At 64.0% G+C, this 53823-nt stretch carries 53 protein-coding genes and 1 tRNA gene (2 of these 54 running past the window's edge); 26 read left to right on the forward strand and 28 right to left on the reverse strand.

Features of this window, described 5'->3' with window-relative positions; genetic code table 11:
- From NLY42_RS11305 to NLY42_RS11335, 7 genes are all read right to left on the reverse strand, one after another.
- Nucleotides 1-716: the 5' portion of a 3-hydroxybutyryl-CoA dehydrogenase gene (locus tag NLY42_RS11305; protein ID WP_023671668.1), read on the reverse strand. Its footprint begins 163 nt before the window's first position; 716 of the gene's 879 nt are visible here — the first part of the coding sequence; it begins with the start codon at nucleotides 714-716; its stop codon lies beyond the left edge, outside the window.
- Nucleotides 717-836: 120 nt separating this feature from the next.
- Nucleotides 837-1766 carry an electron transfer flavoprotein subunit alpha/FixB family protein gene (locus tag NLY42_RS11310; RefSeq protein ID WP_023737457.1) on the reverse strand — a complete coding sequence of 310 codons (930 nt, stop codon included), beginning with the start codon at nucleotides 1764-1766 and terminating at the stop codon, nucleotides 837-839.
- Between the two features lie 20 nt (nucleotides 1767-1786).
- Nucleotides 1787-2536 (reverse strand): electron transfer flavoprotein subunit beta/FixA family protein, encoded by a 750-nt coding sequence (locus tag NLY42_RS11315; protein WP_023737458.1) that lies wholly within the window; start codon nucleotides 2534-2536, stop codon nucleotides 1787-1789.
- Between the two features lie 216 nt (nucleotides 2537-2752).
- Complete coding sequence (locus tag NLY42_RS11320; RefSeq protein WP_023737459.1) at nucleotides 2753-3553, reverse strand: rhomboid family intramembrane serine protease; 801 nt, start codon at nucleotides 3551-3553, stop codon at nucleotides 2753-2755.
- Between the two features lie 29 nt (nucleotides 3554-3582).
- Complete coding sequence (locus NLY42_RS11325; protein WP_023671672.1) at nucleotides 3583-4164, reverse strand: cob(I)yrinic acid a,c-diamide adenosyltransferase; 582 nt, start codon at nucleotides 4162-4164, stop codon at nucleotides 3583-3585.
- 19 nt (nucleotides 4165-4183) lie between these two features.
- On the reverse strand, nucleotides 4184-4375 hold the full coding sequence (locus NLY42_RS11330) for a twin transmembrane helix small protein (RefSeq protein WP_023671673.1): 192 nt from the start codon (nucleotides 4373-4375) through the stop codon (nucleotides 4184-4186).
- A 24-nt stretch (nucleotides 4376-4399) separates the two neighbouring features.
- Entirely contained in the window at nucleotides 4400-5266 is an 867-nt protein-coding gene (locus NLY42_RS11335) for an SDR family oxidoreductase (RefSeq protein WP_023671674.1), read from the reverse strand.
- A gap of 60 nt (nucleotides 5267-5326) precedes the next feature.
- Here NLY42_RS11335 and NLY42_RS11340 point away from each other — a divergent pair, with 60 nt between their 5' ends.
- Nucleotides 5327-6178, forward strand: coding sequence for a YihY/virulence factor BrkB family protein (locus NLY42_RS11340; protein WP_023671675.1), 852 nt, complete (start codon nucleotides 5327-5329; stop codon nucleotides 6176-6178).
- On the opposite strand, the gene NLY42_RS11345 is transcribed toward NLY42_RS11340, so the two are convergent.
- Nucleotides 6175-7050 carry a DMT family transporter gene (locus NLY42_RS11345; protein ID WP_023671676.1) on the reverse strand — a complete coding sequence of 292 codons (876 nt, stop codon included), beginning with the start codon at nucleotides 7048-7050 and terminating at the stop codon, nucleotides 6175-6177. The genes NLY42_RS11340 and NLY42_RS11345 overlap by 4 nt on opposite strands.
- 219 nt (nucleotides 7051-7269) lie before the next feature.
- Here NLY42_RS11345 and NLY42_RS11350 point away from each other — a divergent pair, with 219 nt between their 5' ends.
- Nucleotides 7270-7557: a hypothetical protein gene (locus NLY42_RS11350; protein ID WP_023671677.1), complete on the forward strand. Its 288-nt coding sequence runs from the start codon at nucleotides 7270-7272 to the stop codon at nucleotides 7555-7557.
- On the opposite strand, the gene gluQRS is transcribed toward NLY42_RS11350, so the two are convergent.
- Nucleotides 7558-8433, reverse strand: coding sequence for a tRNA glutamyl-Q(34) synthetase GluQRS (gene gluQRS, locus NLY42_RS11355; RefSeq protein ID WP_023671678.1), 876 nt, complete (start codon nucleotides 8431-8433; stop codon nucleotides 7558-7560).
- 74 nt (nucleotides 8434-8507) lie between these two features.
- Between gluQRS and NLY42_RS11360 the strand changes: the two genes are divergently transcribed.
- Nucleotides 8508-9149 (forward strand): DNA-3-methyladenine glycosylase family protein, encoded by a 642-nt coding sequence (locus NLY42_RS11360; protein WP_023737461.1) that lies wholly within the window; start codon nucleotides 8508-8510, stop codon nucleotides 9147-9149.
- A gap of 128 nt (nucleotides 9150-9277) precedes the next feature.
- Complete coding sequence (locus tag NLY42_RS11365) at nucleotides 9278-9835, forward strand: HNH endonuclease (RefSeq protein ID WP_008874122.1); 558 nt, start codon at nucleotides 9278-9280, stop codon at nucleotides 9833-9835.
- A gap of 404 nt (nucleotides 9836-10239) precedes the next feature.
- Here NLY42_RS11365 and NLY42_RS11370 read toward each other — a convergent pair whose 3' ends face one another.
- Nucleotides 10240-10758, reverse strand: a complete 519-nt coding sequence (locus NLY42_RS11370; protein ID WP_023737462.1) for a disulfide bond formation protein B — start codon at nucleotides 10756-10758, stop codon at nucleotides 10240-10242.
- 62 nt (nucleotides 10759-10820) lie between these two features.
- Nucleotides 10821-11405, reverse strand: coding sequence for a YqaA family protein (locus NLY42_RS11375; protein WP_023673756.1), 585 nt, complete (start codon nucleotides 11403-11405; stop codon nucleotides 10821-10823).
- A 205-nt stretch (nucleotides 11406-11610) separates the two neighbouring features.
- On the opposite strand from NLY42_RS11375, the gene NLY42_RS11380 reads away from it, so the two are divergent.
- Nucleotides 11611-11695: transfer RNA gene (locus tag NLY42_RS11380), tRNA-Leu, on the forward strand.
- Between the two features lie 188 nt (nucleotides 11696-11883).
- Here the strand turns inward: NLY42_RS11380 and NLY42_RS11385 are convergent.
- The 7 genes from NLY42_RS11385 to NLY42_RS11415 all read right to left on the reverse strand — a co-directional run bounded on the left by NLY42_RS11385 (nucleotide 11884) and on the right by NLY42_RS11415 (nucleotide 17985).
- Entirely contained in the window at nucleotides 11884-12459 is a 576-nt protein-coding gene (locus tag NLY42_RS11385; RefSeq protein ID WP_023673757.1) for a cation efflux transmembrane domain-containing protein, read from the reverse strand.
- A gap of 139 nt (nucleotides 12460-12598) precedes the next feature.
- Nucleotides 12599-13750 carry a YncE family protein gene (locus tag NLY42_RS11390; protein WP_023754192.1) on the reverse strand — a complete coding sequence of 384 codons (1152 nt, stop codon included), beginning with the start codon at nucleotides 13748-13750 and terminating at the stop codon, nucleotides 12599-12601.
- A 75-nt stretch (nucleotides 13751-13825) separates the two neighbouring features.
- Entirely contained in the window at nucleotides 13826-15106 is a 1281-nt protein-coding gene (locus NLY42_RS11395; protein ID WP_023754193.1) for a GNAT family N-acetyltransferase, read from the reverse strand.
- Entirely contained in the window at nucleotides 15106-16509 is a 1404-nt protein-coding gene (locus tag NLY42_RS11400) for a lipopolysaccharide biosynthesis protein (protein ID WP_023754194.1), read from the reverse strand. The genes NLY42_RS11395 and NLY42_RS11400 overlap by 1 nt, the downstream gene beginning before the upstream one ends.
- Nucleotides 16510-16773: 264 nt before the next feature.
- Nucleotides 16774-17277, reverse strand: coding sequence for a hypothetical protein (locus NLY42_RS11405; protein ID WP_023686685.1), 504 nt, complete (start codon nucleotides 17275-17277; stop codon nucleotides 16774-16776).
- A gap of 152 nt (nucleotides 17278-17429) precedes the next feature.
- A complete protein-coding gene (locus NLY42_RS11410) occupies nucleotides 17430-17735 on the reverse strand; it encodes a hypothetical protein (RefSeq protein ID WP_081731383.1) in 306 nt (101 codons plus the stop codon).
- Nucleotides 17713-17985: a DUF4242 domain-containing protein gene (locus NLY42_RS11415; protein ID WP_023673765.1), complete on the reverse strand. Its 273-nt coding sequence runs from the start codon at nucleotides 17983-17985 to the stop codon at nucleotides 17713-17715. Before NLY42_RS11415 ends, NLY42_RS11410 begins: the two co-directional genes overlap by 23 nt.
- Before the next feature lie 244 nt (nucleotides 17986-18229).
- Between NLY42_RS11415 and NLY42_RS11420 the strand changes: the two genes are divergently transcribed.
- Complete coding sequence (locus NLY42_RS11420; RefSeq protein WP_031244871.1) at nucleotides 18230-20818, forward strand: ATP-binding protein; 2589 nt, start codon at nucleotides 18230-18232, stop codon at nucleotides 20816-20818.
- Between the two features lie 223 nt (nucleotides 20819-21041).
- Here the strand turns inward: NLY42_RS11420 and secA are convergent, their stop codons facing one another.
- Nucleotides 21042-23774: a preprotein translocase subunit SecA gene (gene secA / locus NLY42_RS11425; protein WP_023754196.1), complete on the reverse strand. Its 2733-nt coding sequence runs from the start codon at nucleotides 23772-23774 to the stop codon at nucleotides 21042-21044.
- A 244-nt stretch (nucleotides 23775-24018) separates the two neighbouring features.
- Between secA and NLY42_RS11430 the strand changes: the two genes are divergently transcribed.
- Nucleotides 24019-24939, forward strand: a complete 921-nt coding sequence (locus tag NLY42_RS11430) for a peptidylprolyl isomerase (protein ID WP_023686683.1) — start codon at nucleotides 24019-24021, stop codon at nucleotides 24937-24939.
- 46 nt (nucleotides 24940-24985) lie between these two features.
- On the opposite strand, the gene NLY42_RS11435 is transcribed toward NLY42_RS11430, so the two are convergent.
- Nucleotides 24986-25573, reverse strand: coding sequence for a TetR/AcrR family transcriptional regulator (locus NLY42_RS11435; RefSeq protein ID WP_023727007.1), 588 nt, complete (start codon nucleotides 25571-25573; stop codon nucleotides 24986-24988).
- 139 nt (nucleotides 25574-25712) lie between these two features.
- Nucleotides 25713-26942, reverse strand: a complete 1230-nt coding sequence (locus NLY42_RS11440; RefSeq protein WP_023754197.1) for a caspase family protein — start codon at nucleotides 26940-26942, stop codon at nucleotides 25713-25715.
- 169 nt (nucleotides 26943-27111) lie between these two features.
- On the opposite strand from NLY42_RS11440, the gene argJ reads away from it, so the two are divergent.
- The 5 genes from argJ (at nucleotide 27112) to NLY42_RS11465 (ending at nucleotide 30261) form a co-directional block, all read left to right on the forward strand.
- The gene (argJ, locus tag NLY42_RS11445; RefSeq protein WP_023698964.1) at nucleotides 27112-28353 is read left to right on the forward strand and encodes a bifunctional glutamate N-acetyltransferase/amino-acid acetyltransferase ArgJ; all 1242 of its coding nucleotides are present in this window, start codon (nucleotides 27112-27114) and stop codon (nucleotides 28351-28353) included.
- A 29-nt stretch (nucleotides 28354-28382) separates the two neighbouring features.
- Nucleotides 28383-29132 (forward strand): GNAT family N-acetyltransferase, encoded by a 750-nt coding sequence (locus tag NLY42_RS11450; RefSeq protein WP_023713717.1) that lies wholly within the window; start codon nucleotides 28383-28385, stop codon nucleotides 29130-29132.
- Complete coding sequence (mutT, locus tag NLY42_RS11455) at nucleotides 29129-29545, forward strand: 8-oxo-dGTP diphosphatase MutT (protein WP_023685791.1); 417 nt, start codon at nucleotides 29129-29131, stop codon at nucleotides 29543-29545. The genes NLY42_RS11450 and mutT overlap by 4 nt, the downstream gene beginning before the upstream one ends.
- A gap of 97 nt (nucleotides 29546-29642) precedes the next feature.
- The gene (locus tag NLY42_RS11460; protein WP_023694000.1) at nucleotides 29643-29951 is read left to right on the forward strand and encodes a hypothetical protein; all 309 of its coding nucleotides are present in this window, start codon (nucleotides 29643-29645) and stop codon (nucleotides 29949-29951) included.
- 127 nt (nucleotides 29952-30078) lie between these two features.
- Entirely contained in the window at nucleotides 30079-30261 is a 183-nt protein-coding gene (locus NLY42_RS11465; RefSeq protein WP_023672984.1) for a Flp family type IVb pilin, read from the forward strand.
- A 12-nt stretch (nucleotides 30262-30273) separates the two neighbouring features.
- Here NLY42_RS11465 and NLY42_RS11470 read toward each other — a convergent pair whose 3' ends face one another.
- Nucleotides 30274-31146 carry a methyltransferase domain-containing protein gene (locus tag NLY42_RS11470; RefSeq protein ID WP_286489146.1) on the reverse strand — a complete coding sequence of 291 codons (873 nt, stop codon included), beginning with the start codon at nucleotides 31144-31146 and terminating at the stop codon, nucleotides 30274-30276.
- Between the two features lie 72 nt (nucleotides 31147-31218).
- Between NLY42_RS11470 and NLY42_RS11475 the strand changes: the two genes are divergently transcribed.
- From NLY42_RS11475 to NLY42_RS11490, 4 genes are all read left to right on the forward strand, one after another.
- Entirely contained in the window at nucleotides 31219-32004 is a 786-nt protein-coding gene (locus NLY42_RS11475; RefSeq protein WP_196813826.1) for a ComF family protein, read from the forward strand.
- A gap of 22 nt (nucleotides 32005-32026) precedes the next feature.
- On the forward strand, nucleotides 32027-32308 hold the full coding sequence (grxC, locus tag NLY42_RS11480) for a glutaredoxin 3 (protein WP_023672982.1): 282 nt from the start codon (nucleotides 32027-32029) through the stop codon (nucleotides 32306-32308).
- Between the two features lie 86 nt (nucleotides 32309-32394).
- Complete coding sequence (locus tag NLY42_RS11485) at nucleotides 32395-33261, forward strand: carbon-nitrogen hydrolase family protein (protein WP_023672981.1); 867 nt, start codon at nucleotides 32395-32397, stop codon at nucleotides 33259-33261.
- On the forward strand, nucleotides 33258-33683 hold the full coding sequence (locus NLY42_RS11490) for a DUF1178 family protein (protein WP_023672980.1): 426 nt from the start codon (nucleotides 33258-33260) through the stop codon (nucleotides 33681-33683). The genes NLY42_RS11485 and NLY42_RS11490 overlap by 4 nt, the downstream gene beginning before the upstream one ends.
- Nucleotides 33684-33687: 4 nt before the next feature.
- On the opposite strand, the gene NLY42_RS11495 is transcribed toward NLY42_RS11490, so the two are convergent.
- Complete coding sequence (locus NLY42_RS11495) at nucleotides 33688-34173, reverse strand: MarR family winged helix-turn-helix transcriptional regulator (protein ID WP_023672979.1); 486 nt, start codon at nucleotides 34171-34173, stop codon at nucleotides 33688-33690.
- A 101-nt stretch (nucleotides 34174-34274) separates the two neighbouring features.
- Between NLY42_RS11495 and NLY42_RS11500 the strand changes: the two genes are divergently transcribed.
- Complete coding sequence (locus NLY42_RS11500) at nucleotides 34275-35165, forward strand: DMT family transporter (RefSeq protein ID WP_023754199.1); 891 nt, start codon at nucleotides 34275-34277, stop codon at nucleotides 35163-35165.
- Between the two features lie 85 nt (nucleotides 35166-35250).
- On the opposite strand, the gene NLY42_RS11505 is transcribed toward NLY42_RS11500, so the two are convergent.
- The 4 genes from NLY42_RS11505 to NLY42_RS11520 form a co-directional block, all read right to left on the reverse strand.
- On the reverse strand, nucleotides 35251-35583 hold the full coding sequence (locus tag NLY42_RS11505) for an MmcQ/YjbR family DNA-binding protein (RefSeq protein WP_023685781.1): 333 nt from the start codon (nucleotides 35581-35583) through the stop codon (nucleotides 35251-35253).
- A 23-nt stretch (nucleotides 35584-35606) separates the two neighbouring features.
- Nucleotides 35607-36356, reverse strand: coding sequence for a bifunctional 2-polyprenyl-6-hydroxyphenol methylase/3-demethylubiquinol 3-O-methyltransferase UbiG (ubiG, locus tag NLY42_RS11510; RefSeq protein WP_023672976.1), 750 nt, complete (start codon nucleotides 36354-36356; stop codon nucleotides 35607-35609).
- Between the two features lie 84 nt (nucleotides 36357-36440).
- Nucleotides 36441-36740, reverse strand: a complete 300-nt coding sequence (locus NLY42_RS11515; RefSeq protein ID WP_023685779.1) for an antibiotic biosynthesis monooxygenase — start codon at nucleotides 36738-36740, stop codon at nucleotides 36441-36443.
- Nucleotides 36737-38578: a CHASE3 domain-containing protein gene (locus NLY42_RS11520; protein ID WP_023751718.1), complete on the reverse strand. Its 1842-nt coding sequence runs from the start codon at nucleotides 38576-38578 to the stop codon at nucleotides 36737-36739. The genes NLY42_RS11515 and NLY42_RS11520 overlap by 4 nt, the downstream gene beginning before the upstream one ends.
- 245 nt (nucleotides 38579-38823) lie before the next feature.
- Between NLY42_RS11520 and NLY42_RS11525 the strand changes: the two genes are divergently transcribed.
- From NLY42_RS11525 to NLY42_RS11565, 9 genes are all read left to right on the forward strand, one after another.
- Nucleotides 38824-40077, forward strand: a complete 1254-nt coding sequence (locus NLY42_RS11525; protein ID WP_023685777.1) for an aspartate kinase — start codon at nucleotides 38824-38826, stop codon at nucleotides 40075-40077.
- Nucleotides 40078-40160: 83 nt separating this feature from the next.
- Nucleotides 40161-42431, forward strand: coding sequence for a phosphoenolpyruvate--protein phosphotransferase (gene ptsP, locus NLY42_RS11530; protein ID WP_023693992.1), 2271 nt, complete (start codon nucleotides 40161-40163; stop codon nucleotides 42429-42431).
- Between the two features lie 8 nt (nucleotides 42432-42439).
- Entirely contained in the window at nucleotides 42440-43519 is a 1080-nt protein-coding gene (prfA, locus tag NLY42_RS11535) for a peptide chain release factor 1 (protein ID WP_023712842.1), read from the forward strand.
- Complete coding sequence (gene prmC, locus NLY42_RS11540; protein WP_023748457.1) at nucleotides 43512-44390, forward strand: peptide chain release factor N(5)-glutamine methyltransferase; 879 nt, start codon at nucleotides 43512-43514, stop codon at nucleotides 44388-44390. The genes prfA and prmC overlap by 8 nt, the downstream gene beginning before the upstream one ends.
- Before the next feature lie 304 nt (nucleotides 44391-44694).
- The gene (locus NLY42_RS11545) at nucleotides 44695-45690 is read left to right on the forward strand and encodes a DUF4167 domain-containing protein (protein ID WP_023693990.1); all 996 of its coding nucleotides are present in this window, start codon (nucleotides 44695-44697) and stop codon (nucleotides 45688-45690) included.
- A 208-nt stretch (nucleotides 45691-45898) separates the two neighbouring features.
- Nucleotides 45899-48505 carry an ATP-dependent chaperone ClpB gene (gene clpB, locus NLY42_RS11550; protein WP_023754200.1) on the forward strand — a complete coding sequence of 869 codons (2607 nt, stop codon included), beginning with the start codon at nucleotides 45899-45901 and terminating at the stop codon, nucleotides 48503-48505.
- Nucleotides 48506-48576: 71 nt separating this feature from the next.
- Entirely contained in the window at nucleotides 48577-48933 is a 357-nt protein-coding gene (locus tag NLY42_RS11555) for an MmcQ/YjbR family DNA-binding protein (protein WP_023685771.1), read from the forward strand.
- A gap of 292 nt (nucleotides 48934-49225) precedes the next feature.
- Nucleotides 49226-50743 (forward strand): L,D-transpeptidase family protein, encoded by a 1518-nt coding sequence (locus NLY42_RS11560; protein ID WP_023743066.1) that lies wholly within the window; start codon nucleotides 49226-49228, stop codon nucleotides 50741-50743.
- A gap of 101 nt (nucleotides 50744-50844) precedes the next feature.
- Nucleotides 50845-52404 (forward strand): MFS transporter, encoded by a 1560-nt coding sequence (locus NLY42_RS11565; RefSeq protein ID WP_023686665.1) that lies wholly within the window; start codon nucleotides 50845-50847, stop codon nucleotides 52402-52404.
- Nucleotides 52405-52577: 173 nt separating this feature from the next.
- Here the strand turns inward: NLY42_RS11565 and NLY42_RS11570 are convergent, their stop codons facing one another.
- Nucleotides 52578-53823 carry the 3' portion of a M23 family metallopeptidase gene (locus NLY42_RS11570; RefSeq protein ID WP_023686664.1) on the reverse strand. 725 nt of this gene lie beyond the right edge of the window, so only the last 1246 of its 1971 coding nucleotides appear in the window; its start codon lies off the right edge, out of view; its stop codon occupies nucleotides 52578-52580.

The following is a 53823-nucleotide window of genomic DNA, read 5'->3' on the forward strand; positions in this document are numbered from 1 at the left end:
TCGAGGCCGATGAAATCGGCGAGCTGCAGCGGTCCCATCGGATGGTTGGCGCCGAGCCGCATGGCGGTGTCGATGGCATCGACCGAGCCGACCCCCTCATAGAGCGTGTAGATCGCCTCGTTGATCATCGGCAATAGAATGCGGTTGACGATGAAGGCCGGAAAATCTTCAGAGACGGTGATCGTCTTGTCGAGCTGTTTCACATAGGCCTTGGCCGCCTCGAAGGTCTGATCCTCGGTAGCGATGCCGCGCACCAGTTCGACCAGCTTCATCAGCGGCACGGGGTTCATGAAATGTATGCCGATGAAACGCTCGGGACGGTCGGTCTGCGCCGCAAGCCGGGTGATCGAAATCGACGAGGTGTTGGTCGCCAGAATGGCTTCCGGGTTGAGCTGGGGACAGAGCTGCGCGTAAATCTTGCGCTTGACCGTCTCGTCCTCGGTCGCCGCCTCGATAACCAGATCGGCACCGGCGAGATCAGCCATGGTGGGGGCTGCGGAAATGCGCGCCATCGCTTCGTTACGCAGCTTTTCCTCAAGCTTGCCGGAGCCGACCTGACGGGCCATGTTGCCGCTGACCGTGGCAATGCCCTTCTCGATACGGTCGGGCGAGACGTCGTAGATCAGCACCTTGAAACCCGAAAGTGCTGATACATGCGCGATGCCGCCGCCCATCTGGCCGGCGCCGATGATGCCGATCGTCTCGATCTTGGCCATTTGCAGCGATCCCGTCGAAAAGGCCTTTGCGGCCTGCTTTTTGTGCAGTGCAAACTAAAAGGGTGGGGTAGCTTCGTCTACCCCACCCTTTCACAATTTAATACGCTTTGGCAGAGAGCGTCAAAGCGCCTTTTGCAGTTCCGGCAGGATGACGAACAGGTCGCCGACGAGGCCATAATCGGCAACCTGGAAGATCGGCGCCTCCTCGTCCTTGTTGATGGCGACGATGACCTTCGAATCCTTCATGCCGGCAAGGTGCTGGATGGCGCCGGAAATGCCGACGGCAATATAGAGGTCCGGCGCCACGACCTTGCCGGTTTGGCCGACCTGCCAGTCATTCGGGGCGTAGCCGGCGTCGACGGCAGCGCGCGAGGCGCCGACGGCTGCACCGAGCTTGTCGGCGACCGGCAGAATGACTTCCTGGAACTTTTCCGAGGAGCCGAGCGCGCGGCCGCCCGAAATGATGATCTTGGCCGAGGTCAGTTCCGGACGGTCGGTTTCCGACAGCCTGTTCTCGACGAAGGTGGACAGGCCCGGATTGGACGCGGCCTTGACCGTCTCGACAGCTGCCGAGCCGCCCTCGGGGGCAGCCTGGAAGGAGGCGGTGCGCACGGTGATGACCTTCTTGGCGTCGCTCGACTGCACCGTCTGGATGGCGTTGCCGGCATAGATCGGCCGTTTGAACGTGTCTGGTGAAACCACTTCGATGATCTCGGAGACTTGCGCGACATCGAGCAGGGCCGCCACGCGCGGCGCGACATTCTTGCCCGACGAGGTCGCCGGCGCGATTATGGTGTCGTAGGCGCCGGCCAGCGAGACAACGAGTGCGGCGAGCGGTTCGGCGAGGCGCTCGGCCAGTTCGTCGGCCTCGGCCAGCAGCACCTTGCTCACGCCCTCGAGCTTGGCGGCGGCGTCGGCCGCGCCCTTGGCGCCTTTGCCGGCGACCAGCACATGCACGTCCGAACCGATCTGCAGCGCCGCCGAGAGCGCCTTGGCGGTCTGGTCGGAAAGAGTTGCGTTGTCGTGTTCTGCGATGAGGAGAATGGTCATTTTATCTGTTCCTTCCAGTCTCAGAGCACGCCGGCTTCGTTCTTCAGCTTGTCGACCAGTTCGGCGACGCTCTTGACCTTCACGCCCGCCTTGCGGCCGCTGGGCTCCTCGGTCTTGAGCACCTTCAGGCGCGGCTTGACGTCGGCGCCGTAATCGGCCGGGCTCTTTTCGTCGAGCGGCTTCTTCTTGGCCTTCATGATGTTGGGCAGCGAGGCATAGCGCGGCTGGTTGAGACGAAGGTCGGCGGTGATGATCGCCGGCATTTTCAGCTCTACCGTCTGCAGGCCGCCGTCGACTTCGCGCGTCACCTTGGCCTTGTCGCCGTCGATCACGACCTTGGAGGCGAAAGTGCCCTGTGCCCAGCCGAGCAGGGCGGCCAGCATCTGGCCGGTCTGGTTCGAGTCATCATCGATCGCCTGCTTGCCCAGGATCACGAGACCGGGCTGCTCGGCGTCGACGACGCCCTTCAGCACCTTGGCGACGCCGAGCGGCTCGGTCTGTTCGTCTGTCTTGACCAGGATGGCGCGGTCGGCGCCCATGGCGAGCGCGGTGCGGAGCGTTTCCTGCGCCTGCTGCGGGCCGATCGACACGACGATGATCTCTTCGGCCTTGCCGGCTTCCTTCAGCCGGAGCGCCTCTTCCACCGCGATCTCGTCGAACGGGTTCATCGCCATCTTGACGTTGGCGAGTTCAACCGCCGAACCATCAGCCTTGACGCGAACCTTGACGTTCGCATCCACAACCCGCTTCACGGGCACAAGGATCTTCATTTGCCTGTCACCTCTCCTGAGATATCCGGGCGCGCTATAGCAGCGTGCGCCTCCGCAGAGTTGTCGAAAGCCGACATTCCTGACTGAATTGCGGCCAAACGGAATTCTGGCCGGACGGAATTCTTGTCTTCTGCCGCCTAGCGGTGGCGCTCTCCGTAGTTGTGGAGACGCAACACGTCAATATGCCACGGCAGCGGCCAAACCGCTCAAATCGGTTCAGTTGTGACCGGAAGCGCCACCCCGGCCCCAACGCGTCTCAGGTTGCACGGGAGCGGGACCGGCTGGCGCCGGCCCAGTAGAAGCGGCTGGCTGATCGGCGGGTTCCGGCTCGCCGTCGTCACCGGCGAGCAGCGGCACGCCGCGGCTGCGCATGATGAGCACCAGCACGCCACCGGCAATGATGCCGCCAATATGGCAGGCCCAGGATATCTGGTTTTCGCCGCCGGCGGCAAACATCACCACTTGGAAGCCGATCCACAGGATCAGCGGGATGAAGGCCGGGATACGCAGCGGAATGCGGGCAAAGACCAGCACCCACACTTTCACCCGGGGGTAGAGGACCAGATAGGCGGCGACGACGCCGGCAATGGCGCCGGAGGCGCCGATCAGCGGCACCTCCGAACTCCAGGCGACGAGCCCTTGGAAGAAGGCGCCGGCGATGGCGCAAAGCAGGTAGAAGATAAGGTAGCGGATGTGGCCGAGTGCGTCCTCGACATTATCGCCGAACACCCACAGGAACAGCATGTTGCCGCCGAGATGAAAGATATCGGCATGCAGGAAGGCATAGGTGAGGTAACTCAGGCTCTCCGGAATGACGACGAATTGGGGCGAGAGTTCTGCCGTGTCGTGGACAACCGAAGGGATGAAGCCGAGGCCGAGCACGGCGGCGTTGTTGAAATTTTCGCCGCCGATCGTGGTGATGAGAAAGACCAACACGTTGGCCGCGATCAGGCCGATCGTCACATATTGCAGCCGGATGTGGCGCAACCTGTTGGAGTCGTAAAGCGGGATGAACATGCCCCAAGCCCTTTCCCGCCTTCGAAAATTCAGCGGTTCTTGCCGGGCACCCATAACACGTCGGCATTTCCGTTGTCATTGACCGCACGAGCGGCGACGAACAGAAAGTCCGAGACGCGGTTTATGTATTTCAGCCCCTCGCGATTGACATGTTCGGCCGGGTCCTGCGCCAGTGCCACCATGATCCGCTCGGCCCGTCGCGCCACGGTGCGGGCAAGATGAAGTGCTGCCGCCGCCGGCGTGCCGCCATTGAGCACGAAGGATTTGAGCGGCTGCAGATCCTTGTTGAGAAGGTCGATATCCTTTTCGACGCGGTCGGTCTGCGAGGCGATGATGCGCAGCGGTTCGTAGCCAAGCGGCTTGCCGTCGTCGGGCACGGCGAGATCGGCGCCGAGGTCGAACAAATCGTTCTGGATGCGGGACAGCATGGCGTCGATGGCGGGATAACTTGCCGCTGTGTGCAGGCGGGCGATGCCGATGCAGGCATTGGCTTCATCGACGGTGCCGTAGGCATCGACGCGCAGGTCGGATTTCAGCCTGCGTTCACCGGTGCCGAGGCCAGTGGTGCCGTCATCGCCGGTGCGGGTGTAGATCTTGTTGAGCTTGACCACGTCGCCTCCCGAACGGCCGTCACTTGCGGGTGAAGTACACCACCAGCAGGATCAGTGCCAACGCCAGCGCCTGCAACAGCACGCGCGCCTGCATCAGCTTGTTCGAGCTCACACCGGAGCCGCCGCGCATCATGTTGATGAGGCCGCGGACAAGCACGATCACCACGGCGACCATGACGAGGACGAGGAGGACTTTGATGACGGTTGCCATGATCTGTTCCCAGTTCTGTTGCGGTCAGGCGCGTCTGGCCAGAACGCGGTAGAGCATCGATGCCGGCAGGATGCGCTTGAGCATCACGCCGATCCTGGCCGGCACTGTTACCACATAGTGCGGGCGCGGGCGCCGCGACAGAAGTGCATGGCGCAAGGCCGCATAGACCACCTCCGGCCCCTTTTTCAGCCGTGATGAGCTGCCGCCGGCCCGAAGCCGCGCCAGCTGCGTGGCATAGGCGAGGTGGTGGACGGAATTCTCGTGGTCGATGTTTTTCAGGAACCAGAACAGCCCGTTGCTGGCGATTTTCGAGGTCACCGGCCCCGGTTCGATCAGCGAGACATGGATGCCGCTGCCCCTGAGTTCCTGCTGCATGCACAGCATCAGGCCTTCGAGCGCGTGCTTGGAGGCTGAGTAGGCGCCGCGAAAAGGCACCGGCGCTAGCCCAAGGATCGAGGAACAATGAACGAGGCGGCCATGTCCCTGGCGACGCATTACCGGTACGATGCGTCGGGTGAGGTCGTGCCAGCCGAAGAAATTGGCCTCGAACTGCTCGCGCAATGCCGCAACCGGCAGGTCTTCCACGGCGCCGGGCTGTGCATGGGCGCCGTTGTTGAACAGGGCGTCGAGGCGTCCGCCTGTCCGCTCCAGCACCGAGCCCACAAGGGCTTCGATAGAGTCCGGCTCACGGTAATCGAGGTAAAACGCCTCGATGCCGTCTGCTTCGAGTGAGGCTATGTCTTCAGGCTTGCGCGCCGTTGCAAGCACCCGCCAGCCATCCGCCTTCAGCGCACGGGCGCAGTGGGCGCCTATCCCGGACGAGGCGCCGGTGACGATGATGGTGCGCAACTCTTTGGCAGGCGGCGTCGTGGTTTGAGCAAGGGTTGCCATTTGCCACAATCCCTTCCCATATTCGCGGCGTCGAGACAATCGAAGGGAACGCGGCTCTTGATGCGGAATATCGTCGTGCTGCGCCGCGTGCTCTATGACGCGCTTGGCCATTTCAACACCGATGACGGCTGGGCCATGGCCAGCCATCTGGCGATCACTTCGCTGATGGCGCTGTTCCCGTTCCTGATCTTCGCCACCACGCTGGCGAGCTTCCTCGGCGCGCAGGCGTTCGCCGATACTGCCGTGCACCTGGTCTTCGACACCTGGCCCGAACAGATCGCGAAGCCTATCGCGCGCGAAGTGCTCAACGTGCTGACCGTGCGGCGCACCGATCTTTTGACCTACGGCGTGCTGCTGGCGGCCTATTTCGCCTCCAACGGCATCGAGGCGCTGCGCACCTCGCTCAACCGCGCCTACCGCGTCGCCGAAACGCGCGGCATCATCTACCGCCGGGTGCAGAGCATTTTCTTCGTGCTGATCGCGACGGCCGGTTTCCTGGCGATCAGCGTGCTCCTGGTCTTTGCGCCCTTGCTGGCGCGGCTGGCGGAAGCTCATTTCGAGTGGATCAAACCCTATACGGGCACGATCACGCTGTGGCGTTACGTCATCGCCTCAACCGTCATCATTGGTGGCTTGTTTGCCGTCCACTATTGGTTGCCGGCGGGCAAGCGCCGCTTTGTCTCGCTGGTGCCTGGCATCATTTTCACTCTGGCTGCGTGGCTTGTCGGCTCGACGATGTTCGCGACCTACCTCGACCATTTCTCGTCCTATGTGACGACCTATGCCGGCCTCGCCTCGATCATGATCGCCGTGGTTTTCCTCTATATGCTGTCGGCGATCTTCATCCTCGGCGGCGAACTCAATGCAGCGATCAGCCGCTTTCTCGAAGCGCGCGCGCGTGTCGGCAGCTAGGTTTTGGCTGGCCGAGCCGTGGCCAGCCCGACGCCGAGCGTCGCGATTGCCATGCCGACGATCTGCACGAGGCTGAGCCGTTCGCCGAACAGCGCCCAGGCGATGACAGCGGTGACGGCCGGCACCAGGTAGAACAGCGACGCGACCTTCGACATCTCGCCGTCGCGGATCATCACCATCAGCAAGAAGATGGCGCCGATCGACAGCACCAGGACCAGCCAGGCCATGGCGAAGATCAGTTCGCCGTTGATGATCACCGTGTGGGTCTCAAGGGCCAGCGAAGCCAGGATCATCAGCGAGCCGCCGCCGATATATTGCCACATCGTCGCCGCCACCAGGTCGCCACCCGAGGCATAGCGCTTCTGCCAGATGGTCCCGGCGCTCATGCCCAGCACCGAGACCAGCGACGCCGCCAGCGTTTCGGGCGTAACGCCGCCGCCGAGCGCGCCGAGCTTTGGCCACAGCACGATGATCACCCCCACAAGGCCGACGGCAAGGCCGGCCCAGTGGCGCGGCAGGATGGCCTCGCCGAGGAACCGGCCGGCAAGCACGGCCGTGATCAGTGGCTGCAGGCCGACGATCAGCGCCGAAAGCCCGGCGGGCATGCCCCTGTGGATCGCCCAGAACACCGCGCCGAGATAGATGCCATGCATGAGGATGCCGGAGACCGTGGCGTGAAGCGCTTCTGCCCTTGTGGCTCGCTTCGAGCCAAGCACGAGCATCAGGCCGGCGAGCAGCAAGGCGGCGATGACAAAGCGGGCCGCCAGAAAGGTGAAGGGCTCGGCCCAGGGCATGGCGTAGCGCGCGCCGATGAAACCTGTCGCCCACAGGACGACAAACGAGGCGGGGATGAACCGCTTGAGACTGTGCATTTTCGGGGAAGCCGTTTCCGGTGGAGAGGTCCGATTCGGTGAAGAGACAAATACGGCAATTGCTCTAATGCGGTTCAATCCGGCAAGCAAAGCGAAACAATTGGTACATAAGCTCATCCTGATGTAGGAGGTGGCCGAATTCAAAGGGCGGCGTCAGGGCAATCGACTTCTGTCGATGGATCCGGCGACATGGCGTTTTGGCTTCGACAGGGAGCGCGCATGCTGTTGCATCTCGACACAAGCTGGCTTTTGATGACGGTGGCCAGCGTGGCCGTGTTCGGCTTCTTCTTCGGTTCAGCGCTCGACGCCATCATGCAGGAGGACGGTTTTGGGTCGACCGGCAACACATTGCTGTTCACGCTCGGCTTTTTCGCCGCGGTCATGGCCGCGAACGAACATGGCATCGTCCTGAGAGATCTGAAGCTCGCGGTTGCCTGGGGACTGGGCGGCGCCTTCGCGTTTATAGGCGCGTTGGCGCTGCTCAAGGCGGGGCTGGCCCGGCTTTAGTCAGAGCCCGACCAGCCGCCTGACATCGTCCGGCGACATGCCTGCCGGCCTCAGCGCGGCAAGGCCGGTATCAGCAAAACTCTTCGACAGTTTGCGCCCATCCGGTCCGAGTATGAGACGGTGGTGGAAATACTGCGGCTGGCCGAGGCCGAGCAGTTCCTGCAGCAGGCGCTGGATGCCGGTCGCGGAATAAAGGTCGCGGCCACGCACGACATGGCTGACGCCTTGCAGAGCGTCGTCGACGACGACGGCCAGGTGATAGCTGGTCGGGATGTCGCGGCGCGCCAGAATGACGTCGCCCCAGTCCTGCGGACGCGCCTCGACTCGCTGCGTCGCCGAAAGCGTCTCGTTGGTGAATTCGCGCCAGGACAAATCCGTGCCGACGCGCGCCAGCGCTGCATCGATGTCGAGGCGCCAGGCGAAGGGCGCATTTTCGGCGATGCGGCGGTTGCGTTCGCTGACCGGCAGCGCCTTGTCGGCGGCGGGATAAAGCGGCACGCCGTCCGGGTCGCGCGGCCAGCCGCGGCCGCGCTTTTCGCTGTCGGCGATGAAGGCCCTGATCTCGCCACGGCTCATGAAGGCAGGGTAGACGAGTTCTTCGCGGACCAGCCGGTCGAGCACGGCCTGATAGTCGGAGAAATGCTCGGCCTGGCGCCGCACCGGCTGTTCCCATTCGAGACCTAACCATTCGAGGTCGCGAAAGATGCCGGCCTCGAATTCAGGCGTGCAGCGGATCGTGTCGATGTCCTCGATGCGCAGCAGCAGGCGGCCGCCGGCCGCACGCGCCAGTTGCTGGTTGAGCAGTGCCGAATAGGCATGGCCGAGATGCAGTTCGCCATTCGGGCTCGGCGCGAAGCGGAATGTCAGGAGCGTCATCTCACAAGCGGCAATCGGGTTGTGCAGCGGTTTTGCCAATTGCTACCGTGCGGTCGGTTCAGGAACAAGAAAACATGCAACGCATCGCGACACTGGACGATATTGCGCGCGGGTTGGATGCGCTTTGCGCAATCGATCCGCGCCTGGAAAAGGTTTGCGGCATGGCTGGCGAGGTGCCGCTGCGGCTGTCGGAACCCGGTTTTCGAAGCCTGGCCTCCATTATCGTTTCGCAACAAGTATCCCGTGCGAGCGCCGATGCGATTTTCGGCCGGCTGATGAAACTGGTCGATCCGCTAACGCCGCAGGCGATCCTTGCCGCCGGCGAGGACATGTTTCGCGAGGCCGGGCTGTCGCGGCCGAAGCAGCGCGGTCTGATCGCGGTTGCGCAGGCCGTGGTTGAGGGGCTCGACCTGCATCACCTCTGTTTGCTCGACGCCGAAGAGGCGATCGCGGCTATGATCGCGGTGCCGGGCATCGGCCCGTGGACGGCGGAAGTCTATCTCCTGTTTGCCGCCGGCCACCCCGATATTTTCCCCGCGCGCGACGTCGCGCTGCAGAGCGCGGTCGGCCACGCGCTCGGTATCGAGCCGCGTCCGCCGGAGAAAACGCTGATCGCCCTGGCCGAATCATGGAGCCCGTGGCGAGGTGTCGCATCGCGGCTTTTCTGGTCCTATTATCGCGAAACCAGGGGCCGGGACGCGGCACCTCCGGCCTGAAACCGCAAAAAAGCATGAAAACCCTGCATTTTTGCCGCGTTTGGCTGATGACAATCCGCTTCACATCCCTGTCATGTCGGGCTTACAGTATCCACGCCGATCGGTTTTAAAACGAGGAGGTCAACAAGGTGACGGTTGCCGTATCTCCGGATGGGCTTCCTGCGCTGGTGCTGAATGCGGATTACCGTCCGCTCAGCTATTACCCCTTGTCGCTCTGGTCCTGGCAGGATGCCATCAAGGCGGTGTTCCTCGACCGGGTCAACATCGTCGCCGAATACGAGCATGCGGTGTCTTCGCCGACCTTTTCGATGAAGCTGCCCAGCGTCGTCAGCCTGAAGGCCTATGTGAAGCCGTCGAGGCACCCGGCATTCACCCGCTTCAACGTGTTCCTGCGCGACCGCTTCCAGTGCCAGTATTGCGGCACGCCCGAGGATCTGACCTTTGACCACGTCATCCCGCGCCATCGCGGCGGGGCGACGACGTGGGAGAATGTCGTGGCCGCCTGTTCACCCTGCAATCTGAGGAAGGGCGGCATGATGCCGGCGCACGCCAAGATGTGGCCGTTGCAGAAGCCCTACCAGCCGACCGTGCACGACCTGCACAACAATGGCCGGCTGTTCCCGCCCAACCATCTGCATGAAAGCTGGATGGATTATCTCTACTGGGATGTGGAACTCGAACCGTAGGGATCGTTCGAGAATTCGCAAGGCTGGCCGCCTGAAGCGATTTTGCGCTTCCGATGCTCACACGCCTGCCAGACCATATCGGAACAGCTCGGCTGCGCTCACTTATCGGCGGCATCGCCTTTAAGGACCGGCTTCCCCCACTCCGTCGCTGCTTCGCAGCGCCACCTCTCCCCCCTCCGGAGGGAGAGGAAGGGAGCCCCGCTGGAGGAGCGCTGGCTGTAGAGTAGCGCCGGCTGTAATAGGCTCGCGCCTTTCCTCTACCCCGTCGATCGGGGGAGAGGTGGTTCGGCGAAGCCGAGACGGAGTGGGGGTCGACCTGGCTCGGACGTCGAAAGCCGCGCCACGCGAACCAGTCTGCAGAATTTTTGCTCGAACTCTGCGTCGTGGCGCTCGATCGAATTAGCTCAATCGCGCGCCATTGCCCCGCGAAAGGCGACGGCGGCGAGGATGAAGCTGGCGATGGCGTTCCACCCGGCCAGCGACAGGCCGAGGATACGAAGGGCTGCCTTATCGCAGGATGGCGGCACGAATTTGTCGAGCGCGTCGAGCACGCCCTTGCCGCCGGTGTCGACCGGGCCGGCGCCGGCCGTGCAATCGGCCGGGCCCTGCCACCAGGCCCATTCGACGCCCGAATGATAGACGCCGAGATAGAGGCCATAGAGCATCAGCAGGCCGCCGACGGCAAGCAGGCCGCGCGTCAGCCATGCGGGCGCGCTAAGCATCGAGGCAATCACCGCCAGCAGCATCAGCGGGGCGCCGATATAATAGGGCGTGCGCTGCTCCAGGCACAGATGGCAGGGGATGTAGCCGCCTATGTGCTGGAAGGCGAGCGCGGAGCCGACCGTGGCGGCCATGGCGACGGCGAGAAACAAAGCGGTGCGCGTCCGCTGGCGTCCGGTATCGGCTGTCATCGTGGCTGTCATGTTTCGTCCGTTGAATTCGCCGTCCGCCGGCATAGTCCTGACCCACCGCCCGCCTTGGACGGTCAGAAGGCGTATTTGACGACGATATAGAGCAAAATCAGGGCAGCGGCGCCGGCGCCGACGATCAATCCCAAACGCTTCTCGATGAATTCCTTGATCTCTTCGCCATAGCGGCGCAGCAGCCAGGCAAGAAGCAGGAAACGAGCGCCACGCGCCAGGATGGCGGAGACGATGAAGACGAAAAGATTGACGTGGAGGGCGCCTGCCAGAATGGTGACCACCTTGATCGGCGGCAGGTGGGCGGCACCCGATGTGACGAGCAGCACCAGCATCAGCCCGGTGCCGGCCGACTGCCACCTCTCGAACGCGTCAAGGCCGCCAAAGTGCTCCAGCATCGGCCGTGCTATCGTGTCGTAGGCATAGTAACCGATCAGCCAGCCGGCAATGCCGCCCAGCACCGACGCGACAGTGGCGGTCAGCGCGTAGCGATAGGCGCGTTCGGGCCGCGCCAAAGCCATGGGCAGGTACAAGACGTCGGCAGGTATGAAAAACACCGAGCTTTCGACGAAAGCGATGAAGGCCAGCCACCATTCGGCGGATTTGCGGGCCGCCAGCGACAAGGTCCAGTCGTAAAGTCCGCGAAGCATCGGCTCTCCTGGATGCAGGTTGCCACACGCAACGCGCTTTGATGCGCGTCTGTCTAGAAAGATTTTCCGCGCCGCACAATGGCAGGAGCGTCACGAAACAGAAAGGCGGGCTTTTGCCGCAAGCAGGGCACGGCGGCGCATTTGGCCAGTTGACGAACAGGCCTCCAACCGTATAGTCCGCGCCCATCCAGGCCTTTGGGCCTGAGCCCCTATGGCGGAATTGGTAGACGCGCTCGACTCAAAATCGAGTTCCGCAAGGAGTGCTGGTTCGATTCCGGCTAGGGGCACCATTTTTGATCTCACGCCAGTTCGCTTCGCTCATGGGCTCCGATGGGGCGGCCTGACCGGCCGACGGGCGGTCGCCCTTGCGAAACCTCCGGGTTCGAACAGTGCCTCGAACACAGAGCCAACCGCGGCTGCTGAGGATGACAGCGATAGCGCCAATCAGCGGCGGCCGGTAGCCCCGCTCTACGTGCTCTCAGGCCGCCGCACGGTGTTCTTCACGGGCAGCTTCCCACACTTCGCGGGCCGCGTCGGCGTTCATGACCGCGATCCCCAATCCCACCGCCAAATCGGGCCACGCGGAATGCCAGAGCAAGGCCGTGACCAACCCTGCGGCAATAATGGCGATGTTGGCCAAGGCGTCGTTGCGGGCCGACAGGAAGGCCGCCTTTGTGAGGCTGCCGCCACGATGCCGGTGCGCGGCCAGCATGTAGGCACAGGACAGGTTGACGGCGAGAGCGCCAAGTCCCGCCAAGGTCAAGGCGATGGGCTGCGGCGGCACCGGCACGTTGAACTTCTCCCAAGCCGTCCAGAGCGTTGCCAGACCCGGCATGAGAAGGATGAGCGCCAATGCCATCCCCACCCGCGCACGGGAGCGCACAGACCACCCAAGTGCGAGCAGGATAAGGAGGTTCACGGAAGCATCTTCAAGAAAGTCGATGCTGTCGGCGAACAGGGACACTGATCCAATGGCGAGCGCCACAGCGAACTCGATCCCGAAATAGGCAAGATTGAGAAGCGCGACGATGAGGACGATGCGGCGAAGGTTCATCTTGTGGCAGTATCCGAAACCAGTGTGTGGAGCTACAGCTTCGCGGTTTCCAAGGAAAGCCCCTGCTCGTTCCGGGTCCCGGCCGATGGGCGGTTGCCCTTGGGACCTTTTGCGTTCGAGCCGCGCCTCGAACACGGACTTAGCGCATATTCCCCGTATGCCCTTGCGAATACCGCCCCGGCTGTGGCCACACCGTCAGGCCGTGCGGCTCTGAGCCAACCCGAAACTTGGTCACCGCGCCTGATGTCGTGTCGATCATGTAGGCGGCACTGTCGAAGCGGCCGGACAGCCATAGTTGTTTGCCGTCGGCGCTGACGTTGCCCATGTCGGGGCTGCCGCCGCCGGGGATCGGCCATTGCGTGACGACCGCGCGGGTAGCGAAGTCGATCACCGTCACGCTGCCCGGTCCCTTTGCCTGGCCCTGCTCCATCTTGTGCGAGCCCCGGTTCGAGACATAGAGCCGCTTGCCGTCGCGGCTGACGACGAAGCCATGGGCGCCGATGCCGGTCGGGATGAAGCCGATCTCCTTGAAACTGTCGCCATCGACGAGGAACACGCCGTCATTCATCATGTCGGCGACGTAAAAAACCTTGCCGTCGGGCGAGAGGCGGATGTCCTGCGGCATGCCCATTTTCGAGAAGTCGAGATGGCCAAGCACCTTCTGGTTCTTCAGGTCGATCTTGGCCAACCCGCCATTGCCGTATTCGCAGGTGAAGATCGCGTAGGCGCCGTCGACGGAGAAATCGGCGTGGTTGATGCCGGGACAAGTGGGCGTCGGCAGGGCCGACTTCAGCGCCATGGTGTGAGGATCGCGGAAATCGAGCCGCTCCAGGGCTTCGTCGACGACGATGGCCGCGCCCGGCATGAAATACAAATTGTAGGGATCGTCCACGGCGATCTGCGGGCCGGGCTTGCCGGTCATCGGGTCGATCGGCGTCAGGCTGCCGTTCTTGCCGGTGCCATTGTTGGCGACCCACAGCGTCTTCAGGTCCCAGGACGGCACGACGTGCTGCGGTTTGCTGCCGACCGGGAACCTGTCGACTTCCTTGAGTGTCATGGTGTCGATCACCGTGACGCTGTTGGAGGAGCGGTTCGGCACATAGACGCGCGGCAGTGCACCCAGCGTGGCCGGGCTGAGATGGCCGGCGGCGGTGTGGCTGTAGATGTTGATGGACGGCGCGGGCTCGCTGCAATCCTCGGGACAGCTATCGGCCCGGGCGCGGACAGGCAGCAGCGCAAGCAGCGAAAAGGCCGCACGGGGACCGGCGTGACGCAAAAAGGTTCTGATCATCAGGATGGCTTGTCGTGAAGGCCGGCCGAAATTGCCGCGCGACCCATAGCTGGTGTCTTGCCGTTGATCCAGTGGCTATCGCCGTCCCAGCAAACTCTTCACGCGGTTGCGCAGCAGGCGGGCCATGTTGCGGGTTTCGCGGTAGAGATGCAGCTGCGAGGCGGCCTGGCGGGCGAGACGGTCGGCATCCGGCGTCAGCCCGATGACCAGCGAGCCCATCGGCTTGCGCTCGCTCCAGAGCCGGCTCATCACCGGGTGGTCGGGCACGGCGCAGGAATCGGTCATCATGATGTTGGGGTCGTCGAGATGCTGCCTGGTCACCTCGATCATCAGCAGCGTGCCCGGCGAATAGGTCGCCAGCGTCTCGTCATAGGCGGTCTTCCAGGTGTAGGCGACGCCGGCTTCGACGAAGACCACCAGGCAGGCGATGGTGCGGCCGTCCAGCATCAGCGAATGGATGCGGCACATGTCGTGCTCGGCCAGCCGGTGCACGGCCTCGCGGGCAAAGGCGGCGCGGTAGCGGTCGATGGCCATGGCGGTGCGCTCGCGGCCCTTCCAGCCGGCCGCCTCCAGCGTCAGGAAACTTTCGATGGCGTGGCGGATTTCGTCCGGTCCCCGCGCCACGACATGTTCCAGCCTGCCGAGATCCCCCAGGCGCCGCTTCAAGCGGCGGAATTCGCGGTAGTGGTGCGCGCGCAGCGATGCCTTCAGATATGCCTCGCCGTCGAGCGTGCTTTCGAGCACCGGCCGGTCCGCCTTGCCGGTGGTGACCATTGTCAGGCCGCGCGTCTCGGCAACGGTGGCCAGCACGCTGGCCAATGGGCCGTCGAGGCGCATGTCGGGCAGCACGAAGACCTTCGGCAGCTTGAGATGCGGCCGCGACAGCATGCCGAAGAAATCCTCGACGACGCCGATGGGGTCGTCATGGTCGACCAGCGGCGTGCCGATCGGGCCGAACGGGCTCGACCAGGTGCGCATCACCGGAACGCCGAGCGGCACGGCCGGCCGTTCGACCGAGAACGGCACCAGCAGGCGCAGCCGGTTGCGGTATTCGTCGCCGTCGCGGATCACCGCCAGCTTGACCTCGCGATCTTCCAGCCGGGGCATGGCCGGCGCCAGAAAGCGCGGGTTGAAGAAGACGTTGGGCTCGATCGTGCGGGTGCACAGATAGTCGAGTTCCTCGACCAGTTCGAAGCCGGCCGAAGCCGGATAGATCGCCAGCTTGCGCAGCGGCCGGTTGTTGGCGAGGATCTCGAGATGCGCCGGATCGGCGTCGCGCGCCAGGCCGGCAAGGCCGGACACCATTGCGCCGGCCGGGCCGCCGCTGGTTTCCTCGATCAGCGGGATGGCGGCCATCAGGCGGCTCCCCCGGCAGCGGGCACGAAGATCAGCATGACGATGCCGAGCTTGCGCCAGACGGTGAAGGACAGGGCGCTGGCCTCGAAGACCATGGCGAGGCTGGTGGCGATCGCCGCCCCCCACAGGCCAAAGAGCGGGATCAGCACCACGTTGAGGCCGATGTTGAAGGCCAGCGTCATGGCATAGACGGCGGCGCAGATGTTCTGGTTGCCGCTCATCGTCAGAAGGCTTTCGCAAGGGCCGACGGCGGCGCGCGCCACGACGCCGAACACCAGCAGGAACAGCAGCGGATAGCCGGCGGTGAATTCGGGGCCGAACAGCACCAGCATCGGTTCGCCGAGCGCCAGCACCAGCAGCGCCATCAGCAGCGACGGCCAGAAGGTCCACGACACGGTCTCGCGGGCGAAGGCGGCGAGCTTTTCCGGCTCGCCGTGGGTGAACTGCGCAAAGCGCTGGGCAACGCCGGCCTTGACGGAGAAATAGACGAAATGCACCAGCGCCAGCGTCTTGACGGTGGCGAAATAGACGGCGACGTCATTGGGCTGGAGATAGACGCCGACCATCAGCACGTCGGCGTTGGTGAGCAGGAAGAAGAAGCTCTCGACCAGAAAGATCGGCAGCGAGACGATGAACCACTCGGCGAAATGCACCTTCATCGGCCCGGCCGGGATATTCCTGCCCATGCGTGTGGTCACGCCGATGAGCTGGCCTAGCGTGGTGGCGTAGGTGGCGGCGATCGAAGCGAAGATGGCTGTCCTGGCGTCGGGCGCATAGCCTAGCGCCAGCATCAGCGCCATCAGCGTCAGGATCAGCACCGGCCGCACCAGATAGGTCGGCGACAAGGCAAACAGCGCCCAGGAATTGGCCCGTGACTGGCCTTGCAGCAGGTCGCCCATGGCGATCATCGGCAGGCAGAACAGGCCGAGGATGAAGGGCATCACATAGTAGCTCTCGATCCAGTCCGCGCACAGCCAGACGCCCAGTGCGCCAAGTCCGGCGATCGCGGTCGAGGCAATCAGCACGAACAGGCGGCTGGCGACCACGATGCCGCGAAGTTCGGCGAGCATGTTGCGTTCGCGGTATTCGGGGATGAAGCGGATGACCGAAGTGTGGAAGCCGAGGCAGGCGAGGTTGCCGACGATGACCATCGTCACCCAGACGAGGACGAAGATGCCGTATTCGAACGAGCCCATCCAGCGCGCCATCAGCACCTGGCTGATGAAGGCGATGACGGCGCTGACGATGCGGATGGCAAAGGCGATCAGCGACATGCGACCGGCTTCGCCGCGTTCGTCGGCGGTGAACAGCACCGCATCGATGCGGCCAAGCAACGGCCTCATGCGCAGCGCCAAGCGCTGCGGCAAGAACCGCCCGGCCGTCGTCGCCGCGGAAAAGCGCACCCCGATGTCTCTCCGTTTTCCGCCTGTTTCCAAGCTTTCGATGTATCCGAAACACCTTAAGAAAGGGTGGGCAGGTGCGGGTGCGCCGAGGGGCCAAGGACGGCCGCGTGTGCAAGGTGCGTCATCGTATGCCGGGGCATAATAAAAGGCGAGCGAACGCCGGGGAAGACTGGGGAGCCGGTCGGCGTTTCGCTCGCCCCTCCCCCGCCAAGGGGGATGGCCAGGCACCGGATGTCCGGTGCCCGAGGTGTCACATGTGAGGCGTTACATCCCCTTCATGGCGTCGCACGACACGTTCGGGTTCATGTCGGCAAAGGCGCCCGTCGGGTTCTGTTTCCATGCCCAGACGTGCAGTTCGTAGAACGGGCCGAGGCCGTAGCGATTGGGGGCGCTGTTGAAGTTGAACAGCTGGCCTTCGAGCGAGGCCGGGCCCTTCGAGGTGATGTATTCGACCGCTATCAGCTTCAGGCTGCCGTCGGCCGTCGGCTCGTACATCACCGCTTCGGGCTTGGCGACATCGACGGCATCGTCCTTGAGATAGGCGCCGTTGACATAGTGGATGCCCATGGCGCCGCCGGTGATGCCGCTGGCGCAAGGGATGGGGGCATAGCCTTCGGCGGTGGCGGCTGCCACATTTTCGAAGCGGCTGTTGGCTGCGCGCACCTTTTCGGCCAACGGGTTGGCGTCGTGCGCCTGGGCGGCCGCACCCGCCGCGATCGAGATGGCGGCGAAAGCCGCGAAGCGTGTCGTCCAAAGCATTTTGGTCATGGTCTTCCGTTCGTTTGTTGACGCTTGAGGCGACGGCGGCCGATGCCGAAACGCCTGCGGCGTTGGTTTAGGATTTGGTTTGTCCGTCCCGGTTCATGCGATGCGGCTTCCGTTGCCGGGCTTTGGCCGCAGCCCTTAAAAACCGTGAAAAATCAACGATCCCAAAAGTAATATTGCCAATATTCCTGCGGGACGTCCCGCTCCGATAGCCCGATGTCGCGCCTCAGATAGTCGCCTTCCGGGGGCAAGCGCCGCCTTTCAGACAAATACGCAGGCAGCTTCGACGCGAACCGCCATAGACGGCCGAGCACGGAGGTTGGCCGGCCGGTCTTTCCCAGGACAGGCCCGATTCCACCGAGCGGCAGGCCATCAGGCAGTTCGCCATGGCCGCGAAGGACAGTTTGATGCTCATCACCGTGGCGACCGAACGCAGGATCAGAGGTAAAAGTAAGGGTCAAGAACCCGCACCTCCGTGATCTTGTCGACCGGCAGCGAGTTTTTCTGAGCGGTGCTGCGGATCGCTTCGGGCGTCGGCGCGTCGTAGATGCAGAAGCTGTGCTTCTTGTCGGGCGTGACGAAGGACTGGATCCAGGTGACGCCCTTTTCGGCATTGCGCATGACGACGCCGCCCACCGCGCTGGCGCCGATGTCGGTCATCGGTATGTTGAGGCCGTCCGGAAATGTGCGTTCAATCAGGTAGCGAGGCATGGAAGGTTTCCTTTTCCATTGGTTCACGCTCGATCGGAGCGCGGCTGGACGTTGACCACGCCCGCCCGGCCCGCGCATCGGAACGATTCCCCATATTGGACGGGACGATTCCCTATATTGGCGTCGTTCTTTGTGGAAAGAGGCACGGCAATGTGTGCAAAGTCACATTGCGTCGCTTTCTTCACGGGCTAATCGTGAGCGGCCCGCCATGGTGGGAAAACTCCGATCCTGTGAGACGATGACAATGATGCTTCTGGAACGGCAGACGCAGCTGCAGCAGTTGGAGAGCCTGCTTGGCGATGCAATAGGCGGCCATGGCCGCGTCGCCGTGCTGGCCGGGGAGGCCGGCGCCGGCAAGACGGCGCTTGTCGAGGCATTCGCGGCCCGTGTCGGAGAGAGCGCGGCGACGTTGCGCAGCGCTTGCGAGGATCTGTCGATCCCCGATCCGCTGGGGCCGCTTTACGATCTGGCCCGTGAGGCGCAATGGGCGCTGCCGCGCGCAATCGACGCCCGGCATGGGCAGAGACTGCCGCTGTTTTCCGATGCGCTCGACGCTTTTGCGGCCAAGGGGCCGTGCCTGCTGATCATCGAAGACCTGCACTGGGCCGACGATGCGACGCTCGATTTCGTGCGCTTCCTCGGCCGGCGTATCGTCAACACCCACATCCTGCTGTTGCTGACGGCGCGCACCGACCGCAGCGAGGGACAGATGCGGGTGCGCCGCGCCCTGGGCGAAATCCCGGCCGGCAGCGTGGCGCGCATCGACGTGCCGCTGCTCAGCCAGGCGGCCGTGCTGTCGCTCGCCGATGCGGCCGGACGCGATGGCGACGCCATCTACCGGGCGACCGCCGGCAATGCCTTCTTCGTCACCGAATTGCTGTCGGCCGAAAACGAAACGGCGCTGCCGGCAAGCGTGCGCGACGCCGTGTTGGCGCGGGCTGAACGGCTGTCGCCAGGCGCCCGCGCAATGCTCGACGCGGTGTCGGTGTTTCCGCGCCGCGCCGACGCCTGGGCCCTGCAGGGCCTGTGCGGCGTCGCCAGCGCCGGCCAACTGGCCGAGTGTGTCGCCAACGGGCTGCTCGACGATCTGGGCGACGGCTACGCCTTCCGCCACGACATCGCGCGACGCGCCATCGAAATGATGCTGACGACGTCGCACAGGCGGCAGTTCAACCAGCGTGCGCTGGCGGCACTGCTCGAAAATGGCGACGTCTCCACAGGCCGCCTGGTGCATCATGCGGTCGAGGCGCACAATCTGGCGGCGGTGCGCGAACTTGCGCCGATCGCCGCGTGCGAGGCGTCGCGCGTCGGCGCCCATCGCGATGCCGCCGGCTATTACGAGATCGCCTTGCAGCAGGCCGACAGCCTGCCGGTGATCGAGCGCGCCGCGCTCTACGAAAGTCATGCCTTCGAGTGCCATCTCATCGGCAAGATCGATGATGCGCTTGCAGCGCAGGGACAGGCGCGCCGGTTGCATCAGGCAGACGGCAACAGGCTGAAGGAGGGCGACAGCCTGAGATGGCTCTCCCGGCTGAGCGAAATGGGCGATGACCGCGAGGCGGCGGCCGCCTTCGGCGCCGAGGCTGTGGCGATGCTGGAAGCGGCTCCCGCCGGTCCCGAACTCGCCATGGCCTATTCGAACCTTTCGCATCTGGCGATGCTTTCGGAGAGGGTGGAAGACACGCTGTTCTATGGCGAGAAGGCAGCGGCGCTGGCTGCGCGCATGAACCGTCCCGACATCGCCTCGCATGCCCTCAACAATGTCGGCTGCGTCGAGCAGTGGCTCAATCCGGATGCCGGACGCCTGCGCCTCGACCAAAGTCTTGAAATTGCGCTCCAGGGCAATTTCCAGGAGCATGCCGCGCGCGCCTTCACCAACCGCGCCTGTTTCGAGATCACCCAGATGAGCTACGACGCGGCACGTCCGGTGCTCGAGAGCGGCATCCACTATTGCACCGAGAACGACCTCGGCACCTGGCGCGACTATCTCAGGGGCATGCTGGCCGATGTGCAGCTGCGTCAGGGCCAATGGGATGAGGCCGCCGCGACGGCAAGCGATGTCATCGACAATGAGCGGACAACCACCGTGGGCCGGTTTCCGGCGCTGCTGGCACTGGCGAAACTGCGCCTGAGGCGCGGCGATCCCTCGGCCGAGCCGCTGTTCGCCGAAATGGCGCGTCTGGTCGGAAGCGGCGGCGACCTGCAGATGCTGAGCTCTTACGCGGCGCTGATGGCGGAGCAGGCATGGCTGGGCCTGGCCGACAGGCAAGAGGCGCTGGCGCTGATCACCCGCGCCGAAACGCCGGTGCGCTCGCGTGCCCATGTCGGTGAGCTGGCTCTGTGGCGAACATTGCTCTCTCCCGATATGCCGGCCGGCGACACCGCCGAGATGGCGACACCATACCGGCTGCTCCTGACCGGCGACTGGCGTTCGGCTTCGGCACTCTGGTCCGAATTGAATGCGCCATACGAGCGCGGACTGGCGCTCATCCTCGGCGACGACGAGGGGCAGCGGCTGGCATTGGATATTTTCGACGGCCTGGGGGCAAGGCCGGCAGCCCAGCGCCTGCGCGATATCATGCGCAAGAACGGCGTTGGCGGCATCGCCCGCGGCCCGCGCCGCTCGACGCGCGCCAACCTCGCCGGCCTCACCTTGCGCCAGATGCAGGTGCTGCAGCTGATCGAACGCGGCCTCTCCAACAAGCGGATCGCCGAGCAATTGACGATTTCGCCAAAGACGGTCGATCACCATGTCTCGGCGGTGCTGGGCAAGCTGGATGCGGTGTCGCGCGGCGAGGCGACAGCGGCGGCGCGCGATTCGGGGTTGTTGTGAGGTTTTGACGAGGGTTGGAGCGAGAGGTCGCGATCCTTCGCGCCCCCCTCTGTCCTGCCGGACATCTCCCCCTCAAGGGGGGAGATTGGCTGTCACTGTGGCTTTCGCCAATTGTCGAAATTGAAAGAAAGTTACGGCGCCGAAGCTGCTGATCTCCCCCCTTGAGGGGGAGATGGCCGGCAGGCCAGAGGGGGGTGCTGTCCCGCCGACCTAGCCGTCGAAATCAGGCAAACGCGCCGTGGCAGTGCTTGTATTTCTTGCCGGAGCCGCAGGGGCAGGCTTCGTTGCGGCCGATCTTGCCCCAGGTCGCCTGGTTGTCCGGATCGCGGTCTTCGGGAGCGACGATGGCGTTGCTCTCCTGGCGGACCAGAAGTGCGGTCTCGCCGCCCTCGAAATCGTCCTCGCCCGTGGTGCCGTCAATGTGGCTGCCGAACATTTCAGGCGCTTCGGGCGGCGGCGCTTCGGCGGCCTGGCGGACCAGTTCGACGCGCATCAATTGCGCGGTGACGGCCTGGCGCAGATTGCCGAGCAGCGCCTGAAACAGCTCGAACGCCTCGCTCTTGTATTCCTGCAGCGGGTCGCGCTGGGCGTAGCCGCGGAAGCCGACGACCGAACGCAGATGGTCGAGGTTGACGATGTGCTCGCGCCACAGATGATCGAGCGTCTGCAACACCACCGAGCGTTCGACATAGCTCATCACGTCTGGGCCGAAGCGCTCGGCGCGCTCCTTGGCGGCGTCGTCGGCGGCCTTGGTCAGGCGCTCGCGGATGTCGTCCTCGGCAATGCCTTCTTCCTTGACCCAGTCCTCGACCGGCAGGTCGAGATTGAGGAATTCGGCGACCTCGGCCTTGAGGCCGGCGACGTTCCACTGCTCGGCATAGGCGTTTTCGGGGATGTTCTTGGTGACGATCTCCTCGATGACGCCTTCGCGCATCTCGGCGATCGTCTCGGACAGGCCTTCGCCGTCCATCAATTCGATGCGCTGCTCGAACACCACCTTGCGCTGGTCGTTCGAGACGTCGTCGTATTTCAACAGGTTCTTGCGGATGTCGAAGTTGCGCGCTTCGACCTTCTTCTGCGCCTTTTCCAGCGCCTTGTTGATCCACGGATGGATGATGGCCTCGTCTTCCTTGAGGCCAAGCTTCTGCAGCATGCCGTCCATGCGCTCGGAGCCGAAGATGCGCATCAGATCGTCCTGCAGCGACAGGAAGAATTTCGAACGGCCGGGGTCGCCCTGGCGGCCGGAGCGGCCGCGGAGCTGGTTGTCGATGCGGCGCGATTCATGGCGCTCGGTGGCGAGCACGTAGAGGCCGCCGGCGGCTAGCGCCTTTTCCTTCAGGCGCTCGACATCGGCAATGATTTCCTTTTCGCGCGCCTCTCGCTCGGGACCAGCAGGCATGTCGCCCAGTTCGTCCTCGATGCGCATCTCGGCGTTGCCGCCGAGCTTGATGTCGGTGCCGCGTCCCGCCATGTTGGTGGCGATGGTGATGGCGCCGGGTTTGCCGGCCTGGGCGACGATGGCGGCCTCGCGCTCGTGGTGGCGGGCGTTCAACACCTCGAAATCCTTGAACCCTTCCTTGCGCAGGCGCTCGGCCAGCTGCTCGGATTTTTCAATGGAGGTGGTGCCGACCAGCGTCGGCTGGCCCTTGGCGCGCGCTTCCTTGATCTCCTTGACGATCGCCTTGTACTTCTCCTCGACCGTCCGGTAGACCTCGTCGTCCTCGTCCTTGCGGATGACCGGCAGATTGGTCGGGATCTCGGTGACTTCGAGGCCGTAAATGTTGCCGAACTCCTCGGCCTCGGTCAGCGCCGTGCCGGTCATGCCGGACAGTTTCTTGTAGAGACGGAAATAGTTCTGGAAGGTGACGGATGCCAGCGTCTGGTTTTCCGGCTGGATCGCCACATGCTCCTTGGCTTCGAGCGCCTGGTGCAGGCCTTCCGAATAGCGGCGGCCCGGCATCATGCGGCCGGTGAATTCGTCGATGATGACGATCTCGTCGTTGCGGACGATGTAGTCCTTGTCCTTCTGGAACAGCCGGTGCGCCTTCAGCGCGTTGTTGACGTGGTGGACGATGGCGACGTTCTCGACGTCATAGAGCGACTCGCCCTTGAGCAGGCCGGCCGCGCGCAGCAGGTTTTCCAGCTTCTCGGTGCCTTCCTCGGTGAAGATCGAGGTCTTCTGCTTCTCGTCGATCTCGTAGTCGGCTGGGCCGAGCTGCAGCATGAAGGCATCGATGGTGTTGTACATTTCCGAACGGTCCTCGAGCGGACCGGAAATGATCAGCGGCGTGCGCGCCTCGTCGACCAGGATGGAATCGACTTCGTCGACGATCGCGTAATTGTGGCCGCGCTGCACCATCTGCGCGCGCTCATACTTCATGTTGTCGCGCAAATAGTCGAAGCCGAGCTCGTTGTTGGTGGCATAGGTAACATCGGACGCGTAGGCGACGCGGCGTTCCTCGTCGGACAGGCCATGGACGATGACGCCGACCGAGAGGCCGAGGAATTTGTAGACGCGGCCCATCCATTCGGAGTCGCGGGTGGCAAGGTAGTCGTTGACGGTGACGACATGGACGCCCTTGCCGGCAAGCGCGTTGAGATAAACGGGCAGGGTGGCGACCAGGGTCTTGCCCTCGCCGGTACGCATTTCGGCGATGCCGCCATTGTGCAGCACCATGCCGCCGATCAGCTGCACGTCGAACGGGCGCATGCCGAGCACGCGGCGGGATGCCTCGCGGACGGTGGCGAAGGCCGGCACCAGCAGGTCATCGAGCGTGGCGCCGTTGGCGATATCCTGGCGGAATTTTTCCGTGCGGGCCTGAAGCTCGGCGTCGGACAGCGCCCGCATCTCGTTTTCCATGGCGTTGATCGCCTCGACACGCGGCCGGGTCGATTTTACGCGACGATCGTTGGAGGAACCGAAAACCTTACGGGCGAGACCGCCGAGACTGACCATCCGATGGTCCTTTCGATAGAATTCTCAATTTTGAGATGAGCGCCGGCCGGCCCCATCAATTCCGCGTGAAACGCGGACAAACACAAAAAGCGCCCGGAAAACGGTTCTGGACGCAAAGTCGTTGGACAGATAAGAGGGGGCTCAACTGATGTCAACGCCGCGTTAGCCCTATGGGCAGCGCCAAATTCCGCCACAATCCGGCTGATCTGCAAGCCCTACCAATCCCCCCTTGGAGTTAATCTTGATGTCCTTACTGTTTCGCCGTGCGTCGCTCGCCAGCCTTGGCCTGGCCTTCGGCCTGTCGGCCCTGTCGCTGTCTCCGCTGATGGCCCAGGAAGCCGCTCCCGCCCCGGCCGATGCCGCAGCAGCGCCGGCGGCAGCCCCCGTCGATCCGAACGCCGTTATCGCTACCGTCAATGGCCAGAAGCTGACCGAGGCGGACCTTGGGCTTGCCGAGGGCGAGCTGTCGCAGCAGTTCTCGCAGTTGCCACCCGAGCAGCGCCGCGCCGCCGCCCTTTCGGCGGCCATCGAAATCCGCGTCATGGCCGCCCAGGCGGTCGCTACCGGGCTCGACAAGGATCCCGAATTCCAGCGCCGCATGGCGTTCCTGCAGCAGCGCGCGCTGCATGGCGAGATGGTCGAGAAGGGCGTCGTCGACAAGGTTACCGATGCCGAGGTGCGCGCCCGCTACGACCAGGAAATCGCCAGCACGCCGCCGGTCAATGAGATTCATGCCCGTCACATCCTCGTGAAGACGAAGGAAGAGGCCGAGGCGATCATCAAGCAGCTCGATGGCGGTGCAGACTTCCAGAAGCTCGCCAACGAGCATACCAGCGATCCCTCGGGCAAGACCAATGGCGGTGATCTCGGCTGGTTCGGCCCGGGGCAGATGGTGCCGGAATTCGACAAGGCGGCAGTTGCGCTCGAAATCGGCAAATACACCAAGGAGCCGGTGCAAACGCAATTCGGCTGGCATGTCATCAAGCTCGAGGACAAGCGCACCAAACAGCCGCCGGCCTTCGACGACGTCAAGGACCAGGCCAAGCAGGCGGTGATCCGCGACAAGTATTTCGCACTGGTCAAGCAGCTGCGCGGCGCCGCCAAGGTCGAAATCCCCGACGCCAATCTGAAGAAGGCCGTCGACACGATGGAAGCCGGCAAGTAAGGCCGGCACCGAAAAAACATGCAAAGGGCGCCGTTCGGCGCCCTTTTCAATTGTGGGAGATGCCTGACATCACATAGCGGACAGTGGCACGGATTGTCGCCTCATCTTCGTCCAGCCGGTTGGTCAAAAGGTGTTTCCAGGCATAGGAAGCGATGAGGTCGGCGACCAGCGCTGCGTCGACATCGGCCGCAACCTCGCCGCGCGCCTTGGCGCGCTCGATGATCCGAGCGGTGTGGGACACGCGCCCATCGGCATAGCCAGTCAGGGCCGCGGCCGCCGCTTCGTCCGACTGGGCCTCGGCGATCAGCGAGCGGAATACGCTGCCCGAGGATGTGTCGCGCCAATGCGCGAAGAGGTTCCTCAGGAAACCGACGAGGTCATCTTCGAGACTGCCGGTATCGGGGACGTCGACACGCTTTTGCCGCTTGTAGACCTCTAACAGCAGGGCCGCCTTGCTCGGCCACCAGCGATAGATCGTGGGTTTGCCGGCGCGCGCCCGCCGCGCCACGGCCTCTATGGAGAAGCCGGCATAGCCGGCCTCGACCAGCACCGCCTCCGCGGCCTCGAGAATGGCCTCGGCGCTGTCTGGGTTGCGCCGCGCCCCGATCGATCTGCGCGCCGGATCCTCGCCCATGTCTGTCCTCGCCAACAATCTCGCCGGCAATCCTGGCCAACAATCTCGCCGACAATATAGGTGAGCTGGCAGGCAAACGAAACGGCCCGTTTCCAGCGCTTGTAGAAGCGGGTCTCACATCCGCCCTTCGCGGGGATTTTCAGTTCATCACTTGCGAGGTTTCCGAGTCGATCCGCCACTGGCCGTCGCTCTTCACCAGCCCAAGCGTGACTCGTGCCTTGCCGGTCATGCGCGCCGCCGATTTGTCTTTCGACATATAGTCGTAGCTCATCGCGAACACGGCTTCGGCGCGGTTCTCGCCCTGCGGCGTCACATTGAGGCTGCCGGGCTCGAGACTGAACGACCAGGATGCAAATTGCGCGAACCAGTCCGTCTTGAGCTTGACGACGGCGTCGCTGTCATAGCGCGTGCCGAAGATGGTGGCGGAAGGCGCATAGAGCCGCTTGACGGTCTCGCCGATCGCCGCGGCATCGGGCGCAAGATAGTCGTCGCGCAGGAATTTCTCGATTGCGGTCTTGTCGTCGCCTACAGACCGTTCGAGTGCCGCAACCCTTGTTTCGGGCGCCGGGGGGACGGCGGGCTTCGGCTGTGCAACCGTTTCGCCGCCGGGCACAAACTCAAACCGTTCGAGCAGCGAACCCTGTTCCCATGGGCGCTGTCCCTCGCGCGTTTCGGAGACCACGTCGCGGCGCACCGCGATCATCATGTCGTTGATGCTCTGGCCGGGCTCGGCCATGTGTCGCAGCAGGGCGGCGGCGAACGGCGAATTGCGCCCGGTGCCGTCCATGGCGACAGCGCCTGGCGCCGTCGAGAAGGCGATGAAGGAGCCACGCGTCGAATCGAACTGGGCCAGACCGGCAAGCGCCGTTGCCGAGCGCGTGGTGGCGGTGCGGCTCAGGCTGCGGGCAAAGGGATTGTTGCGGCAGGCATCGAGGAACACCAGGCTGACCTTGGTCTGCTGCTCCATGATGTCGAGGACTTCGTCGATCGGCACGGCTTCGAGCTGCAGCTTGACCGGCATGTCGAGCCGGGCGTCGACCGGCACGATGTAGTTGCGCCCTTCGACCTGCAGGCCGTGGCCGGCATAATAGAACAGCCCGACCCCGGCGCCTTCCAGCGCATCGGAAAATTCGCCGATCCTGCGCTCGAGTTCGCGCTTGCCGAGATCGTTGCCCTCGATGACGTCGAAGCCGATCGAGCGCAGCTTGCCGGCAATATCGAGGGCATCGTTGACCGGATTGGTGAGCGTGCCGGCTTCGGCATAGGTGCCATTGCCGATGACCAGCGCCACGCGCCGTTCCGGCTGCGCATCGGCGCTCAGGAGCAAAAGCCCCATAAACGCCACCGCCAAGATCACCAGCCTGCCCATGGCCGATATCATAACGCCAGAGGCCCCGGTGACGCCAACGGATTTGAAATGCAAGCTTAATCCCTGGTGGCTTGCCGACAGCGGCGGCCAAGAAAACGCCCTTGCGCCGGGCCGTGCTATCGGGCAAACCGGCCTTCGCCCAGCGTTTTTCCCTCGCCCGAGGTCTCCAATGTCCGCAACGATTTCGCCGCTCGCGCCGAAGAAATATCCCAAAATGCCTGCCATCGAGGGCGTGCGCATCGCCACCGCCGAGGCCGGGATCAAGTACAAGAACCGTACCGACCTCTTGGCCATGGTCTTCGATGCCGGCACAGCGGTTGCCGGCGTGTTCACGAAGTCGAAATGCCCCTCGGCGCCGGTCGACTTCTGCCGCGAGAACCTTGGCGCCGGCAAGGCGCGGGTGCTGGTCGTCAATTCCGGCAACGCCAACGCGTTCACCGGCAAGAAGGGCCGCGCCTCCACCCAACTGACCGGCGAGGCCGCGGCCAAGGCCGCAGGCTGCACGCCAGGCGAAGTGTTCCTCGCTTCTACCGGGGTAATCGGCGAGCCGCTCGACACCACCAAATTCAGCCATTTGCTCGCCGGACTGGTCAAGGACGGCAAGCCGGATCTGTGGACCGAGGCGGCAAAGGCCATCATGACCACCGACACCTATCCGAAAGTGGCGACAGCGACGGTCAAGCTCGGCGACACCGACGTCATCATCAATGGCATCTCCAAGGGCGCCGGCATGATCGCGCCCGATATGGCGACTATGCTGTCCTTCATTGCCACCGATGCGCCGATCGCCGCCCCCGTGCTGCACGACTTGTTGTCGCGCGGCACGGCCAAGACCTTCAACGCCGTCACCGTCGACAGCGACACCTCGACCAGCGACACGCTGCTGTTGTTCGCCACCGGAGCCGCTGCCAAGCGCGGCGCGCCCGCCATCAGCGATCCCAAGGATGCCCGTCTCGGCGCCTTCCGCCGGGCGCTGGGCAAGGTGCTCAAATCGCTGGCGCTGCAAGTGGTGCGCGACGGCGAGGGCGCCCGCAAGCAGGTCGAAGTCACCGTTACCGGCGCCAAATCGGCGCGCTCGGCCAAGCGCATCGCGCTGTCCATCGCCAATTCGCCGCTGGTCAAGACGGCGGTTGCCGGCGAGGACGCCAATTGGGGCCGCGTCGTCATGGCCGTCGGCAAGGCCGGCGAGCCGGCCGATCGCGACCGGCTGTCGATCTGGTTCGGCGACAACCGTCTGGCGCATGAGGGCGAACGCGACCCGGGCTACTCCGAGGAAGCGACCTCGGCCTATATGAAGCGCGACGACATTCGCATCCGCGCCGATATCGGTATCGGCCGCGGCAAGGCGACGGTGTGGACCTGCGACCTCACCAAGGAATATGTCGCCATCAATGGCGATTACCGGAGCTGATGGAGTTGGCTTCCAGGCATCCGGCAAGCATGCTCGCCATCGTGCGCCGCTACGAGGCTGCGGGGTTTCGCGCCTGGCCGGCGGCGGCCGTGCATTATGACGGCACCTGGGTGGTGCGGCTGACAGCCGGCCATCCGGCCAAGCGGCTGAACTCGGTCAACCCGCTCGATCCCGGCGACACCCAGCACATTGCCGAGCGCATCGGCCGCGCCAGCCGGCGCTTCGACGCCTATGGCAGGCCGCTGACCTTCCGCATCTCGCCGCTGTCGGGGCCGGACCTAGCCAAGCATCTCGACAATGAGGGCTGGAGCACATTCGACGAATCCCTGGTGATGCGGCTGCCGCTGGCGGACGCGCAACTGGCGCCGGCCATGGACCAGATTCCGCTGAAGGATATCAGCCGCTTTCTCGGCGCGTCGCTCAAGGTCAGCGGCTCGGATGCATCGCTGCGGCCCGGTCTTTCGGAAATCATCGGCGCCATCCAACCCGAAGTCGGGCTGTTTGCGCTGGAGGAAGGGGCCGACCCTCTGGCGGTGCTGATCTGCGTCCATGACGGCGATCTTGCCGGTCTGTTCGAGATCGCCACCGCCAAGTCGGCGCGCAATCAGGGCCATGGCCGCAACCTGATCCTGTCGGCGCTGAAGTGGGCGAGGCTGCGTGGCGCTCGCGAAGCCTGGCTGCAGGTCGAGGCCGGCAATGCGCCGGCGCTGGCGCTCTATCGCTCGCTGGGCTTCGACGAAGTCTATCGCTACCACTATCGCCGGCCGCCGGGCGCATGAGCGAGATCACCGGCAAACGCCTGCTGCTGGTCGCCGCGTGCGCGCTGGTCGATACCGATGGCCGCGTGCTTCTGGCGCAGCGACCCGAGGGCAAACAGCTTGCCGGCCTGTGGGAATTTCCCGGCGGCAAGGTAGAGCCAGGCGAGACGCCGGAACAATGCCTGATCCGCGAACTGCAGGAAGAAATCGGCATCGAGACCGACATTCCTTGCCTGGCGCCGCTCACCTTCGCCAGCCATTCCTATGATGATTTCCATCTCCTGATGCCCCTGTTCGTCTGCCGCCGCTTCCGCGGCATCGCGCAGCCCAGGGAAGGGCAGGCGTTGAAATGGGTGCGGCCAAAGCAGATGCGCGACTATCCCATGCCGCCGGCCGACGCGCCGCTAATCCAGTTCCTCATCGACCTGTTGTGATACAAAGCCATTTCGCGGTCTGATCTAGCCAGCGTTAATGGAAGATTTATCTCGTCGTGAAAAATTGCGGCAAAGCGGGTTCGCGGGGAGCGATTGCATGAGCCTCGACAGGGAATGGGACTCGATCCGGCCAGATCGCAGCTTTCGCGCCGCCGGCGTCGGCTTATTGCGCGTCACGCTGTTGTTCGGCTCGGCCGCAGTGGCGCTGGCGCTGATCGCGGTCCCCGTGCTGGACAACCAGACGCGATCATCCAGCCGCGATGCTCTTGCAGGCGGTCTCGACCCGATGAGCACGGGTTCGATCGGCTCGCGGGCCACCTATACGCTGCGCAGAAGCGTGCTGCAGCCCTCACCGAGCTCAGTCTGCATCATCCGCGCCGACGGCCAACGCAGCGGCGACTGCTGACCAACAAGGTCGACACCAGCTTGAGAACTTCCTCAACGCAGGCCCATTTCACAGCCTGTTAAGCTTGTGCCGTTAACCTTTCTTAACAGGTAGGCGATATGGTCGGGGATGAGAGGGATCGACGATCATGAAGCCATTGCTGCGCCGATTTTTGCAGGACGAAACAGGCGCCACGGCCATTGAATATGGCCTGATCGTTGCGGTGCTGTCGCTTGCCATCGTCGGGGGTGTCGGCAAGGCCAGCAATGCGATCCAGTTTCTGTTCAGCGACAACAACAGCAGGCTCGCAAACGCCTTTGCCGAGCACTGATCCGGAGCGCCGTCACCGCCCGCGGGGGTTTTCCAGTATCGTCTTCAGCGAGACCTTCGCCGAACCCGGTTTCAAGGGCTTTTGCTGCGAGGCATCGGGCGCCCAACCCGACATCCAGACGATGGAAAAGCTTGCCCTGATGCGGCCATCAGCGTCCGAAAAGCGTTCGGCATAGATTTCGGCGGCACGGGTAAAAAGCTTTCGCGCTCCCGGTCGCCGGCTGCGATCAGTCAGCGCGCTGGTTTCGCCCATCGCCCTGAGATCGGCAATGAGGTCGAAGAGGGTATCGTAGCGGACGGTCACCGTTTCGACGTCGGCCACCGGCAGCGCCAGTCCGGCGCGCTGCAGCAGTGCGCCGGCGTCGCGAACATCGGTGAAGGGGATGACACGCGGGCTGGCGCCGCCACAGAGTTCGGTCTCGGCGGCGAGCAGGCTTTCGCGCAATTCGGAAAGCGTGCCGGCGCCGGCAAAGGCGCCGAGGAAAAGCCCGTCGGGCCGCAGAGCGCGGCGGATCTGCACCAGCATGCCGGGAATGTCGTTCATCGCCTGCAACGACAGAAGTGAAACGACGAGGTCGAGGCTTTCCGGCTGGAACGGCACTGTTTCCAGCGGTGCTATCAGCCCTGGCCGGCCGTCCAGAAACGCTGGATCTGCCTCGACGCGCACGATCTCCGCTGCCTTGCCGCTTGCAGCGACCACGTCCGTTGCGTCCGGCGTCTGGCAAAACAGCACCGCGGCCTTGCCGAATTTCCGCTCGACCGCGCCGAGCCGGTCGGCAAGGTCTTCCGCCGCCCGCCGCATCAGAAAATCCGCGCCGGCTACGGGGTGGGCCAGCGCCCTGCGCTTGCGCACCAGCCAAAGTTCAGTATCGATGATCGGCGGCAACGGTAGACATCCCTGTTTGTCCGTCTAGTGATATCCTGGCGCGGACGACAAAACCACGTGGCCGATCCGGTGATGGAGATCAAGAGCCTCGCTCAAACCATGTTGAAACTGGCCATGTTGGACTGGCCGGCGCGGATGCTGTTCCCGCCGGTCTGTGCCGGCTGTCGCAGGCACGTCTCGCAACCCGGCGTTTTGTGCGGTGCCTGCTGGCCGAAACTCAGGCTGCTGGAGCGGCCATGGTGCGCGGTGATGGGCACGCCATTCACGCACGATATGGGCGAGGGATTCCTGTCGGCCGAGGCGATCGCCGATCCGCCGCCGTTCGAGCGGGCGCGGGCGGCCGTGGCCTATTCAGGTGTCGCCCGCCAGATGGTGCAAGGTCTGAAATACCAGGATCGCACCGATCTGGCGCCGTGGATGGCGCGCTGGATGCTGCGCGCCGGCGCTGAGGTAATTGCAGACGCCGATGTCGTCGTACCGGTGCCGCTGCACTGGCGGCGCTTCTTTCGGCGGCAGTTCAACCAGTCGGCGGAGTTGGCAAGGGCGGTTGCGCAGCTTAGCGGGCTGCCTTTCTCGCCCTCGGCGGTCCGGCGCGTCAAGCTCACGCGCCAGCAGGTCGGGCTGGAGCGGCAGGAGCGCGAGGACAATGTGCGCGCCGCCTTCCGTGTGCCTGCGGAAGCCGAAATCGAGATCACTGGGCGCCGCGTGCTTCTGGTCGACGATGTCTACACCACCGGCGCCACCGTGCGCTCGGTCGCCAGGGCGCTGAAGAAGGGCGGCGCCGGAGCGGTCGATGTGCTGACCTTCGCGCGTGTCCTGCCGGGGGACTTTCGGGCCGACGAGTCCGCGACTATATAAGGTCGAGGAAAGGCACGGACCGATGCTCGATGTGACGATTTACACCCGTATGATGTGCGGCTATTGCGCGGCGGCCAAGCGGCTGCTCGACCGCAAGGGCGTCGCCTACACCGAGCATGACGCTTCGTTTTCGCCGGAATTGCGCCAGGAAATGATTTCGCGGGCGCATGGCCGCTCGACCTTTCCGCAGATTTTCATCGGCGACACGCATGTCGGCGGCTCCGACGACCTCCACGAGTTGGAGGCACGGGGGCAGCTGGATAGGCTGCTTGCCAACGGCTCGACGACAAAGAGCGGTTCGTAGCGCCGCTCTATGTCTTTGTTTTTACGCAATTCCGGACGGAAAACCGTTACATACTTTTCCTGGAATTGCTCAAAGAGGACGTGACGATGGGTATTTTCAAGGCGGCGGCGATCCAGATGCGTTCGGGCGAGAGCCCCGAGCGCAACGCGGTCGATCTCGAACGGCTGGTGCGCGAAGCGGCAGGCCTCGGTGCAACCTACATCCAGACCCCGGAAATGACCGGTGCGCTGATCCGCGACAAGGAAGCCAGGGCTGCTTCCTTCACCTTGGAAGACAAGGACATCGTCGTGGCGGCCGCGCGCAAGCTCGCCAGCGAACTCGGCGTCTTCCTGCACATCGGCTCGACCGCCATCCTGCGCACCGACGGCAAGCTCGCCAACCGGGCGCTGCTGTTTGGGCCGGACGGCGCCACCCTTGCCACCTACGACAAGATCCACATGTTCGATGTCGACCTCGACAATGGCGAGAGCTGGCGCGAATCCGCCGCCTATGAGCCGGGCACCGAGGCCGTCGTCACCGAGATCGACGGCGCTAGTCTCGGCTTTGCCGTCTGCTACGATCTACGCTTTCCACAGCTGTTCCGCGCCGAGGCGATGGCCGGCGCCGACCTCTTGTCGGTGCCTGCCGCCTTCACCCGCCAGACCGGCGAGGCGCACTGGCATGTGCTGCTGCGAGCCCGTGCCATCGAGAACGGCGCCTATGTGGTTGCTGCAGCACAAGGTGGCCTGCATGAGGATGGCCGCGAAACCTATGGCCATTCGCTGATCGTCGACCCATGGGGTCGAATTCTCGCCGAGGCCGACCATGACGATCCGGAGGTGATCATCGCCGAGATCGACACGGCGCAGTCGTCGGCCGCGCGTAAGAAAATCCCCAATCTCAAGAACGCGCGTGATTTTGCCGTCAATGCCGGCGCAGTGGAAGCGCCGCGGCTCAGGGGCGCGGCTTCGTGATCCGCTTTGCCCTGATCTGCGAGCACGAGCACGAATTCGAGGGCTGGTTTCGCAGCAATGACGATTTCGACACGCAGAAGAAGCGCGGCTTCGTCGATTGCCCGAGCTGCGGTTCGCACAAGGTGCAAAAGGCGCTGATGGCGCCAGCCGTCTCCACCGCGCGGAAGCAGGAAACAATTGCGCTGGCCATGGGCGAAACCCAGAAGCAGGCTTTGGCGCAACTGAAGGCGATGGCCGAGAAGGTGCGCGAGAATGCCGACTATGTCGGCGACAAGTTTGCCGAAGAAGCGCGCAAGATCCATTTCGGCGAGAGCGATGCGCGCGGCATCTATGGCGAGGCGACGTTGGACGAAGCCAAGAGCTTGGCCGAGGATGGCATCGATTTCATGCCGATCCCGAGTTTTCCCGAGGAGCGCAATTGAGCGATCAGCTGGCGCTATCGATCAATTTGCCAAGCAACTGAGCCAGTGCCCCCCGCTCCGTGCCGGTGAGCCCGGCGAGGATTTCATGCTCGTTGGCGACGTGGGCGGTCAGGGCTTCGTCGATCAAGGCCAGACCTTTTTCGGTCAGTTGCACGACAATGCCACGCCGGTCGTTGGGGTGCGGGCCGCGCAGGATCAGTCCGGCCTTCTCCAGCCGGTCGAGCCGGTTGGTCATGGCCCCAGAGGTCACCATCGTCGCCTCGTATAGAGCGGTCGGTGTCAGCGCGTAGGGCTGGCCGGAGCGGCGCAGCGTCGCCAGCACATCGAATTCGCCGGCCTGCAGTCCGAAACGGGCAAACAGCGGGGCGAGGCGCTCGCGGGCGATTAGCGACGAGGCTTCGTTCAGCCGCCCAAGCACCAGCATTGGCGACACCTCCAGGTCCGGCCGTTCCCGCTTCCATTGCTCCACCGCCTTTGCCGCGCGATCCATCTGTCTCACCGCTAAGTATCTTGACGTTAAGAATCTTTGTGGTATGCTACCTCAAGATACAGTTTCGACCCAGTGCCGCAAGTGAGTGACGGGACCATCCGATGAAATTTCTCTGGGAATCGGCGCTTGGCCTGCTGGTCGTCACCGGCGGCCTGCTCGGCCTGACCCTGCCGTTCGGCAAGCTGGCGACGGCTGTCGGCGTTCCGGCCATGGTCTGGGCCTTCGTCATCTCGTTCGGCGCCGGGGGCGTGCTGCTGTGCGCGTTGCTCGCGAACGGCGAGCGCATGCGGCTCACCTCGCACAGACTGCGCTATTTCTTCATCACCGCCGCCGTGTCCTACGCCGTGCCCAATCTGCTGATGTTTTCGGCTATCCCGCATCTCGGCGCCGGCTATACCGGCATCATGTTCACGCTGTCGCCGGTCATCACACTGGTGTTTTCGATCCTGCTCGGCGTTCGACGGCCAAATACGCTCGGCAGTATCGGTATCGCCGTCGGCTTCATCGGCGCCGTCATGGTGGCGGTGACTCGCGGCGAGGCCGGCCAGCCTGCCGATGTCTACTGGGTGCTGGCCGGACTTTTGATCCCGGTCAGCCTTGCCGCCGGCAATATCTATCGCACCGTCGACTGGCCCGAAGGCACCGGTCCGATCGAACTGGCCGTCGGCAGCCACCTGGCCTCGGCGACGCTGCTGCTGATCGGCATTCTCACGCTGTTCGGGGTCGGCGCCTTCGCCCCGCTTGGCGCCGTGCCGCTGGTCGTCGTGGCGCAGGTCGCCTCGGCCTCGGCGATGTTTGCCTTCTTCTTCCGGCTGCAGGCCGTGGGCGGTCCGGTCTATCTCAGCCAGATCGGCTATGTGGCGGCGGCCGTCGGCCTGTTTGCCGGAACCATCTTCCTCGGCGAGCACTACCAGTTGCTGACCTGGGCCGGCGCGGTGATCATCACCATCGGCGTGATCATCACCACCAAGGCGCAGAGCCAGAAGGCATAGGTTCTTTGTTTACGCAATTCCCTAGGCAAAGCGCTATGCGCTTTCCCGGGAAACCGCTTCACACTTTTCCTCGAACTGCTCAAGCTTAAATTTGGCTCGCGTCGAGGCGCTTCCGTAGCGCCGGCGGGGCGACGTTTCGCCAGGCCGTCCGAACGGCGCTGCGGAATGTCTGTTCGTCGCAGGCTTCGAGCATGATCGACGTCCATCCCTTTTGGCCCCAGCCGCCTGTCACGGGCCTGAAAACCGATGGCTCAGCCGCGGCCATCATCTCTTGCTGGTCCCGGTCGAGCTTGACGACAGCACGGTCGGCTTCGGGCAGCGAGACGAAGATACGGTTGCGGACGCGGAAGTCAGCCTTGCCGAAATGCGATTGCTCGACCGTTTCGGGAAGATCGAGCGCCAGCTCTCGGGCCCTCATAGTGTCCACGGCCGCCCCTTCGTTCAGACCGATCGTTTTTCCGCCAGCACCATATAGTTGACGTCCATGTCCTTGGAGCGTGCCCAGCGGTCGGCGAGAGGATTGTAGGTCACGCCGGTGCGGTCGATGATGGTCATGGCGGCGCTGCCGAGCGCCTTTTCAAGCTCTTCGGGCCGCACCAGCTTGCCGAACTGGTGGGTGCCGCGCGGCAGCCAGCGCAGCACATATTCGGCGCCGATGATGGCCAGGCCCAGTGCCTTCAGCGTGCGGTTGATGGTGGCCACGAACATGATGCCGCCGGGCTTGACCATCTCGCCGCACTTGCCGATGAACAGGTCGACATCGGCAACATGCTCGACGACTTCCATGTTGAGGACGACGTCGAATTTCTCGCCGGAATCGGCCAAATCCTCAGCGGTCGTAGCGCGATAATCCACCGTCACGCCGCCTTCGGCCGCGTGCAGCTTCGCCACCTCGATGTTGGTTGCCGAGGCGTCGGCGCCGACCACTTCGGCTCCAAGCCTTGCCATCGGCTCGCACAATAACCCACCACCGCAGCCGATATCGAGGAAACGCAGGCCTTCGAACGGCCGCGCCGCCCGCGGATCGCGGCCAAAGCGCGCCGCCACCTGGTCCCGGATATAGGCAAGCCGGACCGGGTTGAATTTGTGCAGCGGACGGAATTTGCCGTTCGGGTTCCACCATTCGGCGGCAAGCGCGGAAAAGCGTTCCACTTCTCCGGCATCGATTGTCGATCGTCGGGCCTCTGGCATGGGGCGGGTCTCCTCGGACGCTAGGAAGTCGGGTGCCGGGGCAAGAAAGTCAAGGACGGTTTTTGCGACTGCTGGCTAGTCGACCTATGGCCTCGAGATCACAATTGCCGAATGTTCCATCGCAACACTTGCGGGATCGATGGCCCGCATCGCTTCGCAATCGCCGATCTCGGCCATGATGCGGCCCGCGGCGGCGAGAGCCTGCTCGCGACTTCGCCAGCGCACCACATCGACCCATCCGCCATCGTCCCGCCGCGCCAGGCAGCGGTTTACGAAACCAGGTTGCCGCGCCAGCCAGTCGGCGACCAGGTTGTTGGCGGCGGCAAAGGCCGCTTCCGCTCCAGGCTTGAGGCGAAAGGTGACGATTTCCAGGGTCTCGGTCATCTTGCGTCCAGCACGTCGCGCAATTTCGCCGCCAGCTGCTCGATGGTGAAGGGCTTGGCCAGGAAATGCACGTCATGGTCGAGCACGCCATTGTGGACGACGGCGTTCCTGGTGAAGCCGGTGGTGAAGATCACCTTCAGCTTCGGCATGCGCGCCAGCGCCTCCTCGGCGAGCTTGCGCCCATTCATCACCGGCATGACGATATCGGTGAACATGAGCGCCACACCAGGGTTGTCGCCCAGCTTTTCCAGCGCTTCCTGGCCGCTTGCGGCATGAATGACGGTGTAGCCGAGTTCGCGCATGGCATCCGTGGTGGAAGCCCGCACGCGTGGATCGTCCTCCACGACAAGGATGGTTTCGGTGACCGGCACGGCAGGATTTCCGGCTCGTTCCGAAGATATGGCGGCCTCTTCCGGGCCGAAGAAGCGCGGCAGGTAGATTCTGATCGTGGTGCCTTGGCCGGGTTCCGAGTAAATCTTGACGTGTCCGCCGGACTGTTTGACGAAGCCGAACACTTGGCTCAGCCCGAGGCCGGTGCCCTTGTCGACTGGCTTGGTGGTGAAAAATGGCTCGAAAGCCCGCTCCATGACGTCCGCCGGCATGCCGGCGCCGGTGTCGCTGACCGCAATCATTACATACTGGCCGGCTTTGACCTCGGCATGGGTGGCGGCGTAGCCCTCGTCGAGGTGGCTGTTGGCGGTCTCGATGGTCATCTTGCCGTCCTCGCCCATTGCGTCGCGCGCATTGACCGCCAGGTTGAGAATGGCATTTTCGAGCTGGCTCGGATCGGCATGGGTCTTCCACAGGCCGCCAGCCAGCACGGTTTCTATGCGGAGGGTTTCGCCAAGCGCCCGCCGAAGCAGGTCCGACATGCCGGCGACCAGACGATTGGCGTCTACAACCTGAGGCGCGAGCGGCTGCTGGCGCGAGAAGGCAAGCAGCCGTGACGTCAAGTTTGCGGCCCGGGTCGCCGCATCGGTCGCCGCTTCGATGAATTTCATGATGTCGTGCTCGCCCCGCGTCAGCTTGCGCTGGGCGAGGTTCATGGCGCTGATGATCACCGCCAGCATGTTGTTGAAATCGTGGGCGATACCGCCGGTCAGCTGGCCCACAGCCTCCATCTTCTGCATCTGGCGGATCTGCGATTCGGCCTTTTCACGCGTCTGGATTTCGTTGCCGAGCTCGATGTTCTTGCGCATCAGCTCTTCCTGGGCGATCGCCACTGCGCGGAACCGGCGGCGCGAAAGGCGAACCGTGTAGGCGCCAAGCAGGAAGATCGCCAGCAGCGCCGCTATCGAGCCGATTCGCAGCCAGTTTTCGACCCGGTCGGTATGAGCGTCGCGCGCGGCGATGGCTGCGCCGCCAATGCGCCGGATCGTGTCCATGCTTGCCCGGATCTGGTCCATGGCGGCCTTGCCCTGGCCGCTGCGGACCAGTTCCAGAGCTTTTGCCGCATCGCCGCGATCGTAGAGTGCAATCGTCTCAGCCAATTCGGCCTGGTTTTGTGAAAGCGCGTCCTTGACGTGGTTGATCTGCTGCACGAGTTCGTCGTCCGGCGCGGTCATGCCGTCGATGCGGGCAAGCTGGCCCGGAATGGCGTCGACCGCCTGCCGATAAGGCTGGAGGTAGGATTTCTCGCCGGTCAGGAGATAGCCGCGCTGGCTGGTCTCGGCCTCCTGAGCCATCGCAAGCAAACCGGAAAGCAATTCCTGATACTCGACCGCCTCGCGCGCGGCCTCACGATTGGCTCTCTGGGTCTCGACCAGCACGGCGCGTGTGCCGACGATCAACGCCAGCACGGCGAAGCCGATGAACAGCGGCAGCGATTGCCACCGCATGGCGCGTCGAAGGCGAACAATCATTCGATATGCCGGACCAAAAGGAGTTTCCCGCGGGCAGCATTTGGTAAGCGGCGGCGGGGCCGAACGCAATATGCCGCGATCCTGAAGCCGGCATCCGCCGCCAGCCTTGCGAAACCGTGATCATTTGGCTAAGGAGGCGCGCATTCAGCGGCCGGCTTCTGTCGAGCGCTTACTTCCCCTTTCGGTCCTGGGCCGGCTTCAGTCAAAGGCATTTCGCTTCCATGGCGCGCATCGTGATGAAATTCGGCGGAACCTCCGTCGCCGACATCGCCCGCATCCGCAATGTGGCGCGTCACGTCAAACGCGAGGTCGATGCCGGCCATGAGGTCGCTGTCGTGGTTTCGGCGATGGCGGGCAAGACCAATGAACTGGTTGGCTGGACGCGCGAAGCCTCGCCCATGCACGACGCGCGCGAGTATGACGCCGTGGTCGCCTCGGGCGAGCAGGTGACTGCCGGCCTGCTGGCGATCACACTGCAGAATATGGGCGTGCACGCCCGCTCATGGCAGGGCTGGCAGATCCCGATCAAGACCGACAACGCGCATGGCGCGGCGCGCATCCTCGACATTGACGGCGCGTTCCTGATCAAGCGCTTCGGCGAGGGCCAGGTGGCTGTCGTCGCCGGCTTCCAGGGCATCGGCCCGGACAACCGCATCGCCACGCTCGGCCGCGGCGGCTCCGACACAAGCGCGGTGGCCATTGCCGCGGCGGTCAAGGCCGATCGCTGCGACATCTACACCGATGTCGACGGCGTCTACACCACCGATCCGCGCATCGAGCCGAAGGCGCGGCGGCTCAACAAGATTTCGTTCGAGGAAATGCTCGAAATGGCCTCGCTCGGCGCCAAGGTCTTGCAGGTGCGCTCGGTCGAGCTTGCCATGGTGCACAGGGTGCGTACGTTCGTGCGGTCGTCCTTCGACGATCCCGATGCGCCCGGAATGGGGGATTTGCTCAATCCTCCGGGAACGCTCATTTGCGACGAGGAAGAGATCGTGGAACAGCAGGTCGTCACCGGAATTGCCTACGCCAAGGACGAAGCGCAGATTTCTCTGCGCCGCGTCGGCGACCGCCCGGGCGTTGCCGCCGGCATTTTCGGCCCGCTGGCCGAGGCCAACATCAATGTCGACATGATCGTCCAGAACATCTCCGAGGACGGCAAGTTCACCGACATGACCTTCACCGTGCCGTCCGGCGACGTGGACAAGGCGTTGGCCGTGCTGGAGCGTCTGAAGGCTTCGATCGGCTATGACGTGGTGCAGTCGGAAGCCGGCATGTCGAAGGTTTCGGTCATCGGCATCGGCATGCGCAGCCATGCCGGTGTGGCCGCCACCGCTTTCAAGGCGCTGGCCGACAAGGCGATCAACATCCGCGCCATCACTACCTCCGAGATCAAGATTTCGATACTGATTGACGGTCCCTACACGGAACTCGCGGTTCGTACTTTGCATTCCGTGTACGGTCTGGATAAGCAGTAGCGAGAGCGATTTGAGTTGTTGCGTGTGCGCCGGTCGCAGTGGAAACTGCGGCGGGCAAAATGCCCATTGGAGAAGAAGCCGCGATGCGTGATACGGCCAGCGGCCCGCGCGTTCTGCTGAAACGGCTCCGCGAGCTCATGCAGGAGCCGCTGGAGCCGCAGGAGCGGCTCGACCGGATCGTGCGCGACATCGCCTCCAACATGGTCGCCGAGGTCTGCTCGCTCTATGTGCTGCGCGCCGATTCGGTGCTCGAACTCTATGCCACCGAAGGTCTGAACCCGAACGCCGTCCATTTGGCGCAACTGCGGCTGGGGCAGGGCCTCGTCGGCACCATTGCCGCGAGCGCGCGGCCGCTCAACCTCTCCAATGCACAGGAACATCCGGCCTTCGCCTACCTGCCGGAGACGGGCGAAGAGATCTACAATTCCTTCCTCGGCGTGCCGGTACTAAGGGCAGGGCGCACGCTGGGCGTGCTGGTGGTGCAGAACAAGACCATGCGCCACTACCGCGACGACGAGGTCGAGGCGCTGGAAACGACCGCCATGGTGATCGCCGAGATGATCGCCACCGGCGATCTCGCTCGCCTGACCCGGCCCGGCCTCGAACTCGATCTGCGCCGTCCCGTCAGCTTTACCGGCCTGTCCTTCAACGAGGGCGTCGGCCTCGGCCATGTCGTGCTGCATGAGCCACGCATCGTCGTCACCAATCTGTTCAACGAGGACAGTGAGGAAGAGGTGCGCCGGCTGGAGACGTCGCTCGGTTCGCTCAGGCTTTCTATCGACGACATGCTGGAGCGGCGCGATGTCGCCTTCGAGGGCGAACATCGCGAGGTGCTCGAAGCGTATCGCATGTTTGCCAACGACCGCGGCTGGGTGCGCCGGCTGGAAGAGGCGATCCGCAACGGCCTGACAGCGGAAGCGGCGGTGGAAAAGGTCCAAAGCGACATGCGCGCCCGCATGCTGCACATGACCGATCCTTATTTGCGCGAGAGGATGAGCGACTTCGACGATCTCGCCAACCGGCTGCTGCGCCAGCTGATGGGGCGCGGGCCTGACGACGTCGCGGCGTCACTGCCGAAGGATGCCATCCTGGTCGCGCGCTCGATGGGCGCGGCCGAACTGCTTGATTATCCCAGGGACAAGCTGCGCGGCGTGGTGCTGGAAGACGGCGCTGCCACCAGCCATGTCGTCATCGTAGCGCGCGCCATGGGCATTCCGGTCGCCGGCCAGATGAAGGGCGCCGTTTCCATGGCGGAAAACGGCGATGCCATCATCGTCGACGGCGAGGAAGGCACCATCCATCTGCGGCCGCAGCCCGACCTCGAAGCTGCCTATGCCGAAAAAGTGCGCTTCCGGGCGCGCCGGCAGGAAGTCTACCGGGAACTGCGCAAGAAGCCGTCGGTGACCAAGGACGGCGTCCAGGTCGACCTGCTGATGAATGCGGGCCTGGCCGTCGACCTGCCGCAGCTGGCCGAGGCGGGTGCCGCCGGCATCGGCCTGTTCCGCACCGAATTGCAGTTCATGGTCGCCTCGACCTTCCCGCGTGCCGAGGCGCAGGAGCGGCTCTACCGCGACGTGCTGGACGCGGCGCGCGGCAAGCCGGTCACCTTCCGCACCATCGACATCGGCGGCGACAAGGTGCTGCCCTACTTCAAGGGCGCCATCCAGGAAGAAAACCCTGCGCTCGGCTGGCGCGCGATCCGGCTGACGCTCGACCGGCCGGGTCTGCTCAGGACCCAGATCCGCGCTCTGCTGAAGGCCTGCGGCGGGCGCGAACTGAAGCTGATGCTGCCGATGGTTACCGAACTCGGCGAAATCGCCCAGGCGCGCGAGATCATCGACCGCGAAGTGCGGCATCTCTCCCGCTTTGCCCACCATCTGCCGACCAGCCTCAAGGTGGGCGCCATGCTGGAAGTGCCGTCGCTGCTGTTCCAGCTCGACGAGTTGATGAAGGCGGTCGATTTCGTCTCGGTCGGCTCCAACGACCTGTTCCAGTTCGTCATGGCGGTCGATCGGGGGAACACGCAGCTCTCCGACCGCTTCGACACGCTTTCGACGCCTTTCCTGCGGGTTCTGAAGCAGATCGCCGACGCCGGGGTTCGCAACCACACGCCGGTGACGCTGTGCGGCGAGCTTGCCGGAAAACCTATTTCCGCCATGGCGCTGATCGGCCTTGGCTACCGCTCGATCTCGATGTCTCCAGCCTCGATCGGCCCGGTCAAGGCGATGTTGACCGAACTGCCACTGGAGGAATTGGAGGCTTTCTTTGCCGACAATCTGATGGCGCCAGCTCAAGGGCTGCCGATGCGGGCGCTGCTGCAGGCCTTCGCCGACGACCGCTCCATCCCGCTATAGCATTAGCCATGGTCAATCTTCCCCGCGAGCGTATGGATCAGGTCGTCAAGCGTTTCGAGATGCTCGAAGCGCAGATGTCGGCCGGCCCGGCGGCCGATGCCTATGTGAAGATGGCCTCGGAATATGCCGAGCTGCAGGACATGGTGGCCAAGGTCAGGGAACTGCGCTCAGTCGAGCGCGAGCAAGCCGACCTCGAGGCGATGCTTGCCGACAAGGGCACCGATGCCGAGATGCGGGCCCTGGCGGAGGCAGATCTGCCGGGCGTCGAAGCGCGTATCGAACAGCTGCAAAAGGACATCCAGATCCTGCTGTTGCCTAAGGATGCGGCCGACGACAAGAACGCCATCCTTGAAATCCGCGCCGGCACCGGCGGCGACGAGGCGGCATTGTTTGCCGGCGACCTTTTTCGCATGTATGAGCGCTATGCCGCCGAACGCGGCTGGCGCTTCGAGACGGTGTCGGCCAGCGACGGCGATGCCGGCGGCTTCAAGGAAATCATCGCCACCATTTCCGGCAGGGGCGTCTTTGCGCATCTGAAATTCGAATCCGGCGTGCACCGCGTGCAGCGCGTGCCGGCGACCGAGGCCAGCGGGCGCATCCACACTTCGGCGGCGACGGTGGCCGTACTGCCGGAGGCCGAAGAGGTCGACATCGACATTCGCGCCGAAGACATCCGGATCGACACGATGCGCGCCTCGGGTTCGGGCGGCCAGCACGTCAACACCACCGATTCTGCGGTGCGCATCACCCATTTGCCGACCGGTATCATGGTGGTGCAGGCGGAGAAGTCGCAGCATCAGAACCGGGCGAAAGCCATGCAGATCCTGCGTGCGCGGCTTTACGACCTCGAGCGCAGCAAGGCAGACGAGGAGCGCTCGGAGTCACGCAAATCGCAGGTTGGTTCGGGCGACCGTTCGGAGCGCATCCGCACCTACAATTTCCCGCAGGGCCGCCTTACCGACCATCGTATCAACCTGACGCTCTACAAGCTCGACCGGGTGATGATGGGCGAGCTCGACGAGGTCATCAATGCGCTGATCGCCGACCATCAGTCGAAGCTGCTCGCCGATATCGGCCTCGATGGCTGACATGTTGCCCGGCGCGCTCGGGCCGTTGTTGCGGGCGGCGCGGGAGCGGCTTGCCGCGGCCGGCCTTTCCGACCCGGCGCTGGATGCCAGGCTGATCGTCGAACATTTTTCCGGCACGGACCGTACGCAGGCGATCGCCGACCCGCAACGGACGGTCGATGCGGGTGCGGTTGCCGCAATCGGCGCTGCTCTGCAGCGCCGCATGGCCGGCGAACCGGTGCACCGCATCCTCGGGTTTCGCGAGTTTTACGGCCTGCGGCTGTCGCTGTCGCCGGAAACGCTGGAGCCGCGGCCGGACACCGAAACGCTGGTCGAGGCGATCCTGCCTTTTGCCGGCGCGACGGCCAAAAGGCTGGGGGAATGCCGTATCCTCGATCTCGGCACCGGTACCGGCGCGATTGCGCTGGCGCTGCTCAGCGCGGTTCCGGCCGCGACCGCCACCGGGGTCGATATTTTACAAGACGCGCTGGCAACCGCGATACGCAATGCCGAGCAACTCGGACTCGCCGGCCGGTTCGTGGGGCTGCAGTCCGACTGGTTCGAAAAAGTTTCGGGCCGATACCATGTAATTGCCGCAAACCCTCCCTATATATCGTCTGGAGACATTGGAAATCTGCAGGACGAGGTCCGCGATTTCGATCCGCACAGAGCCCTTGATGGCGGTGTGGACGGTCTTGGCCCCTACAGGATCATCGCCGCCGAGGCGGCAAAGTTTCTGGAAGCAGAAGGCAAGATAGCGGTCGAGATCGGCCACACGCAGCGCAATGAGGTCAAAGACATATTCGCGGCAGCCGGCTACAGGCTGGCCGGGGCATTTGTCGATCTTGGCGGAAACGACAGGGTTCTTATGTTTGAACAGGGAAAGCCTTGACGCAGTGCAAAAAAGCGCTTGGCAATGCCGGGGAATGCGGCTAGGGTCCGCCCTAACCGGATGAGACGAAGCAGGCAGTGCTCTTAGCGATTCGGTTTTCCTTGGAAATAGCTGCCTTCTTGCGCAAACGACGCCCAAGCTTCGTGCGGGAATCGTCCGGCAAGTGATGTAACCGGAACAGGATGACACGTGGCGCCAACGCAATTGATGCGGGCGAACGCCGGTGAAGAAACGAAACGGCTGGCTGCATGAGCGCCTCCGTTCGCGAAACGTTTTTCGAAAATTTCAAAATGAAGAGAGTCTTATGAGGCCACAACAGCAGAACAGGCGCATGCGCGGTCGCAACAACAATGGCGGCGGCGGTGGCAACAACAATAACAACAACAACAACCGCAAGGGCCCAAATCCCCTGACGCGCAACTACGAGAGCAACGGCCCGGACGTGAAAATCCGTGGATCGGCTCAGCAGATCGCCGAAAAATACGCCACTCTGGCCCGTGATGCGCAAAGCGCCGGCGACCGGGTTATGGCGGAAAATTACCTCCAGCACGCCGAGCACTACAACCGCATCATTGCCGCCGCACAGGCGCAGATGCCGATCCAGAATGCCCCGCAGAACCGCGACGAATTCGACGACGATGAAGATCGCGACGATTTTGACAATGCCGGCAGCGGCAATGGCGGCGAGACTCAAGCGCCGATGGCGAACCACGGCAACGGTCCGCAGCCGACGATTGAGGGCACGCCGGCCGAACTCGCATACGGCCAGGAAAACGGCCGCGAGAACAACAGTGGCCGTGACAATAATGGCCGTGACAATAATGGCCGCAACAACAACGGCCGCGACAACAATGGCCGCAACCGTGACCGCCGCCCCAATGGCGGCTATGGCCAGAACGACCAGCGTGGCGACTTTGCCCAGCGTGGCGAGCAGAACGGCCAGCGCGGCGACCAGCAGCGCTTCACCGAAACCCCGGCACAGGCGGAAACCGTTTCCGCGGTTGAGCCCGAAGCCGAGAGCGGTTTCTCCGAGCCGGCGCCGCTGTACGAAAACCTGTCGCCGGCGGCTCTTGCCGCCCGGGCCGAACTCAATGAGGCAGCCGCCGAGAGCGGCGCTGCCCGTCGCCCGCGGCGTCCGCGCCGCCCGCGCAACAATGCCGATCAGGTCGGTGACGAACAGTCTGGTGGTGGCCAGGTGGTGGATGGCGCCGGCGAGACCGCTGCCGCTGTTGACGTGGTGGATGCGGCGCCGGCCGAAAGCCCTGCCGGCGACCCGTTCGCCGTCGACGCCAACAACTGACCCACAAGACATAAGTCGATGAAACGGCGGAGAGAAATCTCCGCCGTTTTCGTTTGCTCGGCCATGCAATATCATCAGCCGGACGTCTTGAGCGGCAATGGCTTGCGCCCCATATCTGGCGTGAACTGGACCCGGCTCGGATGAGCGGGTCCGTCACCGCAATCTGATCCGGTGCCGCAAAGCGGGCCGGTGATGGAAGGAGACAGATATGAACCTCGAGAAATACTCCGAGCGCGTCCGCGGATTCATTCAGTCCGCCCAGACCATGGCGCTCTCGCGCAATCACCAGCAATTCACTCCCGAACATATGCTGAAGGTCCTCGTCGATGACGATGAGGGGCTGGCCGCCTCGCTGATCGAGCGCGCCGGCGGCAACGTGCGCGACGTCAAGCTTGGCGTCGAGACCGCCCTTGAGGCCATGCCGAAGGTGGAAGGCGGCAACGGCCAGCTTTATCTGGCGCAGCCGCTGGCCAAGGTGTTTTCGACCGCCGAGGAATTGGCCAAGAAAGCCGGCGACAGTTTTGTCACGGTCGAGCGGCTGCTGCAGGCGCTGGCGATGGAGAAGTCGGCCAAGACGGCCGATATCCTGTCCAAGGCCGGCGTCACAGCGCAGGCGCTGAACCAGGTGATCAACGACGTCCGCAAGGGCCGTACCGCCGATTCGGCGAGCGCCGAGCAGGGCTATGACGCGCTGAAGAAATACGCGCGCGACCTCACCGCCGATGCCCGCGCCGGCAAGCTCGACCCTGTGATTGGCCGTGACGACGAGATCCGCCGCACCATCCAGGTGCTGTCGCGGCGTACCAAGAACAACCCGGTGCTGATCGGCGAGCCGGGCGTCGGCAAAACGGCGATCGCCGAAGGTCTGGCGCTGCGCATCGTCAATGGCGACGTGCCCGAATCGCTGAAGGACAAGCAGTTGATGGCGCTCGACATGGGCGCGCTGATTGCCGGCGCCAAATATCGCGGCGAGTTCGAGGAGCGGCTGAAGGCCGTGCTCAACGAAGTCACCTCGGCGGCCGGCGGCATCATCCTGTTCATCGACGAGATGCACACGCTGGTCGGCGCCGGCAAGGCCGATGGCGCCATGGACGCTTCGAACCTGTTGAAGCCGGCGCTGGCGCGCGGCGAACTGCACTGCGTCGGCGCGACCACGCTCGATGAATACAGGAAGCATGTCGAGAAGGACGCGGCCCTTGCCCGCCGGTTCCAGCCGGTCTTCGTCAACGAGCCGTCGGTGGAAGACACCGTGTCGATCCTGCGTGGCCTGAAGGAGAAGTACGAGCAGCACCACAAGGTGCGCATCTCGGATTCGGCGCTGGTCGCGGCGGCGACCTTGTCCAACCGCTACATCGCCGACCGTTTCCTGCCGGACAAGGCGATCGACCTTGTCGACGAAGCCGCGTCGCGGCTGAGGATGCAGGTCGATTCCAAGCCCGAGGCGCTGGACGAAATCGATCGCCGCATCATGCAGCTCAAGATCGAGCGCGAGGCACTGAAGGTCGAGAAGGACGAGGCGTCAAAGGACCGGCTCGCGCGTCTCGAAAAGGAACTCGTCGGCCTCGAGGAGGAATCGACCGAGATCACCGCCAAATGGCAGTCGGAGAAGCAGAAGCTTGGCCTCGCCGCTGACCTCAAGAAGCAGCTCGACGCGGCCCGCAACGACCTCGCCATTGCCCAGCGCAAGGGTGAATTCCAGCGCGCCGGCGAGCTTGCCTATGGCAAGATCCCGGAACTGGAAAAGAAGCTGAAGGAAGCCGAAGCCCAGGACGGCAAGGCCGGCATGGTCGAAGAGGTGGTCACGCCCGACCACGTCGCCCATATCGTGTCGCGCTGGACCGGCATTCCGGTCGACAAGATGCTGCAGGGCGAGCGCGACAAGCTGCTGCGCATGGAAGACGAGATCGGCAAGCGAGTCGTCGGCCAGGGCGAAGCGGTGCAGGCGGTGTCCAAGGCCGTGCGTCGTGCCCGGGCCGGGCTGCAGGATCCGAACCGGCCGATCGGCTCGTTCATGTTCCTCGGACCGACCGGCGTCGGCAAGACCGAACTGACCAAGGCGCTGGCCAATTTCCTGTTCGACGACGAGAGCGCCATGGTGCGCATCGACATGTCGGAATACATGGAGAAGCACTCGGTCGCCCGGCTGATCGGAGCGCCTCCCGGTTATGTCGGCTATGAGGAAGGCGGTGCGCTGACCGAAGCGGTGCGGCGCCGGCCCTATCAGGTCGTGCTGTTCGACGAGATCGAGAAGGCGCATCCGGATGTCTTCAACGTCCTGTTGCAGGTGCTCGACGACGGGCGGCTGACCGACGGGCAGGGCCGCACGGTCGACTTTCGCAACACGCTGATCGTCATGACGTCGAACCTCGGCGCCGAATATCTGGTCAATCTCGGCGAAGAGCAGGATGTCGATGCCGTGCGCGACGAGGTTATGAGCGTGGTGAGAGCCTCGTTCAGGCCGGAGTTCCTCAACCGCGTCGACGAGGTGATCCTGTTCCACCGGCTGCGCCGGCAGGATATGGGCCGCATCGTCGAGATCCAGCTCAAGCGGCTGGAAAGCCTGCTCATCGACCGCAAGATCACACTGTCGCTCGACCAGGAATCGATCGACTGGCTGGCGGCGAAGGGCTACGACCCGGCCTATGGCGCGCGGCCGCTGAAGCGGGTGATGCAGAAGGACCTGCAAGATCCGCTGGCGGAAAAAATCCTGCTTGGCGAGATACTCGACGGCTCGACCGTCAAGGTCACCGCCGGCTCCGACCGGTTGAATTTCCGGTCCAGGCCCACTGTGGTGCCGACCGACGCGGCAGCCTGATCCAACGCCGCGCGTCCGACCGGACGCGCGGCATTTTCTTATGAAACAACAATCCTTTGACGGGGGTGCAGATGACGCTGGACGACTACAACAGCTTCTGCGCCTCGCTGCCGCAGACGACGCATGTCGTGCAGTGGGGCGGGGCCGATGTCTGGAAAGTCGGTGGCAAGGTCTTCACCATCGCCGGCCATGACCGGGAGGGTGGCGTCTTCGTCACCTTCAAATGCTCTGAAATGGCTTATGACGTGCTGAAGGATCAGCCCGGCTGCCGGCCGGCGCCCTATCTCGCCTCGCGCGGCATGAAATGGATCCAGCGTCAGACAAGCCAGAGCATGGATGATGATGCGCTGAAGGACTATCTCGGCGAAAGCCACCGCCTCGTCGTCCTCAAGCTGACGAAGCAGACGCGCAAGGAATTGGGCCTGTAGCAACCAGTAATCCGCCATCTTCATGCCCGGTTCATGTTGGAAAGCTTATGTTGTGGTTTGCTGGCGAAGGGGTTTGCCTGCAGGCTTTTGACGATCAGGGCGTTCCTTGCGCATCCAAACGGTGGCGAGAACGTTCTGGTGGGAACACTGCCGGGCGGCGGCAATTACGCATGACCCCGAAAATCGAAATTCGATTTTCGGAAAGGATCATGCGCAGACATGAAGTGTTACAACGTCCTTTGCGCGTCCAAACGGACGCGCGGCGCTGTAAGTACCGGAGAGTTTGACCACCATGTTCCGCACGATCCTTGCCTTTTCGGTGCTCGCCGCCGGGCTGCTCACGTCCAGCGCCATGGCATCGCCGACTGTGGACAACGCACTGCCGGCCGTCCGCGCCGCCGATAGCGGCGGCATTGTGCTTGCCCAGGACGGCAATCTCGACATCTATTACGACGCCAGGGGCAACCGCGTCATCGTCGATGCCGAGACCGGCAAGGTCATTGCCATCCAGCCGCCGCAGACCAGGCTCGACCGCCGCGCGCTGCGCCGGGAAATGCGGGCACGTGAGCTTGGACGCGCACCGGTCGAAGACGACGACCGCTACTATCTCGACGATCCCGAAGACATGGCGCGTTTCCGCCGCAGGCAACTGGACGATCAGGGACGAATCCCCGGCCCGCCGGTTGATGAATACGATCCTGAAAGCGACAGATTCCTGGGGGCCGCTCCGCAGGATGATGCCAATGACAGCGACACCTATCCGGAAGCGCCGAAATCCGCTGAACCGCGGCCCCTCAAGCGCCAGCCGCTGAACGAAGCCTCTATCGATCCCGCCGAACCGGCGGCGCCCGCCGACCAGGCCGCGCTGCCGCCGAAAGCCGGTGGCAAGACCGTGGTCGATCCCTCGCTTTCACTCGGCGCACGCCAGGATGTAGCCGCCTTGCAGGTGCTGCTCGACCGCGCCGGCGCTTCACCCGGCGTCGTCGACGGGCGCTTCGGCTCCAATGTCGACAAGGCGCTTGCCGCCTATAACCAGATCACCGGCAGCAATCTGCGCTCGACCGACGCGGTCGGCATCCAGGCTGCGCTGGCGCAAACCGGTGGCGATGCTTTCGCCAATTATACGATCACGCCCGAAGACGCGGCCGGGCCTTATGTCGCCTCGATACCGGAGGATTACAGCCAGAAGGCGCAGCTCGACCGCATGGCTTACACCTCCGTCACCGAAGCCTTGGCCGAACGGTTCCACATGGACGAGAACTACCTGAAGGGGCTCAATCCCGAGGCCGACTTCAGCCGTCCCGGCACCATCATCAAGGTCGCCAATTTCGGCAGGCTGGTGGCGACGCCGGTTGCCCGCATCGTCGCCGACAAGGACAAGAAGCAGGTGTTCGCCTATGACGCCGGTGGCAAGCTGGTCGCGGCCTATCCGGCCACCATCGGTTCAGCCGACACGCCCTCGCCGACCGGCACCCATACGGTGTCGCGCGTCGCGCTCGATCCGAACTACACCTACAACCCCAGCATCAATTTCAAGCAGGGCCAGAACGACAAGATCCTGACCATCCCGCCGGGTCCGAACGGCCCGGTCGGCTCGGTGTGGATTGCGCTGGACAAGCCGACCTATGGCATTCACGGCACGCCCGATCCCTCCAAGATCGGCAAGACCGAAAGCCATGGCTGCGTGCGCCTGACCAACTGGGATGCGCGTGAACTGGCCAAGCTGGTGTCGCCGGGCGTCACCGTCGAGTTCGTCGGCGGTCCCTCGGCCGATGATGTTGCGGAGCAAGTGAGCGCTCCAGCGCAGTGATGTCGGCCTGCCCATAAGGCAGGCCGACATCTAAGCTGGATTCATGAGCGCAGGGCGCTGGCTGGTTGTTGCCGGCCCGCAACAAGTCTAAGCTGGCGCTGATGAAGTCTCCGAGTGAAGCCGCAGCCGTTCCCCTAACCAGGTCGCTTTCCAACGGTACATTTTGCCCGCAGTCGCAGCGCAAGTTCGTGCTGGTTGCGGCGATCCTTGCGTCAGCGCTCGGCTTCATCGACGGGTCGATCCTGGCCATTGCCATGCCGGCAATGCGCGTCGACCTCGGCGCCAGCCTGGCCGAGGTCCAGTGGATTTCCAACGCCTATGCGCTGACGCTGTCGGCGCTGATTCTGGCCGGCGGCGCCGCCGGCGACCGGTTTGGCCTCAGGCGCGCCTTCGTTGCCGGCATTGCGTTGTTCATCGTCGCTTCGCTGGCCTGCGCGGTGGCGCCGAATGCGCTGGTGCTCATCGCCTTTCGCGCCATTCAGGGCCTTGGTGCGGCGATCATGGTGCCGGGCAGCCTCGCCATCATCGCCAAGGCCTATCCGAAGAAGGAGCGCGGCCGGGCGATCGGCATCTGGGCCGCCGCCTCGGCGCTGACGACGGCGCTCGGTCCAGTGCTCGGTGGCTTCGTCCTGTCGGCCTTTGGCGGCGGTATCTGGCGGGCGATCTTCGCCGTCAACCTGCCGCTCGGGCTGATCTCGATCTATCTCCTGCTGGCCAAGATTCCCGCCGACGCGCCGACGGAGAAGCGAAGCCTCGATCTCGGCGGCGCCGCTCTCGCCACGCTTGCCTTCGGGGCGCTTGCCTACGGACTGACCTCGATGAGCGCCGAAGGCAGCGGGCTGATGTCGGGGCCGAGCATCGCCGCAGGCGCCGTGCTGCTTATCATCTTCATCGTCTTCGAGCTTCGGCAGCGCGAGCCGATGATCGATCTCAAGCTGTTTCGGATCGGCGCCTTCGCCGGCGCCAACCTCGCCACCTTCTTCCTGTATTTCGCGCTGTCGGCCAATCTGTTCTACCTGCCGATGCTGTTGATCGCCGGATGGGGGCTGAGCACCAAAGAGGTCGGTTTCATCTTCCTGCCGCTGTCGGCGTTGATCGCGCTGCTGTCGGGTCTCGTCGGCCAGTGGTCGGATCGCATCGGTCCGCGTTTTCCGATCGCCAGCGGCTGCCTGGTGGTCGCCATCGCCTTTGCCGGGCTGGCTTTGCTCACTCATGCCGGCATGCACAATTTCTGGACCGGTATCTTTCCGCTGATGGCGGTGATGGGGCTCGGCATGGCGCTGGTGGTGTCGCCGCTGTCGACGGCGGTCATGACCGCGGTCGAGGACAAGGATACCGGCGCCGCTTCCGGCATCAACAATGCGGTTTCGCGCATTGGCGGGCTGATTGCTGTGGCGGCGATGGGCTCGCTCGCGGCCTGGGTCTATTCGACGATGCTCGATACCAGCGTCAGGCCGGGCATTCCGGGGTTCGGAGAACCGGCATTGGCCGGCCTGGCGTCAGACCTTGATGCAACACGGCTCGCCGCCAGCGATGCGGCGTTCGCGGCCGTGTCGACAGTGACGGCCGTGCTTTGCCTCCTTGCCGCTATTATCGCCTGGGCCACCGTTTCGGGGCAAAAGCTGCCTTGGTCACGAGCCGAAGAGGAGCAGTCGACCTGATTCGGAGCCGACCCGATTCGGAATGCTCTGATGGGGCGATTATGATTCGCCGGCGTCGAGTGTGACGGCTTAAAGCGCGTCGCGCTGAAACGGATTCATACGACGCGCTTTAAGTCTTTGTTTTGACACATGTCCTTGTCCCAGAGCCGCGGCACACTTCTGGGCGACATGCATTAGCCTTCGATCTTGGCGCTCGCGACCTTCAGCGGATTGCTGTCTTCCTGCTTGAGCAGTTCATCGATGCGCTCGCGCTCGCGCTTGAAAGCGACCAGGTCGTCGCCCTTCAGCACCTTGCCGACCGGCAGACGCACGCGCATCGGGTCGACCTTGGTGCCGTTGACGATCAGCTCGTAGTGAAGATGCGGACCGGTGGAGAGGCCGGTCTGACCGAGGAAGCCGATGGTCTGGCCCTGGCGGACATGAACGCCCGGTTCGATGCCTTTGGCAAAGGCGCTCTGGTGATTGTAGGAGGTCTCGTAGCCATTGGCATGGCGGATGATGATCTGTTTGCCGTAGCCGCCGGCCCAGCCGGCCTTTTCGATGGTGCCGTTGCCGGCGGCGATGATCGGCGTTCCGATCGGCGCCGCCCAGTCGACGCCGGTATGCATGCGGACATAACCGAGGATCGGATGTCGGCGGGCGCCGAAGCCGGAGCGGAATTTCCCGGCCGGCAGGGGATTGCGCAGCAGGAACTGCTCGGCGCTCGATCCATCCTCGTCGAAATAGTCGGTCGAGCCGTCCTGCATCTGGAAGCGGTAGAAATTGCGTGTCTGGCCGCCGAAGGTCGACGAGACATAGAGCAGTTCCGATTCGTCGGAGGCCTGGTCGTCGCCGTCAGGCTGCGAGAACAGCACGTCGATGCGGTCCGATGGATTGAGCCTGGACTGGAAGTCGACGCCGGAGGCCAGGAGCTTGACCAATTGCTGGGTCAGCTTCTTCGACATGCCATAGGAATAGGCGGCGCGGTAGATGCCGTCATAGACGTTCGGCAGATTGCCGCGCACCACCACCGGTGCCGACGAATCGTCGAACGCGGTCAGCAATTCGGGGTTCGGCTCCGGTTCCTGCGCCGGCACATACTGGCCGCGGTCGTCGAGCGCGATGGTGACGATGTGCGTTGTCTTGTCATAGACGCTGGTGCGAACGACCTTGGCGGCGTCGCCATGTACCTCGAGCCCGACCCGCAGCACGGTTCCGGCCTTCAGCGCCGGTGCGTTGAGCAGCTTGCCGATCGCCTCCGCCATGCCGGTGGCGTCATCGCCCGTATAGCCCGAATCAGCGAAAGCCTCGGCAATGTCGCGGTCCCTGGTGAAGGGAATGATTTCCTCGGCGAAAGCCGGGGTCTGGTCGTCGAGCGCGACGCGCGGCGCCACCGAGACGTTTTCCGGCACGATCTTGACGTCGTAGGAGCCGGCCATC

Source organism: Mesorhizobium sp. C372A, from assembly GCF_030323245.1.
Classification (GTDB): domain Bacteria; phylum Pseudomonadota; class Alphaproteobacteria; order Rhizobiales; family Rhizobiaceae; genus Mesorhizobium.

What these genes read in the sequence shown, in the direction of transcription:
- gluQRS (WP_023671678.1), bottom strand. Translation starts at nt 8,433, where the DNA reads ATGACGCTCCTGACATTCCGCTTCGCGCCGAGCCCGAATGGCGAACTG.
- prfA (WP_023712842.1), top strand. Translation starts at nt 42,440, where the DNA reads ATGGTCAATCTTCCCCGCGAGCGTATGGATCAGGTCGTCAAGCGTTTC.
- NLY42_RS11525 (WP_023685777.1), top strand. Translation starts at nt 38,824, where the DNA reads ATGGCGCGCATCGTGATGAAATTCGGCGGAACCTCCGTCGCCGACATC.
- argJ (WP_023698964.1), top strand. Translation starts at nt 27,112, where the DNA reads ATGTCCGCAACGATTTCGCCGCTCGCGCCGAAGAAATATCCCAAAATG.
- grxC (WP_023672982.1), top strand. Translation starts at nt 32,027, where the DNA reads ATGCTCGATGTGACGATTTACACCCGTATGATGTGCGGCTATTGCGCG.
- NLY42_RS11515 (WP_023685779.1), bottom strand. Translation starts at nt 36,740, where the DNA reads ATGACCGAGACCCTGGAAATCGTCACCTTTCGCCTCAAGCCTGGAGCG.
- NLY42_RS11520 (WP_023751718.1), bottom strand. Translation starts at nt 38,578, where the DNA reads ATGCGGTGGCAATCGCTGCCGCTGTTCATCGGCTTCGCCGTGCTGGCG.
- secA (WP_023754196.1), bottom strand. Translation starts at nt 23,774, where the DNA reads ATGGTCAGTCTCGGCGGTCTCGCCCGTAAGGTTTTCGGTTCCTCCAAC.
- NLY42_RS11360 (WP_023737461.1), top strand. Translation starts at nt 8,508, where the DNA reads ATGCAACGCATCGCGACACTGGACGATATTGCGCGCGGGTTGGATGCG.
- NLY42_RS11390 (WP_023754192.1), bottom strand. Translation starts at nt 13,750, where the DNA reads ATGATCAGAACCTTTTTGCGTCACGCCGGTCCCCGTGCGGCCTTTTCG.
- NLY42_RS11330 (WP_023671673.1), bottom strand. Translation starts at nt 4,375, where the DNA reads ATGGCAACCGTCATCAAAGTCCTCCTCGTCCTCGTCATGGTCGCCGTG.
- NLY42_RS11495 (WP_023672979.1), bottom strand. Translation starts at nt 34,173, where the DNA reads ATGGATCGCGCGGCAAAGGCGGTGGAGCAATGGAAGCGGGAACGGCCG.
- NLY42_RS11385 (WP_023673757.1), bottom strand. Translation starts at nt 12,459, where the DNA reads ATGAACCTTCGCCGCATCGTCCTCATCGTCGCGCTTCTCAATCTTGCC.
- NLY42_RS11310 (WP_023737457.1), bottom strand. Translation starts at nt 1,766, where the DNA reads ATGACCATTCTCCTCATCGCAGAACACGACAACGCAACTCTTTCCGAC.
- NLY42_RS11460 (WP_023694000.1), top strand. Translation starts at nt 29,643, where the DNA reads ATGAGCCTCGACAGGGAATGGGACTCGATCCGGCCAGATCGCAGCTTT.
- NLY42_RS11450 (WP_023713717.1), top strand. Translation starts at nt 28,383, where the DNA reads ATGCTCGCCATCGTGCGCCGCTACGAGGCTGCGGGGTTTCGCGCCTGG.
- NLY42_RS11320 (WP_023737459.1), bottom strand. Translation starts at nt 3,553, where the DNA reads ATGTTCATCCCGCTTTACGACTCCAACAGGTTGCGCCACATCCGGCTG.
- NLY42_RS11505 (WP_023685781.1), bottom strand. Translation starts at nt 35,583, where the DNA reads ATGAGGGCCCGAGAGCTGGCGCTCGATCTTCCCGAAACGGTCGAGCAA.
- NLY42_RS11560 (WP_023743066.1), top strand. Translation starts at nt 49,226, where the DNA reads ATGTTCCGCACGATCCTTGCCTTTTCGGTGCTCGCCGCCGGGCTGCTC.
- NLY42_RS11485 (WP_023672981.1), top strand. Translation starts at nt 32,395, where the DNA reads ATGGGTATTTTCAAGGCGGCGGCGATCCAGATGCGTTCGGGCGAGAGC.
- NLY42_RS11340 (WP_023671675.1), top strand. Translation starts at nt 5,327, where the DNA reads ATGCGGAATATCGTCGTGCTGCGCCGCGTGCTCTATGACGCGCTTGGC.
- NLY42_RS11430 (WP_023686683.1), top strand. Translation starts at nt 24,019, where the DNA reads ATGTCCTTACTGTTTCGCCGTGCGTCGCTCGCCAGCCTTGGCCTGGCC.
- NLY42_RS11475 (WP_196813826.1), top strand. Translation starts at nt 31,219, where the DNA reads ATGGAGATCAAGAGCCTCGCTCAAACCATGTTGAAACTGGCCATGTTG.
- NLY42_RS11420 (WP_031244871.1), top strand. Translation starts at nt 18,230, where the DNA reads ATGATGCTTCTGGAACGGCAGACGCAGCTGCAGCAGTTGGAGAGCCTG.
- NLY42_RS11395 (WP_023754193.1), bottom strand. Translation starts at nt 15,106, where the DNA reads ATGGCCGCCATCCCGCTGATCGAGGAAACCAGCGGCGGCCCGGCCGGC.
- NLY42_RS11415 (WP_023673765.1), bottom strand. Translation starts at nt 17,985, where the DNA reads ATGCCTCGCTACCTGATTGAACGCACATTTCCGGACGGCCTCAACATA.
- NLY42_RS11335 (WP_023671674.1), bottom strand. Translation starts at nt 5,266, where the DNA reads ATGGCAACCCTTGCTCAAACCACGACGCCGCCTGCCAAAGAGTTGCGC.
- NLY42_RS11440 (WP_023754197.1), bottom strand. Translation starts at nt 26,942, where the DNA reads ATGGGCAGGCTGGTGATCTTGGCGGTGGCGTTTATGGGGCTTTTGCTC.
- NLY42_RS11405 (WP_023686685.1), bottom strand. Translation starts at nt 17,277, where the DNA reads ATGACCAAAATGCTTTGGACGACACGCTTCGCGGCTTTCGCCGCCATC.
- NLY42_RS11565 (WP_023686665.1), top strand. Translation starts at nt 50,845, where the DNA reads ATGAAGTCTCCGAGTGAAGCCGCAGCCGTTCCCCTAACCAGGTCGCTT.
- NLY42_RS11545 (WP_023693990.1), top strand. Translation starts at nt 44,695, where the DNA reads ATGAGGCCACAACAGCAGAACAGGCGCATGCGCGGTCGCAACAACAAT.
- NLY42_RS11350 (WP_023671677.1), top strand. Translation starts at nt 7,270, where the DNA reads ATGCTGTTGCATCTCGACACAAGCTGGCTTTTGATGACGGTGGCCAGC.
- clpB (WP_023754200.1), top strand. Translation starts at nt 45,899, where the DNA reads ATGAACCTCGAGAAATACTCCGAGCGCGTCCGCGGATTCATTCAGTCC.
- NLY42_RS11465 (WP_023672984.1), top strand. Translation starts at nt 30,079, where the DNA reads ATGAAGCCATTGCTGCGCCGATTTTTGCAGGACGAAACAGGCGCCACG.
- NLY42_RS11370 (WP_023737462.1), bottom strand. Translation starts at nt 10,758, where the DNA reads ATGACAGCCACGATGACAGCCGATACCGGACGCCAGCGGACGCGCACC.
- NLY42_RS11375 (WP_023673756.1), bottom strand. Translation starts at nt 11,405, where the DNA reads ATGCTTCGCGGACTTTACGACTGGACCTTGTCGCTGGCGGCCCGCAAA.
- NLY42_RS11555 (WP_023685771.1), top strand. Translation starts at nt 48,577, where the DNA reads ATGACGCTGGACGACTACAACAGCTTCTGCGCCTCGCTGCCGCAGACG.
- ptsP (WP_023693992.1), top strand. Translation starts at nt 40,161, where the DNA reads ATGCGTGATACGGCCAGCGGCCCGCGCGTTCTGCTGAAACGGCTCCGC.
- mutT (WP_023685791.1), top strand. Translation starts at nt 29,129, where the DNA reads ATGAGCGAGATCACCGGCAAACGCCTGCTGCTGGTCGCCGCGTGCGCG.
- NLY42_RS11435 (WP_023727007.1), bottom strand. Translation starts at nt 25,573, where the DNA reads ATGGGCGAGGATCCGGCGCGCAGATCGATCGGGGCGCGGCGCAACCCA.
- prmC (WP_023748457.1), top strand. Translation starts at nt 43,512, where the DNA reads ATGGCTGACATGTTGCCCGGCGCGCTCGGGCCGTTGTTGCGGGCGGCG.
- NLY42_RS11315 (WP_023737458.1), bottom strand. Translation starts at nt 2,536, where the DNA reads ATGAAGATCCTTGTGCCCGTGAAGCGGGTTGTGGATGCGAACGTCAAG.
- NLY42_RS11500 (WP_023754199.1), top strand. Translation starts at nt 34,275, where the DNA reads ATGAAATTTCTCTGGGAATCGGCGCTTGGCCTGCTGGTCGTCACCGGC.
- ubiG (WP_023672976.1), bottom strand. Translation starts at nt 36,356, where the DNA reads ATGCCAGAGGCCCGACGATCGACAATCGATGCCGGAGAAGTGGAACGC.
- NLY42_RS11345 (WP_023671676.1), bottom strand. Translation starts at nt 7,050, where the DNA reads ATGCACAGTCTCAAGCGGTTCATCCCCGCCTCGTTTGTCGTCCTGTGG.